Annotated in this window: 54 protein-coding genes and 1 tRNA gene (2 of these 55 only partly in view); 17 read left to right on the top strand and 38 right to left on the bottom strand. The window is 67.5% G+C overall.

Annotated features, from left to right (window positions below; genetic code table 11):
• The 9 genes from DJ018_RS06310 to pyk all read right to left on the bottom strand — a co-directional run.
• A protein-coding gene (locus DJ018_RS06310; protein WP_111513995.1) for a tetratricopeptide repeat protein crosses the window boundary here: on the bottom strand, positions 1-463 show its 5' end (the start). The gene continues 1547 nt to the left of window position 1, outside the view; the window shows 463 of its 2010 coding nt (coding positions 1-463); the start codon lies at positions 461-463; its stop codon lies off the left edge, out of view.
• 37 nt (positions 464-500) lie between these two features.
• Positions 501-590: transfer RNA gene (locus DJ018_RS06305), tRNA-Ser, on the bottom strand.
• Between the two features lie 85 nt (positions 591-675).
• Positions 676-1101, bottom strand: coding sequence for a PaaI family thioesterase (locus DJ018_RS06300; protein ID WP_111513994.1), 426 nt, complete (start codon positions 1099-1101; stop codon positions 676-678).
• Positions 1098-2651 carry a class I adenylate-forming enzyme family protein gene (locus tag DJ018_RS06295; RefSeq protein WP_111513993.1) on the bottom strand — a complete coding sequence of 518 codons (1554 nt, stop codon included), beginning with the start codon at positions 2649-2651 and terminating at the stop codon, positions 1098-1100. Before DJ018_RS06295 ends, DJ018_RS06300 begins: the two co-directional genes overlap by 4 nt.
• A gap of 57 nt (positions 2652-2708) precedes the next feature.
• Positions 2709-3347: a bifunctional 4-hydroxy-2-oxoglutarate aldolase/2-dehydro-3-deoxy-phosphogluconate aldolase gene (gene eda / locus DJ018_RS06290; protein ID WP_111513992.1), complete on the bottom strand. Its 639-nt coding sequence runs from the start codon at positions 3345-3347 to the stop codon at positions 2709-2711.
• The gene (gene glk, locus DJ018_RS06285; RefSeq protein WP_111513991.1) at positions 3344-4312 is read right to left on the bottom strand and encodes a glucokinase; all 969 of its coding nucleotides are present in this window, start codon (positions 4310-4312) and stop codon (positions 3344-3346) included. Before glk ends, eda begins: the two co-directional genes overlap by 4 nt.
• A complete protein-coding gene (gene edd / locus DJ018_RS06280; RefSeq protein WP_111513990.1) occupies positions 4313-6124 on the bottom strand; it encodes a phosphogluconate dehydratase in 1812 nt (603 codons plus the stop codon).
• Positions 6125-6136: 12 nt separating this feature from the next.
• The gene (pgl, locus tag DJ018_RS06275) at positions 6137-6802 is read right to left on the bottom strand and encodes a 6-phosphogluconolactonase (protein WP_111513989.1); all 666 of its coding nucleotides are present in this window, start codon (positions 6800-6802) and stop codon (positions 6137-6139) included.
• Between the two features lie 59 nt (positions 6803-6861).
• Positions 6862-8274 (bottom strand): pyruvate kinase, encoded by a 1413-nt coding sequence (gene pyk, locus DJ018_RS06270; RefSeq protein WP_111513988.1) that lies wholly within the window; start codon positions 8272-8274, stop codon positions 6862-6864.
• A 156-nt stretch (positions 8275-8430) separates the two neighbouring features.
• On the opposite strand from pyk, the gene DJ018_RS06265 reads away from it, so the two are divergent.
• The gene (locus tag DJ018_RS06265) at positions 8431-10347 is read left to right on the top strand and encodes a glycoside hydrolase family 15 protein (protein ID WP_111513987.1); all 1917 of its coding nucleotides are present in this window, start codon (positions 8431-8433) and stop codon (positions 10345-10347) included.
• A 35-nt stretch (positions 10348-10382) separates the two neighbouring features.
• Positions 10383-10649: a hypothetical protein gene (locus DJ018_RS06260; RefSeq protein WP_111513986.1), complete on the top strand. Its 267-nt coding sequence runs from the start codon at positions 10383-10385 to the stop codon at positions 10647-10649.
• Positions 10650-10682: 33 nt separating this feature from the next.
• Here the strand turns inward: DJ018_RS06260 and zwf are convergent, their stop codons facing one another.
• The gene (gene zwf, locus DJ018_RS06255; protein WP_111513985.1) at positions 10683-12146 is read right to left on the bottom strand and encodes a glucose-6-phosphate dehydrogenase; all 1464 of its coding nucleotides are present in this window, start codon (positions 12144-12146) and stop codon (positions 10683-10685) included.
• A 159-nt stretch (positions 12147-12305) separates the two neighbouring features.
• On the opposite strand from zwf, the gene otsB reads away from it, so the two are divergent.
• From otsB to ligD, 3 genes are read left to right on the top strand one after another with little or no spacing between them, the layout of a single operon-like run.
• Positions 12306-13055 carry a trehalose-phosphatase gene (otsB, locus tag DJ018_RS06250; RefSeq protein WP_111513984.1) on the top strand — a complete coding sequence of 250 codons (750 nt, stop codon included), beginning with the start codon at positions 12306-12308 and terminating at the stop codon, positions 13053-13055.
• Entirely contained in the window at positions 13052-14452 is a 1401-nt protein-coding gene (locus DJ018_RS06245) for an alpha,alpha-trehalose-phosphate synthase (UDP-forming) (protein WP_111513983.1), read from the top strand. Before otsB ends, DJ018_RS06245 begins: the two co-directional genes overlap by 4 nt.
• Positions 14453-14465: 13 nt before the next feature.
• Positions 14466-17138 carry a DNA ligase D gene (gene ligD / locus DJ018_RS06240; RefSeq protein WP_111513982.1) on the top strand — a complete coding sequence of 891 codons (2673 nt, stop codon included), beginning with the start codon at positions 14466-14468 and terminating at the stop codon, positions 17136-17138.
• Here ligD and DJ018_RS06235 read toward each other — a convergent pair whose 3' ends face one another.
• From DJ018_RS06235 to DJ018_RS06195, 9 genes are all read right to left on the bottom strand, one after another.
• Positions 17139-17498: a hypothetical protein gene (locus DJ018_RS06235; RefSeq protein WP_111513981.1), complete on the bottom strand. Its 360-nt coding sequence runs from the start codon at positions 17496-17498 to the stop codon at positions 17139-17141. It abuts the gene before it with no gap.
• 64 nt (positions 17499-17562) lie between these two features.
• Positions 17563-18468, bottom strand: a complete 906-nt coding sequence (gene ku, locus DJ018_RS06230; RefSeq protein ID WP_111513980.1) for a non-homologous end joining protein Ku — start codon at positions 18466-18468, stop codon at positions 17563-17565.
• Between the two features lie 90 nt (positions 18469-18558).
• Positions 18559-21762, bottom strand: coding sequence for an error-prone DNA polymerase (locus DJ018_RS06225; protein ID WP_111513979.1), 3204 nt, complete (start codon positions 21760-21762; stop codon positions 18559-18561).
• A complete protein-coding gene (locus tag DJ018_RS06220; RefSeq protein ID WP_111513978.1) occupies positions 21759-23309 on the bottom strand; it encodes a DUF6504 family protein in 1551 nt (516 codons plus the stop codon). The genes DJ018_RS06225 and DJ018_RS06220 overlap by 4 nt, the downstream gene beginning before the upstream one ends.
• On the bottom strand, positions 23227-24018 hold the full coding sequence (locus DJ018_RS06215; protein WP_111513977.1) for an ImuA family protein: 792 nt from the start codon (positions 24016-24018) through the stop codon (positions 23227-23229). Before DJ018_RS06215 ends, DJ018_RS06220 begins: the two co-directional genes overlap by 83 nt.
• 148 nt (positions 24019-24166) lie before the next feature.
• Positions 24167-25747: a phosphoglycerate dehydrogenase gene (serA, locus tag DJ018_RS06210; protein ID WP_111513976.1), complete on the bottom strand. Its 1581-nt coding sequence runs from the start codon at positions 25745-25747 to the stop codon at positions 24167-24169.
• Positions 25748-25844: 97 nt separating this feature from the next.
• On the bottom strand, positions 25845-27017 hold the full coding sequence (locus tag DJ018_RS06205) for a phosphoserine transaminase (protein ID WP_111514701.1): 1173 nt from the start codon (positions 27015-27017) through the stop codon (positions 25845-25847).
• 96 nt (positions 27018-27113) lie between these two features.
• The gene (locus tag DJ018_RS06200; RefSeq protein WP_111513975.1) at positions 27114-27551 is read right to left on the bottom strand and encodes a hypothetical protein; all 438 of its coding nucleotides are present in this window, start codon (positions 27549-27551) and stop codon (positions 27114-27116) included.
• Between the two features lie 97 nt (positions 27552-27648).
• Positions 27649-27990 (bottom strand): hypothetical protein, encoded by a 342-nt coding sequence (locus tag DJ018_RS06195; RefSeq protein ID WP_111513974.1) that lies wholly within the window; start codon positions 27988-27990, stop codon positions 27649-27651.
• Between the two features lie 308 nt (positions 27991-28298).
• Here DJ018_RS06195 and DJ018_RS06190 point away from each other — a divergent pair, with 308 nt between their 5' ends.
• Positions 28299-30131: an ATP-binding protein gene (locus DJ018_RS06190; RefSeq protein ID WP_240609463.1), complete on the top strand. Its 1833-nt coding sequence runs from the start codon at positions 28299-28301 to the stop codon at positions 30129-30131.
• 170 nt (positions 30132-30301) lie between these two features.
• Entirely contained in the window at positions 30302-30670 is a 369-nt protein-coding gene (locus DJ018_RS06185) for a hypothetical protein (protein ID WP_111513972.1), read from the top strand.
• A 58-nt stretch (positions 30671-30728) separates the two neighbouring features.
• On the opposite strand, the gene DJ018_RS06180 is transcribed toward DJ018_RS06185, so the two are convergent.
• Positions 30729-31547 carry a PhzF family phenazine biosynthesis protein gene (locus DJ018_RS06180; RefSeq protein WP_111513971.1) on the bottom strand — a complete coding sequence of 273 codons (819 nt, stop codon included), beginning with the start codon at positions 31545-31547 and terminating at the stop codon, positions 30729-30731.
• An 86-nt stretch (positions 31548-31633) separates the two neighbouring features.
• Here DJ018_RS06180 and DJ018_RS06175 point away from each other — a divergent pair, with 86 nt between their 5' ends.
• Positions 31634-32098 carry a GNAT family N-acetyltransferase gene (locus DJ018_RS06175; protein WP_111513970.1) on the top strand — a complete coding sequence of 155 codons (465 nt, stop codon included), beginning with the start codon at positions 31634-31636 and terminating at the stop codon, positions 32096-32098.
• Here DJ018_RS06175 and DJ018_RS06170 read toward each other — a convergent pair.
• Genes DJ018_RS06170 through folP form a run of 3 tightly spaced genes read right to left on the bottom strand, consistent with a single transcriptional unit; the run spans position 32095 to position 34299 of the window.
• Complete coding sequence (locus DJ018_RS06170) at positions 32095-32613, bottom strand: nucleotidyltransferase family protein (RefSeq protein ID WP_111514700.1); 519 nt, start codon at positions 32611-32613, stop codon at positions 32095-32097. The genes DJ018_RS06175 and DJ018_RS06170 overlap by 4 nt on opposite strands.
• 53 nt (positions 32614-32666) lie before the next feature.
• Positions 32667-33464: a bifunctional hydroxymethylpyrimidine kinase/phosphomethylpyrimidine kinase gene (gene thiD, locus DJ018_RS06165; RefSeq protein ID WP_111514699.1), complete on the bottom strand. Its 798-nt coding sequence runs from the start codon at positions 33462-33464 to the stop codon at positions 32667-32669.
• A 46-nt stretch (positions 33465-33510) separates the two neighbouring features.
• Positions 33511-34299, bottom strand: coding sequence for a dihydropteroate synthase (folP, locus tag DJ018_RS06160; RefSeq protein ID WP_111513969.1), 789 nt, complete (start codon positions 34297-34299; stop codon positions 33511-33513).
• A 129-nt stretch (positions 34300-34428) separates the two neighbouring features.
• On the opposite strand from folP, the gene DJ018_RS06155 reads away from it, so the two are divergent.
• Complete coding sequence (locus DJ018_RS06155) at positions 34429-34629, top strand: hypothetical protein (protein ID WP_133254227.1); 201 nt, start codon at positions 34429-34431, stop codon at positions 34627-34629.
• Between the two features lie 40 nt (positions 34630-34669).
• On the opposite strand, the gene ftsH is transcribed toward DJ018_RS06155, so the two are convergent.
• Both ftsH and rpsU read right to left on the bottom strand, forming a co-directional pair.
• Positions 34670-36568, bottom strand: coding sequence for an ATP-dependent zinc metalloprotease FtsH (ftsH, locus tag DJ018_RS06150; protein ID WP_111513967.1), 1899 nt, complete (start codon positions 36566-36568; stop codon positions 34670-34672).
• 186 nt (positions 36569-36754) lie between these two features.
• Positions 36755-36988, bottom strand: a complete 234-nt coding sequence (rpsU, locus tag DJ018_RS06145) for a 30S ribosomal protein S21 (RefSeq protein WP_111275467.1) — start codon at positions 36986-36988, stop codon at positions 36755-36757.
• A gap of 200 nt (positions 36989-37188) precedes the next feature.
• Between rpsU and DJ018_RS06140 the strand changes: the two genes are divergently transcribed.
• Positions 37189-37851, top strand: a complete 663-nt coding sequence (locus DJ018_RS06140; protein WP_111514698.1) for a COQ9 family protein — start codon at positions 37189-37191, stop codon at positions 37849-37851.
• Between the two features lie 4 nt (positions 37852-37855).
• Here DJ018_RS06140 and DJ018_RS06135 read toward each other — a convergent pair whose 3' ends face one another.
• Both DJ018_RS06135 and purE read right to left on the bottom strand, forming a co-directional pair.
• Complete coding sequence (locus DJ018_RS06135) at positions 37856-38938, bottom strand: 5-(carboxyamino)imidazole ribonucleotide synthase (RefSeq protein ID WP_111513966.1); 1083 nt, start codon at positions 38936-38938, stop codon at positions 37856-37858.
• A 4-nt stretch (positions 38939-38942) separates the two neighbouring features.
• Complete coding sequence (gene purE / locus DJ018_RS06130) at positions 38943-39434, bottom strand: 5-(carboxyamino)imidazole ribonucleotide mutase (RefSeq protein ID WP_111513965.1); 492 nt, start codon at positions 39432-39434, stop codon at positions 38943-38945.
• A 132-nt stretch (positions 39435-39566) separates the two neighbouring features.
• On the opposite strand from purE, the gene DJ018_RS06125 reads away from it, so the two are divergent.
• Positions 39567-40289, top strand: coding sequence for a GGDEF domain-containing protein (locus DJ018_RS06125; protein ID WP_111513964.1), 723 nt, complete (start codon positions 39567-39569; stop codon positions 40287-40289).
• Positions 40290-40295: 6 nt separating this feature from the next.
• On the opposite strand, the gene DJ018_RS06120 is transcribed toward DJ018_RS06125, so the two are convergent.
• The 3 genes from DJ018_RS06120 to DJ018_RS06110 are packed head-to-tail and all read right to left on the bottom strand — an operon-like array spanning position 40296 to position 41567.
• Positions 40296-40511, bottom strand: coding sequence for a YdcH family protein (locus DJ018_RS06120; protein ID WP_111513963.1), 216 nt, complete (start codon positions 40509-40511; stop codon positions 40296-40298).
• A 12-nt stretch (positions 40512-40523) separates the two neighbouring features.
• Positions 40524-40964, bottom strand: a complete 441-nt coding sequence (locus tag DJ018_RS06115; RefSeq protein WP_111513962.1) for a TIGR02444 family protein — start codon at positions 40962-40964, stop codon at positions 40524-40526.
• 3 nt (positions 40965-40967) lie between these two features.
• Positions 40968-41567: a UbiX family flavin prenyltransferase gene (locus tag DJ018_RS06110; protein WP_111513961.1), complete on the bottom strand. Its 600-nt coding sequence runs from the start codon at positions 41565-41567 to the stop codon at positions 40968-40970.
• Between the two features lie 129 nt (positions 41568-41696).
• Here DJ018_RS06110 and DJ018_RS06105 point away from each other — a divergent pair, with 129 nt between their 5' ends.
• A complete protein-coding gene (locus tag DJ018_RS06105) occupies positions 41697-41870 on the top strand; it encodes a YdcH family protein (protein WP_111513960.1) in 174 nt (57 codons plus the stop codon).
• Between the two features lie 54 nt (positions 41871-41924).
• Here DJ018_RS06105 and DJ018_RS06100 read toward each other — a convergent pair whose 3' ends face one another.
• From DJ018_RS06100 to DJ018_RS06080, 5 genes are all read right to left on the bottom strand, one after another.
• Positions 41925-42593: a DUF1013 domain-containing protein gene (locus DJ018_RS06100; protein WP_111513959.1), complete on the bottom strand. Its 669-nt coding sequence runs from the start codon at positions 42591-42593 to the stop codon at positions 41925-41927.
• A 125-nt stretch (positions 42594-42718) separates the two neighbouring features.
• Positions 42719-44464, bottom strand: a complete 1746-nt coding sequence (locus tag DJ018_RS06095) for a M10 family metallopeptidase C-terminal domain-containing protein (protein ID WP_111513958.1) — start codon at positions 44462-44464, stop codon at positions 42719-42721.
• A gap of 112 nt (positions 44465-44576) precedes the next feature.
• Positions 44577-45314 carry a DUF72 domain-containing protein gene (locus tag DJ018_RS06090; RefSeq protein WP_111513957.1) on the bottom strand — a complete coding sequence of 246 codons (738 nt, stop codon included), beginning with the start codon at positions 45312-45314 and terminating at the stop codon, positions 44577-44579.
• 131 nt (positions 45315-45445) lie between these two features.
• Positions 45446-46594 carry a 3,4-dihydroxy-2-butanone-4-phosphate synthase gene (gene ribB / locus DJ018_RS06085; RefSeq protein ID WP_205853714.1) on the bottom strand — a complete coding sequence of 383 codons (1149 nt, stop codon included), beginning with the start codon at positions 46592-46594 and terminating at the stop codon, positions 45446-45448.
• Positions 46591-47172, bottom strand: a complete 582-nt coding sequence (locus DJ018_RS06080) for an NADPH-dependent FMN reductase (protein WP_111513956.1) — start codon at positions 47170-47172, stop codon at positions 46591-46593. Before DJ018_RS06080 ends, ribB begins: the two co-directional genes overlap by 4 nt.
• Positions 47173-47271: 99 nt before the next feature.
• On the opposite strand from DJ018_RS06080, the gene DJ018_RS06075 reads away from it, so the two are divergent.
• Positions 47272-48498: a serine hydrolase domain-containing protein gene (locus DJ018_RS06075; RefSeq protein WP_111513955.1), complete on the top strand. Its 1227-nt coding sequence runs from the start codon at positions 47272-47274 to the stop codon at positions 48496-48498.
• Here DJ018_RS06075 and DJ018_RS06070 read toward each other — a convergent pair.
• Positions 48479-49999 (bottom strand): MATE family efflux transporter, encoded by a 1521-nt coding sequence (locus DJ018_RS06070; protein WP_111513954.1) that lies wholly within the window; start codon positions 49997-49999, stop codon positions 48479-48481. The two genes, DJ018_RS06075 and DJ018_RS06070, sit on opposite strands and share 20 nt — an antisense overlap.
• Positions 50000-50228: 229 nt before the next feature.
• Between DJ018_RS06070 and rfbB the strand changes: the two genes are divergently transcribed.
• The 3 genes from rfbB to rfbA are packed head-to-tail and all read left to right on the top strand — an operon-like array spanning position 50229 to position 53067.
• Positions 50229-51281: a dTDP-glucose 4,6-dehydratase gene (gene rfbB, locus DJ018_RS06065; protein ID WP_111513953.1), complete on the top strand. Its 1053-nt coding sequence runs from the start codon at positions 50229-50231 to the stop codon at positions 51279-51281.
• Complete coding sequence (gene rfbD, locus DJ018_RS06060) at positions 51278-52174, top strand: dTDP-4-dehydrorhamnose reductase (RefSeq protein ID WP_111513952.1); 897 nt, start codon at positions 51278-51280, stop codon at positions 52172-52174. Before rfbB ends, rfbD begins: the two co-directional genes overlap by 4 nt.
• Positions 52171-53067 (top strand): glucose-1-phosphate thymidylyltransferase RfbA, encoded by an 897-nt coding sequence (gene rfbA / locus DJ018_RS06055; RefSeq protein WP_111513951.1) that lies wholly within the window; start codon positions 52171-52173, stop codon positions 53065-53067. The genes rfbD and rfbA overlap by 4 nt, the downstream gene beginning before the upstream one ends.
• A 3-nt stretch (positions 53068-53070) precedes the next feature.
• Here rfbA and DJ018_RS06050 read toward each other — a convergent pair whose 3' ends face one another.
• Positions 53071-54477: an amino acid permease gene (locus tag DJ018_RS06050; protein WP_111514696.1), complete on the bottom strand. Its 1407-nt coding sequence runs from the start codon at positions 54475-54477 to the stop codon at positions 53071-53073.
• 136 nt (positions 54478-54613) lie between these two features.
• A complete protein-coding gene (locus DJ018_RS06045) occupies positions 54614-55246 on the bottom strand; it encodes a TetR/AcrR family transcriptional regulator (protein ID WP_111513950.1) in 633 nt (210 codons plus the stop codon).
• Between the two features lie 150 nt (positions 55247-55396).
• Here DJ018_RS06045 and DJ018_RS06040 point away from each other — a divergent pair, with 150 nt between their 5' ends.
• On the top strand, positions 55397-55446 hold the start of the coding sequence (locus DJ018_RS06040) for a UDP-2,3-diacylglucosamine diphosphatase (protein ID WP_111513949.1). 766 nt of this gene lie beyond the right edge of the window; the window shows 50 of its 816 coding nt (coding positions 1-50); it begins with the start codon at positions 55397-55399; its stop codon lies beyond the right edge, outside the window.

Genomic DNA, 55446 nt, shown 5'->3' with positions numbered 1-55446 from the left:
TGCCCAGCGCCCGCAAGATCACGCCCCGGTTTGCATAGGCGGCGGCCCAGCCCGGGTTCTGCGCCAGAGCCACATCAATGCTTTGCAATGCGCTCTCGTTTCGCCCCAACTGATGCTGGAGGATCGCGCTGTCAAAGTGCATCAGCGCCGACGCGTTGGGCGAGGAGGCGGCCCGCGCGAGGTGAAGCGCGGCCTGATCCAGGCGGCCCGCCGCTCGGTAGGCAAGACCTAGCTGATGGTGCGCCATGGCCGAAGCAGGGTGCGCCGCGACGGCCCTTGTCGCGGCCGTTACCGCCTCATCCGTTCGGGCCAACGCAAGTTCGGAAGCCGAGAGGATCAACAAGGCCGCCAGGACCTCAGGCTCCTGACCCAGGACCTCTTCGCAGAGCTTCGCCGCCTGCGCAGCATCGCCGGCCCGAAGGCACGCCTGGGCTTCTTCCAGCTTCGCGCGAGACGCCGTCATGTCTTGAGAGCTTAGCCGCGGCGCGGTCGGTCGTCAGTGGCGGAGAGGGAGGGATTCGAACCCTCGATACCCTTGCGAGTATGCCGCATTTCGAGTGCGGTGCTTTCAACCACTCAGCCACCTCTCCAGCCGGCGCGCAGGGCCGTCCGAAGGCGGCCCACTGAGCGAGGGGCGGAACCTACTCATCCGCCCACGGCAGCGCAAGAGCTTCCTCAGCGCGGATAGAGGATCATCTGCGTGCAGCGGAACAGCGCCATGGTCTTGCCGCTCGCCGTGTTCTTCGCCTCGGCGTCCCACACCTGCGTGTTGCGGCCGCCGTGCACCAGGCGCGCCTCGCAAACCACGGTCTCGCCCTGTTTCGCGGTGCCCAGGAAATTCGACTTCAGTTCGATGGTGGTGAAGCTCGCCGCGCCTTCCGGCAAGGACGCCACACAGCCGTAGCCGCAGGCGCTGTCCGTTAGCGCGATCACGGAGGCTGCGTGGACGAAGCCGTTCGGCGCCATGTGGCGCTGTTCCACCGTGAAGCGGCCGCGCACCAGGCCTTGCCGCACCTCGTCCCACTCAAGTCCGAGCGCATCAGGAAGCGTGCCCTTCTGGAAGGCGGTGAAGCCCTCGGCCTTATTCTCCTCGGGGTTCAACGGCCCGTCTCCTCTGTCATCTGGTAGGTGTCCCGCAGCTCGCGCTTCAGCACCTTGCCAATGTGGCTGCGCGGCAGCTCCGCTACGATCCGCAGATCAGTAAGTCGCTGGGTCTTGCCCACCCGCCCGTTCAGCCAGGTCTTGAGCTCGCCGGCATTGGCCTGCTTGCCAGGCTTGAGAGCCACGAACGCCACGGGGGTCTCTCCCCAAGCGGCGGACGCCACCCCGACGACAGCCGCCTCCGCCACTGCGGGATGGAGAGCGAGCTCGGCCTCAAGATCACTCGGATAGATGTTGAAGCCGCCCGAGATGATCATGTCCTTCTTGCGGTCCATCAGGGTGAGGAAGCCATCCTCATCGAAGCGGCCGACATCGCCCGTGCGGATGAAGCGCTCGCCCTGTGGGCTGATCCACTCGGCGTCGGCCGTCTTTTCCGGCTTGCCATGGTAGCCGCTCATCATGGAAGGCGATCGACCGACCACCTCCCCGATCTCGCCAGGCGCGACCTCGCGGCCATCTTCGTCGATCAGGCGGATCTCATGTCCGGGAAGCGGACGACCCACGGTGTGCAGCTTGTCGGGGTGCTCATGGGCGAGCAGCGCGCAGGTGCCGCCTCCCTCGGTCATGCCGTAGAATTCCACGAGCCCGCCTGGCCAGCGCCTGAGCACCTCCGCCTTCAGTTCGGCGGCGAAAGGGGCCGAGGTGGAGAACTTCACGCGGTAAGACGACAGATCGAAGCGGTCAAAATCCGGCCGATCGAGCAAGCGACGGTACTGGACGGGAACCAGCATGGCATGCGTCGCCCTGTGCCTCTGCGACAGTTCCAGGAACTGCTCCGCTTCGAACTTGGGCATCAACACCACAGTCCCGCCAGCCGACAGGGTGGGTAGAAACGAGACCAGCGTGGTGTTCGAATAGAGGGGCGTGGAGACCACCGTCACCGCATCCGGCGGGAAGACGCCGCCCCGGATATGGCTCCACCGCATTCGGTGCGACTGGACGATCCCCTTCGGCGCGCCCGTCGTCCCTGACGAATAGATGATGTTGAACCCTTGATCGGGCCTGATCGTCACGGGCGCTGGCGCAGCCTCCCCGCGCGGCAGCCACGCCTCCAGCGGGGTCCCACCCGCCGAACCATCGAGCGTCACCCGCCGCGCGGGGGCTCCGTCCAGCTGCGGTCCCATGGCTTCGGCCACGCCGGCATCCAGGAAGAAGAGCTTGGCGCCACAGTCGTCCAGCTGGATCCGTAGGCTCTCAGGTGTCGATGAGGGCGCGAGCGGAGCCACGACCCCGCCGGCTCGCAGAACGCCGATGAACGCCGCGGCGTACTCCACGGATGAACTGGCGCAGATGGCGACGGCGTCCGCGACCGCGATCCCGTCGCGCTGCAAGCCCGCGGCGATCCGGCCCGACAGCGCGTCGAGCTCGCGATAGGTGAGCGCGCGCCTCGCATCGACCACCGCAAGCTTGTCAGGCTGGTCCCGGAAAAGTTCGCCCAGGATTTCGGGTAAGGTGGCGAAGTCGCCGAAGAGCAGGTCCTGAGCGCCCATTCCTGACCTCAAACAACTGTTCGAAGTCAGGTTTAGCGCAAGGATACGCCTATGGCATCAGCCCTCGGTAGGAGCCGGGGCGCGCGGCGCCAGAGCAGAAGCTTCGCGAGCCAGGCTGGTGATCCGTCCCCAGTCGCCGGCCTTGACCGCATCGGTCGGCGCAACCCAGCTGCCGCCCACGCAGACCACGTTGGAAAGCGCCAGGTAGTCGGCGGCGTTCTTGGCGTTGACCCCGCCGGTCGGGCAGAACTTGGCTTGCTGGAAGGGGCTGGCGAAGGCCTGAAGCGCGCCAACGCCGCCGGCAATATTGGCTGGGAACAGCTTGAAGCGGGTGAACCCGGACGCAAGGCCCGCCATCAATTCGGTGGCCGTGGCAACGCCGGGCAGCAGCGGCACGCCATCGTCGGGCGTCGCGCCTTCGATCAGGCCTGGGCTCACACAGAACTCCGCCCCGGCGGCGCCGACTTCTTCGCGCATCTTGGGATTGATGACCGTGCCGGCGCCCACAATGGCGCCCTCGATCTCGCCCTTCATGCGACGGATGCACTCGAGCGCAACCGGCGTGCGCAGGGTGATCTCGAGAACCCGCAGGCCGCCTTCCACCAGAGCACGTCCCAACGGTACGGCGTCGGCCACGTCATCGATGATCAGAACCGGAACGACCGGAGCCTGGACGAGGATCTCTTCGATTTTCATAGCCGTTCCATCTGCTGAAGCTCGCGCGCGGCGCCGACGATCGCCGGATAGGGATGCAGCACGAGCGAGGTCGGGATCTGCTGGACGTACGGGGACAGGCGCCCCTTGTCCTCGAACCGGGCTCGGAAGTAGCCCGATGTGAGCCGATCGCCCAGGCGCGGGGCAATGCCGCCGGAAATGAAGACGCCGCCGCGTGCGCCGAAGTTCAAGGCGAGATCTCCGGCGACCGAGCCAAGGATCGCGCAGAAGCGGTTCACCGCCTTTTCGGCCATCTCATCACCGGACGCAGCGCTTTCGATCACCTGCTTCTCGTCCGAAAGCATGACCGGCGTCTGGTTAAGCTCACACGCGATCTCGTAGATGTCGTGCAGGCCAGGTCCCGAGAGCAGGCGTTCGTTGGACACGCGCCCGAAGCGCGCCTTAAGCCGACGCCAGATCTCCACCTCGACTTCGTCTTGCGGTGCGAAGCTGGAGTGGCCGCCCTCGGTCGCCACGGCCACATCGCCGCGCTCGGTGCGCGCAAGCCCCGCGACGCCGAACCCGGTGCCCGCGCCCAGCACGACGAGCGGGCAGTCGGAGCCCGGCTTCAACGCAGGGCCGATCGCCTTCAGGTCCTCTGGCTCGAACATGGGACATGCCAGAGCCTGGGCGGCGAAATCGTTGATCAGCTTGACCGCTTCAAACTCGAAGTGGGCGAGCAGGTCCCCTTCCGAAATCTGCCAGTCGAGGTTGGTGAACTCGATCTCGCCGTCGAGAACCGGGCCGGCGACCGCGATCACCGCTCGCGGCGGACGCTTCCGGCCAGCGGTGGTCTCAAGATACTCTTCGATGACGTGGGCCAGCGACTGGTAGTCCTTGGCTGGGAAGCTGCGCGGGTTGCGCACGTGGCCCTTGGCGTCCACCAGGGCGAAGCGGGCGTTGGTGCCGCCCACATCCCCGACCAAGCCCTCGTAGACGGGTTTCACCTAGGCGGCCTCGAACAGGGCGCAGGCGCCGGCGTCGGCGGGGCCTGCGGCCTGACGCATCCACCCGAACAGCTCACGACCCATCCCGAAGCCTGACGGCGGGCATTGGGCGCGGGGTCGGCTGAACAGCTCCTCGCGCGGAACCTTCACCTCCAGCGTGCCGGCGTCAGCGTCCAGACGAACGATGTCGCCGTTCTGAATGTAGGCCAGCGGGCCGCCGTCGGCCGCCTCGGGCGTCACGTGGATTGCAGCCGGGACCTTGCCTGAAGCGCCAGACATGCGTCCGTCAGTGACCAGGGCGACCTGGAAGCCCTTGTCCAGCTGAACGCCCAGCGGCGGGGTCAGGCTGTGCAGCTCGGGCATGCCGTTGGCCTTGGGACCCTGGAAGCGGACGATGGCCACGAAATCGCGGGCGAGCTCGCCACGCTTGTGCGCGGCCAACAGCTCCTCCTGATCGTCGAACACCAGGGCGGGCGCTTCGATAATGCGGTGCTGGGGCTTCACCGCGGACGTCTTGAAGACGGCCCGACCGAGGTTGCCCTGAACCAGCCGGGTGCCGCCGGTGGGCTGGAACGGGTCGCTGACGGGGCGCAGGATGTCGGGGTTCAGGGACACGGCCGTCCCTTCTTTCCAGACCAGCTCGCCATCCTGCAGGAACGGCTCCTGCTGGTAGCGGCGCAGGCCGCGGCCGGCGACCGTCATCACGTCGTCGTGGGCGAGGCCAGCATCAAGCAGCTGGCGGGTGACATAGGCCATGCCGCCGGCCGCATGGAAGGCGTTCACGTCTTCCGAGCCGTTCGGATAAACTCGGGCGATCAGCGGAGTGACCTGGGACAGGTCGTCGAAGTCCTCCCAGGTGATCTTGATGCCGGCCGCGGCGGCCATCGCGATCAGATGGAGGGTGTGGTTGGTCGATCCGCCCGTCGCCATCAACCCAGCCAAGGCGTTGACGATAGACTTCTCGTCCACCACCGCCGACATGGGGATGTAGTCGTTGCCGCCGTCGCGGATCTCGATCGCGCGCTTGGGCGCGGCGGCCACCAGGGCTTCACGCAGAGGCGTGTTCGGCTGAACGAAGGCGCTGCCCGGCAGGTGCAGGCCGATCATCTCCATCATCATCTGATTGGAGTTGGCCGTGCCGTAGAAGGTGCAGGTGCCCGGCCCGTGGTATGACTTCATCTCGGAGTCGAGCAGCTCTTCCCGAGTCGCCTTGCCTTCTGCGTAGAGGCCGCGAACCCGCGCCTTTTCAGCGTTCGAGATGCCCGAGGTCATCGGCCCACCCGGCACGAAAATGGTCGGCAGGTGTCCGAAGGTCAGGGCGCCCATCACCAAGCCCGGCACGATCTTGTCGCAGATGCCCAGCATCAGGGCCGCGTCGAAGGCGTCATGGCTGAGCGCAATGGCGGTCGACATGGCGATCACGTCGCGGCTGAAGAGGCTCAGCTCCATGCCCGGGCGGCCCTGGGTCACGCCATCGCACATGGCCGGCACGCCGCCCGCGTACTGGGCCGTCCCGCCCACTTCGCGCGCCGCGCGCTTGATGATCTCGGGATAGCGCTCCAGCGGCTGGTGGGCCGAGAGCATGTCATTGTAGGCCGAGACGATGGCCACGTTCGGCGCGGTGGGATCCCGCATCCGCTGCTTGTCGCCTTCGCCCACCGCCGCAAAGGCGTGCGCCCAGTTGGCGCAGGAGAGCTTGGCGCGGCCGGGGCCGGAGTGGCGGGCCGCTTCCATGCGGGCCAGATAATCGGCGCGGGTCTCGCGGCTGCGCTCGACGATGCGTTGGGTGACTTCAGCCGTGACCGGATGCATGGGAACCTTACCCTAGTGTGTCGGGGACCAAAGAACTCGGACAGGAACCTGATCCTGAGCGAGGAGCGCGCGCACGGGATAGTCGGCCCCGGCGTCCGCACGCGCGATGACCTCGCGCTTGGCGTCCCCAGCGATCAAGATGAATATCGCACGTGATTTCAACAAGCTGGACAGCGTCAGGCTGATGCGGGCGACCGGCGGCGTGCCGATGCCTGCCTGGATCGGCAGGGTCATGGCCGGGTTGGCCGGATCCATCCCCTCAGCCAGGTTAGACGCGCCAGGAATCAGGGACGCCACATGCCCGTCCTCGCCCATGCCCAGCATCACCGCGTCAAACGGCGACAGCGCCCGCAGCGCGTCTTCGGGCGGCTCCGGCCAGAGCGGAATGAAATGCGCCTTGGCCGGCTCGCCGACCAGCAGGCGCTCGCGCACAGTGCGCGCATTCGCCTCTGGCGCCTCCGGGTCGACGCAACGTTCGTCGCAGAGGGTCACGAGAACCCGGGCCCAGTCGATCCTCGCATTGCGCAGCCGATCGTAAACCGGCCCCGGCGAGCGGCCGCCGGTGCCGACCAAGCTGGCGCGACCGCGGGTCTTCAGCCCCTCGGCGAGACGCGTCTCGATGCCGAAGGCGGCGGCATCCGCGAGCGCGTCGGTGGACGGAAAGACCTCAAGCTTCATGCGCGCCCCCGATACAACCCCCGCTCATCCCGCGAAAGCAGAATGAGCGGAGCCGTCTTCTAGCGGCGCGGCGTGTGGGCGAGGCGCAGGACGTTGGCGGCGCCCGGCGAGCCCATGGGCAGGCCGGCCAGGATCAGCACACGCTCGCCCGGGTCGGCGATGCCGGTGGACAGCGCCTGCTCGGTGGCGAGCCGCGGCATCTCTTCCGGATCTTTGATATCCGGCACCACACGCGGCTCGATACCCCAACCCAGCGCCAGCCGCCGCGCGGTGCCCAGATGCGGAGTCAGGGCGAGGGTCGGCTGCGTCGGACGCTCGCGGGACATCCGGAGGGCGGTCTGGCCGGTGGCGGTGAAGGTCACCACGCAGGCGGCGGAGGAGGCCTCGGCGGCCTGGAATGCGGCCGCGACCAGCGCGTCGGATTCTTCGATCACGTGCTCGGCGCGCATCAGTTCAGGCCAGCGGGGATCGTGCTCCACGCGGGTGATGATGCGGTCCATGATCGACACCGCCTCGACGGGATAGGCCCCAGCCGCAGTCTCGGCCGACAACATGACCGCGTCGGCGCCCTCGTAGACCGCGTTGGCGACGTCGGAGGCTTCGGCCCGGGTCGGGGTGGGCGATGAGATCATCGACTCGAGCATCTGGGTCGCGACGATGACCGGAATGCCGCGGTTGCGCGCCATGCGGACCAGCTGCTTTTGGACCACCGGAACGTCTTCGGGGTTCAGCTCCACACCGAGGTCGCCGCGGGCCACCATGATGCCCTGGCAAAGGTCCAGGATCTCATCGAGCGCCTCGAGCGCGGCCGGCTTTTCGATCTTGGCTAGGACGGCGGCGCGCCCCTCGACCAGCTTGCGCAGCTCGGCCATGTCGGCGGCGCGCTGAACGAAGGACAAGGCCACCCAGTCGACGTTCTGAGTCAGGGCGAACTTCAGATCCGCGCGGTCCTTCTCGGTCAGCGCCGGGATCGGGATGGCGTTGCCCGGAAGGTTCAGGCCCTTGTTGTTGGACAACTTCTCGCCAGCAATCACCACCGTCTCGGCGAAGTCCGGGCCGTGGTCGGTGACCTGCAGGCGCACCTTGCCGTCGTCCAGCAGGATGATCGAGCCCTCGCGAAGAGCGGCGAAGACCTCGGGGTGAGGCACGCCCACGCGGGCGGTGTCGCCGGGCGTCTTGTCCATGTCGATGCGGAAGCTCTGTCCGGCCTTCAGCTCGGCCGAGCCTTCGGCGAACTTGCCGAGCCGCAGCTTCGGCCCCTGCAGGTCGGCGAGGATGGCCACCGGCCGGTCGCCCTTGCCTTCCGCTTCCCGCACCATGCGGATGGTTTCGGCGTGATCTTCGTGCGAGCCGTGGCTGAAGTTCACCCGGAAGACGTCGGCTCCCGCCTGGATCAACTCACGGATCTTTTCTGGCGACCTGGTGGCGGGGCCAAGGGTCGCAACGATGCGTGCGCGGCGGGCTCGGATCATCCGGGTCTATCCGTCTGTCTGTTTCGTGTGCGGGTTGGGCTTGCGACGACGAGTCAGGTCGTGTTGTGGAGCCAGACTTATCAAGGGACGTTTAGCGCGCCGAGCCAGGATACGGGGATCGGCGAAAAAACTTTGCTCCGGAACTAGGGAAGCTTGATGCAGACACTCGATCTGTTCCCCATCGGCAACTGCGCGGCCAGCGCTCTGGTCGATCGCGCCGGCCGCTTTGTGTGGGCCTGCGTGCCGCGGGTGGACGGCGATCCCTTCTTCTCGGCGCTCCTGCAGGGGCGCGACGCCGGCGAGGCGGACGCGCAGGGCGTGTGGGACATCGTGGTCGAGGACGCGGTGGAAACCCGCCAGGCTTACCTGCGCAACACGCCTATCCTGGTGACCACCATCACCACGGCATCTGGCGCCGCGGTGGAGATCACCGACTTCTGCCCCAGGTTCCGCCAGTTCGGGCGCACCTTCCGCCCGCTTTCCTTCATCCGGATGATCAAGCCGGTGGGCGGCACCCCCCGCATCACCATCCGCATGCGCCCAACCGACGACTATGGCGCGCGTCCGATCACGCGCACCGTCGGCTCCAACCACATCCGCTTCGTGGGCAAGGAGGCGACCCTGCGCCTCACCACCGACGCTCCGGTCAGCCACATCTCGTCCGAGCGCACGTTCCGCCTGGAAGAACCAGTGGCGATGTTCCTCGGCCCCGACGAGAGCTTCAATGGCGACGTCATGGGCACCGCCCAGCGGATGCTGCACGAGACCACGGACTACTGGCGCGGCTGGGTCCGCACCCTGTCGATCCCGCTGGAATGGCAGGATGTGGTGATCCGCTCGGCCATCACCCTCAAGCTTTGCGCTTACGAGGAGACCGGGGCCATCGTCGCGGCCCTGACCACTTCCATCCCTGAGCACGAAGACCAGACGGGCCAGGCGCGCAATTGGGACTACCGCTACTGCTGGCTTCGCGACGCCTACTACGTTGTCCAGGCGCTGAACCGCCTGGGCGCGGCCGACATGCTGGAGAACTACCTCCGCTATCTGCGCAACCTCGTGGATCAGGCCAGCCGCGGGCAGGTGGCGGCGCACGCAGAGGCGCCGAGGGGCGAGACGGCCGAGCCGGCCCTGGCCCTTCCCGGCCCGCTGGGCGAGCAGGGCACCGTGGTGCTGGACCATACGCAGGCGGGGCACGTGCAGCCGGTGTACGGCGTCGGCCTTGAGCCTGTGCTGACAGAGTGGATTGCGCCCAACCTGCCCGGCTACCGGGGCATGGGTCCGGTGCGCGTCGGCAACCAGGCGCACGAGCATCTGCAGCACGACGTCTACGGGCAGATCGTCCTGTCCACCGTACAGGCCTTCTTCGACGCCCGCCTGTTCCGGCCGGCCACGGTTGAGGATTTCCGGGCGCTGGAGCCGATCGGGCACCGCGCGTTCGAACTGCACGACAAGCCGGACGCCAGCCTTTGGGAGTTCCGCGGCCGGGAGGCGGTGCACACCTATTCATCGGTCATGTGCTGGGCCGCTTGCGATCGCCTTGCCAACGCCGCTGGCGCCGTCGGCCTGGCCGATCGTCAGCAGTTCTGGACGGAGCGCGCGGAGCAGGTGCGCGCCACCATCGAGCGCCGCGCCTACAACGAGAAGCTCGGGCGCTTTGCGGCGACCTTTGAAGGAGAAGAGCTGGACGCATCGCTGCTGCAGCTCGTTGATGTCCGCTTCGTCTCGCCGGACGACCCGCGGATGGCGGCGACCATGCAGGCGGTGGAAGAAGGCCTGCGCCGCGGCTCCTTCATGCTGCGCTACGCCATTCCCGACGACTTCGGCACGCCCAAGACGGCCTTCAACTTCTGCACCTTCTGGCTCATCGAAGCCCTTCACCTGTCCGGTCGCACGGACGAGGCGCGGGAGCTATTCGAGGAGATGCTGAACCGGCGCACCGCCGCGGGTCTGCTCTCCGAGGACATCTCGTTCGACGGCAAGGAGCTGTGGGGCAACTACCCGCAGACCTACTCGCTGGTCGGCATGATCAACTGCGCGGCCCTGCTGTCGAAGCCCTGGAGCAGCGTGCGCTAGCGGAACCTTCGGCGAAGTCGCGAGTACCAGCCGGTATGACCGACTTCGCCAAAGACCATCAGACGCCGGAGAAGGTGCACGAGGCGCTGGAAGCGGCTGACGCCCTCCTGAGCCGCATCGAAGACCTGATCGCCGACCACTTGTCCAAGAAGGACGCGCTCGACGAGAAGGAGGCCTTCTACCAGGTCGTGGAAGCGCTCGAGACCGCGCCGGAGATCGCCAAGGTGCGCATGGCCCTGGGGCAGGATCCCCACAGGTTCGGCGAGCCGACGCCCGCTGCCGCGGGCGACAACACCGGGTGACCGTTCCTCCGCAGGCGAGGAGGAACGCGCCGCCTATTCGTACCAGCCGCGGCCGGCCCGCTCGATAAGGGCGAAGGCGCCGGCCGGACCCCAGGAACCGGCGGCATAGGGCTTCGGCTTCAGCCCGGCGTCCTTCCAGGCTTCCGCAACGCCGTCGACCCAACGCCAGGCTTCTTCCACTTCGTCTCTGCGAACGAAGAGGGTCGAGTTGCCGTTCAGAACGTCCAGCAGCAGGCGCTCGTAGGCGATCCGGCGGCGGGCGCCCGGGCCCGAGTAGGCGCCGAGCAGCGACAGCGACAGCGGCAGGGACTGCAGGCGCATGCCTCCCGAGCTCAGGCCTGGCGACTTGTTCATCAGCAGCAGTTCGATGTCTTCGTCCGGCTGCAGGTCGATCACCAGGCGATTGGCCACGAGGTCGTGCTTGGCCTCGCCGCCGAAGATGGAGTGCGGCACGCCTTTGAACTGGATGGCGATCTGGGTGCGCCGCTCTGGCAGACGCTTGCCAGTCCGCAGGAAGAACGGAACGCCGGCCCAACGCCAGTTGTCGATGTCGGCGCGCAGGGCGACAAAGGTTTCTGTGTCGGTGTCCTGGCCCCGTTCCTCGAGATAGCCCTTGCACTCGCGACCGCTGACCACGCCGGCGGTGTACTGGCCGCGAACGCTGGCCGACTGCACGTCCTGACGCGTGAAGCGACGGAGCGAGCGCAGCACCTTCACCTTTTCATTGCGGACGCTGTCCGGGTCCATGTCGGCCGGCGGCTCCATGGCCACCAGGCACAGCAGCTGCAGCATGTGGTTTTGCAGCATGTCCCGCAGCGCGCCGTACTCGTCGTAATACGGCCAGCGATCGCCGACGCCCTCGGTTTCGGCCACGGTGATCTGCACGTGGTCGATGGTCAGGTTGTTCCAGAGCGGCTCGAACAGGGTGTTGGCGAAGCGCAGCGCCAGCAGGTTCTGAACCGTCTCCTTGCCCAGGTAGTGGTCGATCCGGAAGATGCTCTCTTCGCCAAACACCGCGCCCACGGCCACGTTGATCTCGCGGCTGGTTTCCAGGTCCCGACCGATCGGCTTTTCCAGGACGATCCGGGTGTCCTTGTTCACGAGGCCAGCGCCGGCGAGCGCGACGCAGACACGTCCGTATAGGCTGGGCGACAGAGCCAGGAAGAAGAACGGCAGCTTGCGATCGGCCAGAGCCGGGGCCAGGGCCCGGGCGCCTTCCGCGGTGGTCGCGTCGGCAGGCACATAGTCGAGACGGGCCGAGAACCGCTTCCAGACCGTCTCGTCGAGGCCTTCCGAGCGCGCCTGCAGGATCTCCTGCACCTCCGCCAGGAACGCTTCGCGGCTCAGGTCAGCCCGCGCCGTGGCGATGACCTTGAAGCCTTCGGGCAGGAAGCCGTCGGCGTCCAGGAAGTAGAGGGACGGCAGAAGCATGCGCTTCGAAAGATCGCCGGTCGCCCCGAACAGCACGATTGCATCTGCCTGCGGCGCCTGAGCCATGGGCCTCATCCCCCAACTTGGAATCGGAGCGCGCATAGCGCGGATGGAGGGGGGCGCCGTCAAGTGCCCCCACGGTTGGTTCAACCCTAGGATGGCTAAGCTCGGATCATTACCTTCCGCTTACGCGTTCAGCCGGCGACCAGGGGCAAAGTGATTTTCATGGTGTTTGACGAACTGACCCTTAGCTTGCCGAAACCCAAGCCGCTGCGCTTGGCCGAATGCGCCCTGTTCCTTGACCTGGACGGGACCCTGGCGCCGATCGCCGCACGACCGCAGGATGTGAGGCCCGAGCCGCGTCGCACCCGCTTGCTGGAGCGTCTCAACGAGGCTCTGGAAGGTCGTCTGGCGGTGATCAGCGGGCGCACCCTGGCGGACGTCGATCGCATTCTCGAGGGCCGGGTCACCTCGGTCGCCGCGGTGCACGGCCTGGTCCGTCGCGAGCCGGACGGGTCCACGCACGAGGCGGCGCCCCATCCGCGGCTTGCCGACGCCACCCGCCAGCTTCGGGAGTTTGCCGGTCGCGACTCAGGCCTCCTGGTGGAGGAGAAGGGCTTAAGCGTCGCCCTGCACTACCGACTGGCGCGCGCACATGGCGAAGAGGCGCACGCGCTGGCGGTCGCCATCTGCGAGGAGACCGGCCTCAATCTCCAACGTGGCGACATGGTCGAGGAACTGCGCACGCCAGGCCCCAACAAAGGCGACAGCGTTCGGGCGTTCCTGGCTCAGCCTGCCTTCAGGAACGCGCAGCCTGTCTTCCTGGGAGACGACTGCACCGACGAGCACGGCTTCGAAGCCGCCGAGAAGTCAGGCGGCATGGGCGTTCTGATCGGCCCGCCCCGCCGGACTGAGGCCCGCTTCCGGTTGGAAAGCGTTGAGGAGGCGCTCAGCTGGCTCGAGGCCGCCAGATGAGCCGTCTGATCGTCGTCTCCAATCGGGTCAACCCGCCGACCGGCAAGGGCGACGAGAGCGTGGGCGGCCTGGCGATGGCGCTGGCTGCGGCCCTGCGCGAGTACTCGGGACTGTGGTTCGGCTGGAGCGGCAAGACGACGCCGGAATTTACCGGCCAACTCGCGATGCAGCGGATCGACGGGGTGACTGTCGCTACCGTCGACCTCGAGGAAGCCGACTACGACGAGTACTACAACGGTTACGCCAACAAGACGCTGTGGCCGCTGTTCCACTACCGGGCTGACCTGACGGCCTACGACCGGGCGTACGGCGAGGGCTATGAGCGGGTGAACTGCCGCTTCGCCGAAACCCTTCGTCCGCTGATCGAGCCGGACGACATGGTCTGGATCCACGACTACCATCTGATCCCGCTGGCGCGTGAGCTGCGCAAGCTGGGGGTGGAGAACCGCATCGGCTTCTTCCTCCACATCCCATGGCCGGCGCACCAGCTTTTCACCACCTTGCCCGGCCATCGGCCGCTGGTGGAAGCGCTGTTCGACTACGACCTGGTGGGTTTCCAGACAGCCGAATTCCAGCAGGCGTTTGAAGAGTATGTGATCAGCGAAGCCGACGGGGAGCACGTCGGGCCGCACTGCCTGAAGGCGTTCGGCCGCACCCTGCACGTGGGCTCGTATCCGATCGGCATGGACGCCTCCGACTTCGGCAAGATGATGAAGTCCGCGCGCGCTGCGCGGATGCGCGACCTGATGACGGCCGCGACGGTGTTCCGGCAGCTGATCGTCGGCGTTGATCGGCTGGACTATTCCAAGGGCCTGGAAGAGCGCTTCCTTGGCTTCGAGCGCCTGCTGATCGACAACCCCGACCTGCGCCGGGAAGTCCTGATGCTGCAGATTGCGCCGCCGAGCCGGGAGGGCGTCGAGGCCTACCAGGAGATCCGCGCGCGCCTGGACGCTCTTTCGGGCCGCATCAACGGCGAATTCTCGGACATCGACTGGGCGCCGTTCCGATACGTGAACAAGAACTACCGGCGCGACGAGCTGGCCGGCATCTACTGCGCTTCCAAAGTCGGACTGGTGACGCCGCTTCGTGACGGCATGAACCTGGTCTGCAAGGAGTATGTCGCGGCTCAGAACCCGGAAGATCCGGGGGTTCTGGTGCTGTCGCGTTTCGCCGGCGCCGCGCGGCAGATGAAAGAGGCGCTGCTGGTCAATCCCAACAGCCCCGAAGAGATCGCCGAAGCCCTCAAGCAAGCCTTGGCCATGGACAAGTCGGAGCGAATCCGCCGCTGGCGCGCTCTGTTCGAGAACGTCCAGCGCGAGGACGTCACCGCTTGGCGCGACGCCTTTGTGGCGGACCTGGCCGGAACGGCGGAGAAGCTCAAAGCGCTGGCCAGCTGAGGAGCCGCCCGCTTTGGCCGAAAAGAAGCTCGCCAAGTACCAGTCGATGCGGGACTTCTCGCTAACGGCTGAGCCGAGCGGCGACGACGCCAAAGTCAAGGCGTCCAATCGCCTGCGCTTCGTGATCCAGAAGCATGCGGCGACGCGCCTGCACTTCGACTTCCGGCTGGAGCTCGACGGCGTTTTCAAGTCCTGGGCGGTGACCAAGGGTCCGTCCACCGACCCGCACGACCGCCGCCTCGCCGTCGAGGTCGAGGACCACCCCCTCGACTACGGCGACTTCGAAGGCACGATCCCTAAGGGACAGTACGGCGGCGGCTCGGTGATGCTGTGGGACCGCGGATACTGGGAGCCGGAACCCGGCACGGACCCGCACGAGGGCCTGCGACGCGGCGACTTCAAGATCGTCATGCATGGCGAGCGGGTGAAGGGCAGCTACGTCCTTGTCCGCATGAAGCCGCGCGAGCGGGAGAAACGAACCAACTGGCTGCTCATCAAGCATCATGACGACTTCGCCACCGACAGCCGCGGCGAAGCCCTTGTCGAGGATGAGCTCACCTCCATCGCATCCGGCCGGACCATGGAAGAAATCGCTGCCGGGACAGGTAAGGGCCCAAAGCCGTTCATGACCGGCGGCTCCAAGCGGGCATCAGGGAAAGCCGTCTGGCAATCCAACCGGGCGGAGCCGGAGAGCACGCCGGCCGCCGCAGCTCTGCGCGCTCCGCCGCCCCCGAAGCTCAAGGCCGCCGCCCTGCCGGGGTTCGTGCCCCCTCAACTCGCCAAATCCGTGGACCGGCCGCCGCCAGGACCTGGTTGGGCGCATGAGATCAAGTTCGACGGTTATAGGCTGCAGCTCCGGGTGGAGAACGGCAAGGCGACGCTGAAGACGCGGTCCGGTCTGGACTGGACGGCGAAGTTCAAGGAGATCGGCAAGGACGGGCAAAACCTTCCTGACGGCCTCTACGACGGCGAAGCCTGCGCCCTTGATCACAATGGCTCCCCCGACTTCCCGGCGCTGCAGGCGGCGCTCTCGGACGGCAAGACCGCCGATCTCGTCTTCTTTGTCTTCGATTGCCTGTTCGCGGAGGGCCAGGACCTACGCTCATTGTCGCTGAGAGATCGCAAGGCGCGCCTGCAGCAGATCGTCGAGGCGGCGGGCAAGAAGATCGCGCCGCGCATCCGCTTCGTGGATCACTTTGAGACTGCCGGCGATGCGGTCCTGCAGTCCGCCTGCAGGATGTCCCTGGAGGGCATTGTGTCGAAGCGGCTGGACCAGCCCTATCGCTCGGATCGGAGCGAGACCTGGCTGAAGTCGAAATGCCGCGCTGGGCACGAGGTGGTTATCGGCGGCTGGACGGGCGAGGCGGGTCAGCTGCGGTCCCTGCTTGTCGGCGTGCACCGTGGCGACAAGCTGGTCTACGTCGGCCGGGTCGGCACCGGCTTCGGCCGTGACAAGGTTGCCCGCGTTCTGCCGCGTCTGGAGAAGGTGGAGGCTGAGAAGAGCCCCTTCAGCGGCCCCGGGGCGCCGCGCAAGGAGGCCAACGTCCATTGGGCCCGGCCCGAGTTGGTGGCCGAGATCGAGTTCGCCGGCTTCACCGGGTCCGGCATGGTGCGCCAGGGCGCTTTCAAGGCGCTGCGCGAGGACAAGCCGGCCGACGAGGTCGAGGCGGAGATCCCCGCAAACGTTGACGAGCCGCTTGCCGAACCGAAGCCGGCCGCCGCCAAGCCGAAGGCTGGGACCAAGGCGCCGGCGAAATCGGCGGCCAAGCCCAACCCCGGCGACAACGTCGTCCTGGGTGTGGTGATCTCCAATCCAGACAAGCCGCTCTGGCCCGACGATGGCACGGGCCTGCCGGTCACAAAGCTCGAACTCGCCCGCTATTTGGAGACCGTCGGCGAGTGGATGATGCCCCACATCAAGGGGCGGCCGTGCTCGGTCATCCGCATGCCGGACGGCATCAACGGCTCGCAACGCTTCTTCCAGCGCCATGCCGGCAAGGGCTCTTCGTCGCTGATCACCGAGGTCGCAGTCTTCGGCGATCACAAGCCGTACCAACAGCTCGACCGCATCGAGGCTCTGGCGGCCATGGCGCAGATTGGGGCTGTCGAGTACCACCCCTGGAACTGCCAGCCGTTCCAGCCGGAGGTGCCCGGTCGCCTGGTCTTCGACCTCGACCCGGACGAGGACATCCCGTTCACCCGCGTCATCGAAGGCGCGCTGGAGGTGAAGGCGCGACTAGAGAGCCTCGGACTCAACGCCTTCTGCAAGACCACCGGAGGCAAGGGGCTGCACGTGGTCACGCCGCTCAAAGACGGCAAAGGCAAGATGGACTGGCCCACGGCCAAGAAGTTCGCCCAGGACGTTTGCCTGGCGATCGCGGCCGACCAACCGGACCGCTACGTCGTGAACATGGCCAAAGCCAAACGGGTCGGACGCATCTTCCTCGACTACCTACGAAACGACCGGCTCTCCACGGCCGTGGCGCCGCTTTCACCGCGTGGACGACCGCTGGCGCCCGTCTCCTTCCCGATCACCTGGGATTTGGTGAAGCCGGGGCTCGATCCCAAGAAGTGGACCCTCCGGACGGCGCCCGGGCTGCTGAAGAAGACCAAAGCCTGGGCCGATTACTTCGACGCGGAAGAGCCGCTCGCGCCTGCCATCGAGAAGCTGAAGAAGAAGCGCTAATCAGCGCCGCGCCTGCCGGGTGGTCCGCGCCGCCTCGCGCCGGTTCGCAAGCGGATCCGAGATGCAGGCGGAGCGGACCTTGTGGTTCAGGCGCGCGCGCTCGTCGTCCTGCGCCTTGCTCATGGCCAAGCTGGTGGCTGTACCGGCGAACGGCGCGGCGATGTTGCCGAGCACGCCAACCACACCTCGCATACCGGCCTTGTCGTTGTAGAGCGCCACTTCCTTTCGCGCGGCGACGCATCGCGCGCTGGTCCACCGTTTGTCGGTGGTGTCGAGGTTGAGAACCGTCTCCTTGGGAGAGCTCACGCAACCGCCCAGCGTCACCGCCAGGGCGCTCAGAACCAGCGCCTGCTTCCTCATACCCGCTCCCTGGCCGCCCAGCCGTGCAAGCAATCCAAAGCCCAGCCTGTAGGTTCCGTCGGCGTCAGGCGCTCTTCTTGGCCGGGGCTCGGCGGGCAGCGGGCTTCTTGGCGGGCGCGTCGCTCTTCTTTGCAGCAGGCTTGGCGGCCGTGCTGCGCGAAGACGCCTTGGCCGCCGGTTTGCGCCGCTCGCCGCCGCCGGTCTGGCCGAGGCTGCGCCGCAGGGCTTCCATGAGGTCGATGACCTCCGCCTCCTTGGGCTCGGCCGGGGCGGTGACCTTGGCGCCCTTCTCCTTCTCCTTGATCAGGGCTCGAAGGGCGTCCTCGTAGCGGTCGGTGAACTTACTGGGGTCGAACGGCCCCTCCTGCTGCTCGATGATCCGGGCGGCGATGTCGACCATCTGGTCGTTCGGCTTCATGTCCGGGATCTTGTCGAAGAACTCGCTCGCGCTCTTCACCTCGCGATTGTTCCGCAGGGAGTAGGCAACCATCCCCTTGCCGCGTGGCTCCAGCGCCATCAGCCGCTCGCGCTGGTGCATGACGAGCCGGCCAAGCGCCACCTGCCCCGCCTTGGTCATGGCCTCGCGGATGACGGTGAAGGCCTCCACCGCCATGTCGCCGTCGGGCACCAGGAAGTAGGGGTCGTTCCAGTAGAGACGGTCGATGTCCTCCTCATCCACGAACCGCTCGATGTCGATCGTGCGGGTCGTCTCTAAGCGGACGTTCTTGATCTCCTCGTCGGTGACGATGACGTAGCGGCCCTTCTCGATCTCGTAGCCCTTGACGATCTCGGAGCGGTCCACCGGCCCGGTCTCCGGATCGGTTGGGATCATCCGGATTCGGTTGTGGGTGTCCTTGTGCAGCATGTTGAAGTGCACATCGCCCGTGCGTGAGGTCGCCGTGTAGAGCGCCACAGGGCAGCTCACGAGGCTGAGGCGCAGGTAGCCCTGCCAGGTCGGACGGGTGGCCATAACCGGTCTCCGCGGGAATTGCAGAGTCTGGAAACGCGGAGACGCGCGAATCAGTTCGGGGGGCGCGGCCTCATGGTTCGAGACTTGGCTTCAATGGAAGTCGCGGCTTCGGATCAACTGGCCGCTGACCTTGGAGCGGGCGCGGATGGGGGCTTCATCCTCGCGTAGTCGGCCAAGACGCGGCGTGAGATCCTCGAACCGCTCGGCCATCAGGTGGATGACCTCGCCGGCGCGCTGAAGCTGGCCGTGCACCACCAGGAAGGAAGCGCTCATCACCAGCCGGCGGTTGGCTTCGAAAGTGTCCTTCCAAACCACAACGTTGGCGATGCCGGTCTCATCCTCCAGGGTCAGGAACACCGCGCCCTTGGCCGTGCCCGGTCGTTGGCGGACCAGGACAAGCCCGCCGACGCAAAGCCGCTGGCGATCCCGCCTGTGTTTCAGCTCTTCGCAGCGGGTCACGCTCATGCGGTGCAAGTCCGCACGGAAGAAGCTGACCGGGTGGGCCCTCAGGGACAGACTGGTGGTCCGGTAGTCCTCCGCCACCTCCTGCGAGGCGCTCATGAAGGGCAGCAGGACCTGGGCTTCTTTGGCCCGTCCACGCGCCAGCAGCGGGGCGCTCTCCTCGGCGCCTGCCTCGCTGGCCAGCCCTTTCACGGCCCAAAGCGCCTGCCTTCGGTCGTAGCCCAAGCTGCGGAACACGTCGGCCTCGGCCAGCAACTCCAGGGTCCGATGGGTGACCCCGCCGCGCAGGGCGAAGTCCTCAAGCGTGCGGGCGCCCTCCACTCGCACTTGGATCAGCCGCCTGATCTCCTCTTCCTTCAGCCCCTTGATCTGCCGAAAGCCCAGCCGGACGGCGCGAAGCTCGGCGTCGCTCTCAGACCGCTTCAGGGCGGCGGCTTCCTCCAAGGTGCAGTCCCATTCGCTGGCCAGGATATCCGGCGGGCGGATCTCCACATTGTGCTCGCGCGCGTCTCGGACCAGCTGGGCCGGCTGGTAGAAGCCCATGGGTTGGCTATTCAACAGCGAGACGCAGAAGACGTCCGGGTGAGCCCACTTCACCCAGGCTGAGGCGTAGACCAGCAGGGCGAAGCTGATCGCGTGGCTCTCCGGAAAACCGTAGGAGCCGAACCCTTCGATTTGCTTGAAGCAGCGCTGGGCGAACTCGGGATCGTAGCCCCGGCGGATCATGCCCTCGACGAACTTGACCCCGTACTCACCGACGTTGCCGTAGTGACGGAAGGTGGCCATGGAGCGACGCAGCCCGTCAGCCTCGTCGGCCGTGAACTTGGCCGCGTCGATGGCGATCTGCATGGCCTGCTCCTGGAAGAGCGGCACGCCCAAGGTCTTTTCCAGGATCTTGCGCAGCTCGTTCGGCGGACCGTGCTCCGGCGCGGGCGCGGGATAGGTCACTTCATCCCTTTTCTCTCGCCGCCGAAGGTAGGGGTGCACCATGTCGCCTTGGATCGGGCCCGGCCGCACGATCGCCACCTCGATGACCAGGTCGTAGAACTTCCGGGGCTGCATGCGCGGCAGCATGGACATCTGGGCGCGGCTCTCCACCTGGAAGACGCCCACAGAATCGGCCCGCGACAGCATCCGGTAGACGCCCGGCTCCTCCGGGGGGATGTCGGCGATGTCCGGGATGCCGAGGATGGTCAGGCTCTTCCTCAGAGCGGTGAGCATGCCCAAGGCCAGGATATCGACCTTCATCAAGCCCAAGGCGTCGATGTCGTCCTTGTCCCATTCGATGAAGGTGCGGTCCTTCATGGCGGCGTTGCCGATCGGCACGGTCTCGTCGAGCCGCCGCTGCGTCAGCACATAGCCGCCTACGTGCTGGGACAGATGGCGGGGAAAGCCGAGCAGCAGCTGGGCCAGGGTGGTCGCCCGGCGGATTTCCGGCGCGTTTGAATCAAGGCCGGTCTGGCGGATGTGCTCGTCCGGCACACCATCGCCATAGGAGCCCCACACCGTGCCCGCCAGGGCGGCGGTGACGTCCTCCGTCAGACCAAGCGCCTTGCCCACCTGCCGAATGGCCATGCGCGGGCGATAGTGGATGATGGTCGCGACGATGGCGGCCCGCTCGCGCCCATAGCGCCGGTAGACGTACTGCATCACCTCCTCGCGCCGGTCGTGCTCGAAATCGACGTCGATGTCCGGCGGCTCCCCCCGGTTTTCGGAGATGAAGCGGGAAAACAGCATGCCCTTGCCCGCCTTGGTGGGATCCACCGAGGTCACGCCTAGGCAGAAGCAGACGGAGGAGTTGGCGGCCGAGCCCCGCCCCTGGCACAGGATGTCCTGCTCGCGCGCCCAGCGGACGATGTCGTGGACGGTCAGGAAGTAGTTCGGGAAATCGAGCTTCTCGATCAACGTGAGCTCGTGCTCGAGCAGGCTGGTCACGCGCTCCGGCACGCCGTCTGGATAGCGCCAGGCCGCCCCTTCCCACGTCAGGTCGCGCAGGTGCTGGATGGCCGTCTTGCCGCGCGGCACAGGCTCGTCCGGATACTCGTAGCGCAATTGGGAAAGATCGAAGTCGATGCGCTCGACGATCTCAACGCTGCGCTCGACCACGCCCGGGAACTTGGCGAACAGGCGCGCCATCTCCTCGGGAAGCTTCAGGTGGCGCTCGGCGTGGGCCTGGAGCCGCAGGCCCGCCTCCTGGAGGGTGCAGTTCTCGCGAATGCAGGTCAGCACGTCCTGCAGCGGCCGCCGTTCGGGCCCGTGGTAGAGGACGTCGTTGGTGGCCACCATGGGCGCGCCAGTCTCCTGGGCCAGCGCCGCCAGCTTGGATAGCCGCTCGAGGTCGCGCGCGCCGTAACGCCGTGCGGCCGCCAGCCAAAGATCCGGCAGCTCGCGACTAAGGCCCCGAAGCTGCTTGGCGAAGGCCTCGTCCAGCCGGTCCGGTGGGATCGCCAGGATCAACTGGCCTTCGGCATGATCCAGGAAATCGGACCAGGCGAGCTCGCAGCCGCCCTTCCCTGCGCGTAGCTGGCCCACGGTAAGCAGGCGGGTGAGCCGGGCGTAGGCCTCACGGTCGGATGGATAAACCAGCAGGCTGGGCGTTTCGTCCACGAAGTCCAGGCGACAGCCGGTCAGCGCGCGGATCTTCGAACCGCCTTCCCGCTGCTTCTTCATCTGGCTCCAGGCGCGCACCACCCCGGCCAGGCTGTTGCTGTCGCAGATGCCGATGGCCTCGTGGCCCAAGGCGTCGGCGCCGGCCACCAGCTCCCATGGATGCGACGCGCCATGGAGGAACGAGAAGTTCGTCCGCGCCTGCAGTTCGGCGTAGCGGGTCATCCGAACAATCCATGCAGCCACCAGCGGGCAGGATGACCGGCTTTGTAGAGACCCGAGCGGAACAGCCAGAAGCGGCCCCCGTCCTGGTCTTCAACGCGGTAGTAGTCGCGCACATGACCGACCGAGATGTCCTCGATGTCCGCCTTCCACCATTCTTCGGCGATGCGTTCCGGCCCTTCAGCGCGTCGGACCCGATGGGTTCTTCCGCGCCAGCGGAACTGGTTGGGCGGATCATCGGGCGTCAGGGCGATCACCCCGTCCAGCGGCTCGGGCCGGCGGAAAAGGCGCACCGGACGTGGCGTTTCCGGATCCCAGCCCGGCGTCCTGCCATGAGCCGGATTGAGCGGCCGCGCCGGCCTGACGGCCAGTTCCGGAACGTGGCTTTCGACCGGCACGGCGCGGAACACGCGCTCTTTTCCCAGCCGGTTAGCCAGACGGTCTATCAGGGGCGCAAGCCCGTCTTCCGGCGCAATGGTGCGGGCCGCATCGAGCCGCGTCTGCCGTCCGCCGATCGGTTCGACCTCGTAGGCGGCGAGGGTCGCCGACTCCACCCCAAACCCCGGATCGAGCGCCTCCAGCTTGGGGGCGAAAAGCTTGGCGATTCGAGCGGCGTCGCGGCCAGCGATCGCCAGGCCGACACCAACGCCGAGGTTCTTGCCGTCGACCCGATGGTAGGTCAGCTCAAACCGCCGGGCGCCCTGCCCCTCACGCTCCAGGCGCGCCGCAAGCTTGATGGTGGCGTCTTGCGCGACCCTCACCATGTCCTCGGGCGCACTGATCGGCTCGACAAAGGTCAGGCCGGTGATCCAAGGCGTCGGCGGACGGCGGAAGGACAGGGCCTCATGACCCTGACCCAGGGCTTGGTCCAACCGGGTGACCACCCCGACGCCGAAGCGCTTGGCGAGAGGCGCGCGTGGCAGATCCATCAATTGCCCGAGGCGGCGGATGCCCAAACGCTCGATCTGGGCGGCGGCGTCAGGATCCAGCCGCAAGGCGGCAGGCGGCAGAGGACGCAGCAGCTCGGCCTGTTCGCCAGCCGGGGCGATGACGCCGTCCTGACCGAAGTGCGCGAGCGCCCAGGCCGCCCCAGCTGTATCGGCCACGGCGCAGCGGAACATCAGGTCATTGGCCGCCAGCCGCGCCCGCAGGTCCGCCATCATCTGCGCCTCGTCACCCCAAAGGTGATCGACTCCCGCGATGTCGAGGAACAGACCGTCCGATCCATCGACCGCCACAGCCGGCGAAAAGCGCACGCACCAGTCGACCAATGCGACAAGCGCCTCGGCGTCGGCTTCCGGCTGGGCGTCGGCGAGCGCCAGCTGCGGAACCACGGCCATGGCGTCCGTCGCCTTCTGGCCCGGATAGAGTCCGAGTTGAGCGGCCTGCAGGCTGACCGCCGCCAGCCGACGAGTCCCACGCACCTGCTCGACCAGGGCGAAAGGCCTCTGAATCGCAGGCGACGCTTCAGGCGACGTGGCGGATGGGTTGCGGCGACGCCAGTTGTCGATCGCCCAGGTCGGCGACCAGGCGCAGAGGATGCGTCCCATGTCCTGCTTCCATCGAAAAAGGATCCGCGGCTTCGAACAGCCAAGCGCCTGTACGCCCACCTCGGCAGCGTTCCAGGGTTACGGCCAGGCGAGGTGCGCCCAGGCCGAACGCTCCCTTGGCCGGCTCGGAAGGGGCGGAGGCGACCCGCCAGCGCGTGGCGGCTGTCGATCCTGTGGCCGCTCTACGGCTTTCCCCGCCGAACGGCTTGCGGCGAATGACGAAGCCGGTGGCGCCCAGCTTCTCGCAGGCGAGCTGAAGGCGGCGTCCAGCGGTGAGGTCGACGGCTTCGACTTCGGCGATCACCGCCGACACGCCGGCGGTGGCCAAGGCATCCTCGGTCACGGCCAAGGCCTCGGCCTCGTCGCGGGCGCAAACCTGGATCAGTCGCTCGGCCGGGAAGCCCAGCCCAACAAGACCTGGCGCCCATAGATCGTCCCGGCGCATGACCCAGACCGCTTCGCCCTTGCGGGCCAGAGGCGAGGCCAGCAGGGCGGTGAACAAGGCCGGCGCCGCGGCCGTTTCGGCCTCCATCCCCTCGGCGCCGATCTCATGCCAGTGCGCCAGGGGCAGGCCGCCGCCGGGCAAGCCGCCGTCGATCCGATCATCGCCGAAAGGAAGGGATTCAGAGTCCGCCCGTCCGCCCGCTTCGATGGCGGCGATCTTCGCTCGCACGGCGGCCAGAGGGCCGGCTGCGCGATCCTGGGGCATGGACCGAGGACTCCTTTTGTTCCACCTTTGTTCTGGTGAACCGGCCGAAAGGAGTCAAGTTCCAGACGCCTCAATCAGAGTCGCAGCCCGGGCATGAAAAAGGCGGCGCGGAAGCCCGCGCCGCCTTTTCCACAGACTGGAGAGATGATCAGAATTGCAGGACGCGAGCTTCCTTCACGTTCGGCAGCGCCCGGATTTTTTCGACAAGGCCCTCGCCAGGATCCTGGTCGATCCCGACCAGCGCGATGGCGTCTTCGCCGGCCGAAACACGGCCCAGGTTGAAGGTGGCGATGTTCACGCCCGCGTCGGCGAGAAGAGCCCCGAGGTTGCCGATGAAGCCCGGCTTATCGAGGTTGTTGACGTAGAGCATGGTGGGGCTGAACGGGGCGTCCAGGTCCATGCCTTTGACTTCCACCACACGCGGGGCGCCGGCGATCACCGAACCGGCGAAAGAGCGCTTGCCCTTCTCGGTGGTGACGGTGATGCGCACCAGGCTCTCGTAAACCGGCGAGGCTTCCTGCCGCGACTCCGAGACGGTGATGCCCCGCTCCTTGGCCACGGCGGGAGCCGAGACCATGTTCACTTCGGCAAGCATCGGGCGCAGCACGCCGGCCAACGAGGCGGCGGTCAGCGGCCGGGTGTTCAACTTGGACACTTCGCCTTCGTAAGCAATGTCGATCGCCTTGATGCCGAAGTCGACCATCTGGCCGGCCAGTGCGCCCAGCTTCTCGGCCACCGCCACGAAGGGCTTCAGGCGCGGAGCTTCCTCGGCCGTAACCGAGGGGCTGTTCAGGGCGTTGGTCACCGCGCCGGTGAGCAGATAGTCGCTCATCTGCTCGGCCACCTGCAGGGCGACGTTCTCCTGGGCCTCGAGGGTCGAAGCGCCCAGGTGCGGGGTGGCGATGAAGTTCTCCGCGCCGAACAGGACGTTCTGCTTGGCCGGCTCCTCGACGAATACGTCGAAGGCGGCCCCGCCGACCTGCTTCTCGTCCAGCAGCTTGCGCAGGGCCGCTTCGTCCACCAGCCCGCCGCGGGCGCAGTTGACGATCATCACGCCCTTCTTGGTCTTCCGCAGGTTCTCTTCCGACAGGATGTTGCGGGTCTTGTCGGTGAGCGGAGTGTGCAGAGTAATGACGTCGGCGCGGGCCAGAAGCTCGTCCAGCTCGACCTTCTCGACGCCGATCTCCACCGCGCGCTCGGGCGACAGGAAGGGATCGTAGGCCACCACCTTCATCTTCAGGCCAAGCGCCCGTTCGGCGACGATGGAGCCGATGTTGCCGGCGCCGATCAGACCCAGCGTCTTAGCGGTCAGCTCGACGCCCATGAAGCGGTTCTTTTCCCACTTGCCGGCCTGGGTGGAGACGTCGGCGGCGGGCAGCTGGCGGGCCAGGGCGAACATCATCGCGATGGCATGTTCGGCCGTGGTGATCGAGTTGCCGAACGGAGTGTTCATCACCACGATGCCGGCGGCGGTGGCGGCGGGAATGTCGACGTTGTCAACGCCGATGCCGGCCCGGCCGATGACCTTCAGGTTCTTGGCGGCGGCGATAACGTCCTTGTCGGCCTTGGTGGCCGAACGCACGGCCAGACCATCATAGTCGCCGATGATCTGCAGCAGTTCATCCTTGGTCAGGCCGGTTTTCACGTCGGCTTCGACGCCGCGGTCCTTGAAGATGGCGACGGCGGCGGGCGACAGCTTGTCGGCGATAAGCACGCGAGGCATGGGAATCTCCTAGGGTCGGAGAGCCCTCCCGGATTGCCGCCCGGGAGGACTGATTTCATGAGGAAAGGCGGCGCGGATCGCGCGCCGCGTTACGCTTGAAAGCTCAGGCGGCCTGAAGCTGGCCGGCGACGGACTCGAAGGCCCAGTCGAGCCAGGGCGTCAGGGCGTCGAGGTCGGAGGTGTCGACGGTGGCGCCGCACCAGATCCGAAGGCCGGGAGGGGCGTCGCGGTAGCCGCCGACGTCCAGGGCCACGCCCTCCTTCTCCAGCGCCGAGGCCAGCTTCTTGGCGAAGTCGGCTTGCGCGTCCGGAGCAAGGCCGGTGACGCGCGGATCGACCACCTTCAGACAGACGGAGGTGTTGGAGCGGATGGCCTTGTCTTCGGCCAGGAAGGCGACCCAGGGGGTCTTCTCGGCCCAGGCTTCCAGAACGGCGAGGTTGGCGTCGGCGCGACGCTTCATCTCGGTCAGGCCGCCGATGTTCGCCGCCCACTTCAGGGCGTCGAGGTAGTCCTCCACGCAGAGCATGGACGGCGTGTTGATGGTCGAGCCTTCGAAGATCTCTAGGTTGACCTTGCCGCCCTTGGTCATGCGGAACAGCTTCGGCATCGGCCAGGCCGGGGTGTAGCTTTCCAGGCGCTGGACGGCGCGGGGACCGAGGATCAGCACGCCGTGCGCGGCTTCGCCGCCCAGGGCCTTTTGCCAGGAGAAGGTCACCACATCGAGCTTGGCCCAGTCGAGTTCCTGGGCGAAGGCCGCGCTGGTGGCGTCGCAGATGGTGACGCCCTCGCGGTCCGCCGCGATGAAGTCGGCGTTCGGCACGCGCACGCCGGAGGTGGTGCCGTTCCAGGTGAAGACCAAGTCGGCGTCCTTGCGGACCTTGGCGAGATCCGGCAACTCGCCATACGGCGCGCCGAGGACTTCAGCTTCGATCTTCAGCTGCTTGGTGACGTCCGTGACCCAGTCCTTGCCGAAGGACTCGAAAGCCAGGAGTTGCACCGGCTTGGGGCCGAGCATCGACCAAAGCGCCATTTCGACGGCGCCGGTGTCGGAGCCGGGCACAATGCCGATCAGGTAATCGTCGGGGACCTGCAGCACCTCGCGGGTGCGGTCGATCGCCTCCTTGAGACGCGACTTGCCGAGCTTGGAGCGGTGCGACCGGCCCAGGACAGCGTTTTGCAGATTTTCGGGGCTCCATCCGGGGCGCTTGGCGCACGGGCCGGAAGAAAACTCAGGGCGAGCCGGGCGCATGGCCGGCTTGGCGGTCGTCATAGCGATGTCTCCCATCCTTGCAGATGAGCAGCGCCCCGTTGGGGGGGCGTGGCCCGCCGGCCAAAAGCCCGCGTTCCGCGACGAACGCAAGCGTTTCTTTTGTCAGGCCGGCGCCGCGGGAGGTGCGGCGCGCTGACGCGCACGCGCGCCCAAGGTCCCGAACAGAAGGCACAGCATGGTGGCGATGTAGATGAGGTTGTTGGCCAGGACGTGCAGCTTATCGGGCTCCCAGCCGGCCACCATGTAGGTGGCGTGCAGGGCGAACTGCAGAGCGTAGAGGATCATGATCGCGCCAAGCCACCGGCTGGCGAACCACATGGCCAACCCCAGGAACGCAAAGGCGTAGAGGGCGTCGCAGCTGAGTTGCGCGAGAGTGAACCAAGCCTCTGGCAACCGGCTGATGGCGAGAAATACAGGCACGGAGCTGATGAACACCGCCCCGGCGATCCGTTCGGCCACCGTCCCGCGCACGATCGCAAAGGCGCCAACCGCGAGAGCGGCGAAAGCGAGGGCGGCGACGATGAGCGTCCAGAACGGCATTGGCCTAGGGCCTCTAGTGCGATCTGAGGACCCTAGGCCAATTAAACTACCGCAATCTTGTCACGCGGCCGGTTCGAAGCCGGCCGCGCGCAGATCATCAGCCGACCTTGCGGTCGTCTTCCATCGCAACGCGCTCTTCGGCGTGCAGCGACGGGCCGCTGGCGTCGAGGCCCATGCGGGTGATGCCGATGCGACGGCCGGCGCGATAGGCCTGCTCGTGGGCTTCGACAACCGCGGTGCGGGCTTCGCTAAGGGCCTTCAGGGCGGCCATGACCTTCACTTGGGTCTCATCAGCGACGGTCGGAGAGACGCCGGCGTCAACCGGAGCCTTCAGCACGTCCTGCAGCAGTTCAGCGGTCTGGTTCAGCGCAGCGTCGATGGAGTCTTCCGTCGCGCGGAGCTTACGAGCCACTTGGCGAGCAACAAACACGGTTTCCATTGGATACCCCTCTAAGGACCGACGCCACTTAGGGTAAATGAAAGCTTAAGCTTAAGCCATGGCGTTAACGGGCGACTAACCATGTTTTTTCCGCCCCTGGTTGTGTTTGTTGCTGGCGGAGCACGCTTTTCCCCTGCCGGGGGAAGTCCGGCGGTTGCATAGCCGGCCCGCTGAAGCGTTCCGTTAGGATTATCGCGCTATTTCCGATCTCAGGATCGGTGACAGAAGGCGCCATGACCCAGCCAAAAGGCCTCCTCCGGAGAGCTCCGGTCGCGACATTCCATGCGCGCGTCGCTGGCGTGGGGTTGGTGACGACCGTGATTGTGCTGCTGGCCGCCTGCGCGACCTTCACGCTGCAGCAATGGGCGGTCGCCCGCTCCCAAACCGAGCAAATCTATCAGGGCTTGGCCCACATCACGGCTGAGACCGCCGCGCCCGCCATGCTGCGGGGCGAGATGGACAGCGTCTCGGCGCCGCTTTCGGCGCTGCGCGCCAGCCGCCGGGTCGTCGCCGCGCAGATCACGGACGGCGATGGCCGCGCCGTCGCGACTTACGCCCGCCGGCAGGCCGTAGCCAAGGACGAGGCGACGCTGGTGGTCCGGGCGCCCATCCTGGCTGAAGGTCATGCCCTCGGCGAGCTTACCCTGACGGTGGACCGCCCCCGCCTCACGCCGCTTTTGCCGCAGTTCCTCGCGCTCACCCTGGTGCTGCTGTTCGGCGGCGTGGGGCTGGCGCTGTTTCTGGCGCGAAGCCTGGCGCATCGGGTAATCGCGCCCGTGCAGCACCTCTCGGTCGCCATGCACGACGTGGCGGAGGGCGGCAGCTTTCAGCCGGTGGAGGTCAAGGCGCAGGACGAGTTGTTCCGCAGCCTGACCGACAGCTTCAATCACCTGCTGGCCAAGCTGGGCGAGCGGGAAGCGGAGCTCCGGTCGGCGATGCGCGACCTCGAGACGGCGCGGGATGCAGCGAACGCAGCGAATGTGTTGAAAACACAGTTCCTGGCCAACATGAGTCACGAAATCCGCACGCCGCTGAACGGTGTTCTCGCAATGGCGGAAGTGATGGCCATGGGCGAGCTGGCGGCGGTGCAGCGGGACCGGCTGCAGATCATCCGCCAGTCTGGCGGGCTGCTGCTGTCGGTGCTGAACGACGTGCTCGACCTGTCGAAGATCGAGGCGGGCAAGCTGGCGCTGGCCAGCGAGCCCTTCGACCTGGAGCCGACGATCGCGCCGACGGTCGAGACATTTGCGGGAATGGCTGCGGCCAAGGGCCTGGACTTCGCCGTGGAGGTCGAAGCCGACGCGCAGGGCTGGTGGCGAGGCGACGCCGAGCGCCTGCAGCAGGTGGTGAGCAACCTTCTGTCGAATGCGGTGAAGTTCACCGTGGCGGGCGAGGTGCGGATGAACGTGACGCTGAGCCCCGAGGGCGAGGCGCTTCGCATCTCCGTGCGAGACACCGGTGTCGGCATCGCGCCGGCCAAGCTGCCGACCCTGTTCGAGAAGTTCACCCAGGCCGACAATTCGGCCACCCGCCGGTTCGGCGGCACGGGCCTGGGATTGGCCCTTTGCCGGGAGCTGACCCAGATGATGGGCGGCTCGATCCAGGTGGAAAGCCAGGAGGGCAAGGGCTCGGCCTTCACGGTGGAGCTGCCGCTGCCGCGCGCCGGCGCCGAGGACCAGGCGGTCGCGGCCGACGCCATGGACGAGGGCGGCCTTCGCCTGCTGGCGGCCGAGGACAACCCCACCAACCAACAGGTTCTGGCGGCGGTGATGGAGTCGCTGGGGATCAGCATCGACATCGTCAGCGACGGCGAGAAGGCCGTCGAGGCCTGGGGCGTCTGCGACTACGACCTGATCCTGATGGACATCCAGATGCCGGTGATGGACGGCATCACCGCGGCGCGGGAGATCCGGGCCGCCGAGGCGCGGACGGGGCGGGCGCGCACGCCGATCGTCGCCCTTACGGCCAACGCCCTAAGCCACCAGGTTGCCGAGTACCTGGCGGCGGGAATGGACAATCACGTGGCCAAGCCGATCGAGATCGCCAAGCTGTATGAGGCGATCAGCACGACGCTGACCAACGCTGCGACAGGCGCGACGCCCGCGGCCGACGAGGGTGGCGACGCGCGCACGGCGGCCTGAGCCGCTAATCAACCTGAACCTTGCACAACGACAGGCTCAGACGCCTGTCAGCCTCCGCATGGTTTTCTCTGTCTCACGGTCATCGGGGCAACCCGGATCCCAATTGCGAGTTCTGTTCCGCACGTCGGCGGGACCTACGCAGAGGGACGACCAAAGCAGAGGAACTGACCATGAAGAAGCTGACCACCCTGACCCTGATTGGCGCCTCGGCCCTGACGCTGGCGGCTGGCGCGGCTTCCGCCCAGCCTTATGGCCGCGGTGGCTGGGATCCGATCGATCGCCGCTTCGAACAGCTCGACCGCCGGATCGACCGCGGCGTGCAAAACGGGCAGCTGACCCGCAACGAAGCGATGCGCCTGCGCGGCGAGTTCCGTTCGCTGATCCGCCTCGAGCGGGACTACAGCCGCAACGGTCTCAATAACCGCGAGCGCGCGGACTTGGATCGCCGCTTCGACCGCCTCGCCGCTCAGGTTCGCTGGGAGCGCCGCGACGGCCAACAGTACGGCTCCGGCTACGGCCCGGGCGGCTATCGCCGCTAAGCCCCAATCAAGTTCGTGGAAGCGCCCCCGGAGCAATCCGGGGGCGTTTTCATTGCAGTCAGGGGGTGAGCCGCAGGCGGCTTTCGATGACAGTCACCGCCTGACCTCGGATCAACACCCGGTCACCCGCCACCTCGCATTCCAGATCGCCGCCGCGGCCGGGGTAGGCCTGGTGGAAGCGGAGCACGGAGCGGCCGAGCTTGTCGGAGAACAGCGGGCTGAGCAGGCAGTGCATGGACCCGGTGGTCGGGTCTTCCGGCACGCCGCAGCCGGGCCCGAAAAAGCGGTCCACCACATCATAGGCGCTGGACGCATCCGCCAGGGCGGCGACGCAGATGTTGCCGGGCCCGCTGGCCGCGTCCGGGCCGAACGGCGCAAGCGCCGGGATGTCCGGGCGCAGACCCCGGACCTGCGCCTCGTCCTGCAGCAGGGCCACGAGATAGGCGCTGATCCAGACCTCCTGCGGCTGTACGCCCAGCGCCTCTGCGAGGCCGGGCGGGCAGTCGATGCGCCGCGGCGGCTGAGCCGGCAGATCCATCTCGTAGCCCTCCCCCGCCCGGCGCACGGCCAAAGGACCCGACAGGGTGTCGAAACTAACCTGGGGCACGTCGAGCCCCAACTCGCTCAGAAGCACGTGGCCTGAAGCGAAGGTGGCGTGGCCGCAGAGCGGCACCTCCATCGCCGGCGTGAACCAGCGCAGGCCGAAGCGTGCGGGATCGTCCGTGCGCAGCAGGAAAGCTGTCTCGGCCTGATTGTTCTCGGCAGCCAGCGCCTGCATCCAGGCGGCGTCCGGCCAGGCGTCGAACGGCTCAACCACACAGGCGGGATTGCCGCGGAAAGGCTGAGCGGCGAAGGCGTCGACGGTCCACTGGCGCATGGGGCGGCTTCCTTTTAGAGGCGACGGCGGGGGTTTGGCGGAGGCCAGCGCCTCCTTCAAGCGCCACTTCCCGAAGGCTGGCCCTCATGTGCGACCCGACCGCTCCCCACGAGGCTGCCGCGGCGAACGGCTATGTGTTCAGCGACGATCCGGCCCGCTTTGACCTGGACCGCGCCCATGGCTGGATCGGCAGAGAGAGCTACTGGGCGCAAGGTATCCCACGCGACACCTTCGCCCGCGCCTGCGCCAACAGCCTGACCGTCGGCGCCTACGCGCCCGATGGCGCCATGGCGGCCATGGGGCGGGTGGTCACCGACCGGGCGACGTTTGGTTGGCTCTGCGACGTGTTCGTCGACCAAGCGCATCGCGGGCAGGGACTGGGCAAGGCTCTGATGGCCTACCTGTCGGACCACCCAGACCTGCAGGGGTTCCGGCGCATGCACCTGGCGACGCGCGACGCCCACGAGCTCTATCGCAGCTTCGGCTTCACCGACCTGACCAAGCCGGAAACCTGGATGGAGATCCGCCGGGACGACATCTACAGCCGCTAGGGCTCTATGACCTCGATCTCCGGCCAGCGCGCCTTGGCGGAGGCGGCCGTGCGGGCGAAGCCGTTGGTCACCCGGTGCGGGTTGGGCCTCAGGCGCATGGCAAAGAGGTCCTCCAGGCCGAACGGCGCGAAAATGGCCAGGCGGCCGTCCGCGTCCAGCCGCACGCCCACGCCGAACAGCGGGCTGACGAACCGACCGAGCGCTTCGGGCGTCGAGGTGAGCGGGCTGTAGGGCTCGCCGAACTTGCCCTCGAACCACAGGTGCACGCGCGCCTGGTTGCGGACTTCGACCATCTCTCGCAGCGGCGGCTCGAAGGCGGCGGCCACCCGGCGGATGACCACGTCCTCGGCCTCGTAGGAGGTGTCCGGGTCGAAGTAGCCGAGGTCGTAGTCCTTGATGCCGTAGTCGAGATCGCGTCCCGTCTGGTGATTGAGGACCCGCTGATAAACGGCGCCCGAGAAGATCATCCAGTCCGGGAGATCCAGATCGCGCCCGGTCTCCAGCACCGTCATCATGCTGGGCGAGGCGCGAAGGATCGCCTCGAGCCGGTGTTCCAAGTCGTCGCCGCTCACCGGGCGTCCCGCAGCGGCCAGGCGTGATCCAAGGGGCCATGGCCGCGGCCGAGACCCGGCGCCCGCAGCATGGCCTCGTGCACATAGTTCCAGGCCCGGGCCACGGCCGCGACAAGGTCAAGGCCTTGGGCCAGACCTGCCGCACAGGCGGAGGCCAGGGTGCAGCCGGTGCCGTGGGTGTGCCGCGTTTCGATCCGCTCGCCCTCGAACAAGGTCTCGCCAGCTGCGGTCAAGAGAACATCGGTGACCCGCTCGCCAGCCACATGCCCGCCCTTCATCAGAACGGCCCGGGCGCCGAGTTCGAGCAAGGCTTCACCGGCGCGGCGCAGGTCGTCGGTGGTCTCCACCGCAAGACCGGTCAGGGCCGCGGCCTCAGGCGCGTTGGGAGTGAGCAGCGCCGAGCGGGGCACCAGTTCGCCGCGCACCGTGGCGATGGCGTCGTCAGCCAGCAGCGAGGCGCCGCCCTTGGCGATCATCACAGGATCGACCACCGCCGGAACGGCGCTGTCGTCCAGCAGGCGCGCCACCAGCCGGACGACGCCCGTATCCGCCAGCATGCCCGTCTTGATGACGTCGGCGCCGATGTCGTCGAGAACCGCCCTCGCCTGCGCCTCCACGACATCCAGGGGGATGGGGTGGACGCCGCTGACGCCCAGGGTGTTCTGCACCGTAACGGCCGTGATCGCCGTGGCCGCATAGCCGCCCAAGGCGGTGACCGCCTTGATGTCGGCCTGGATGCCTGCGCCGCCGCCGCTGTCGGACCCGGCGATGATCAGAACTCGTCCCAACTGCATGGCGGGGCGATAGCGCGCCCGGCGCATCATTGCACCGGAGATTTGCTCAACGAGCAGCCTGGATGGCTTGCCACACCCGCAAAGCCTGCCGGGTTTCACGCACATCGTGGACCCGAACCGCCGCGACACCTGCCGCCGCGCCGGCTAGAGCGGCAGCGATCGACCCACCGAGCCGCTGATCGGGCGGCGCCTCGTCGTCCAATGCGCCGATGAACCGTTTGCGGCTGACGCCCAGCAGCACGGGGAAGCCCAAGCTGACCAACCGATCCAGGTGAGCCAGCAGAGGCAGGTTGTGCGCGATGCTGTGCTTACCGAAGCCGATGCCGGGATCGACCCAGATCTTCTCACGCGCGACGCCGGCGGCCAGGGCCGCGTCCGTTCGCTGCGCGAGGTGCTGCGTCACCTCGGCCACCACGTCGTCGTAGCTGGGCTGGTGCTGCATGGTTCGAGGCTCGCCCTGCATGTGCATCAAGACGATCTTGCAGCCGAGCTCGGCGGCGGTGGCGAGGCTGTCAGCGGCGAAGCCGCCGGCTGTGACGTCGTTCCAGATGTCGGCGCCTGCCTCCACCGCCGCACGGGCCACTTGAGGCTTCATGGTGTCGATGGAGATCGGGACGGCGGACTCGGCCCGAATGGCGCGGATCAGGGGCGCCACCCGGGCGATCTCCTCGTGGGCCGCGACGGGCTCGGCGCCAGGGCGGGTGGACTCGCCGCCGATGTCGAGGATGTCGGCGCCCTGGGCGATGAGCTGGCGGGCGTGCTCAAGCGCGGCGGCGGGATCCAGCCAGCGGCCGCCGTCGGAGAAGCTGTCGGGCGTGACGTTGACCACGCCCATGACACGCACGCCTGCATTGTTGTGGGGCACTTGCCGCCTCGACTTCACATCCCTGACGCCGAGGCTTGATAGCACGGCCCGTCCTGTAGTGACGTAACTCTGCCGAACCATGGCGTGATGGGTGGCGCGATGATCATCGACCCTTTCAGGCTCTACCGACGTCACCGGCGGCTGGTCCGCGAAGCGGAGGAGGAGGCGCAGTTCCTGCGCCGCCGCCATGGACCTTCCGCTCTGCAGGCCGCCCGCAGCCGGCTCGATCGTCCCGACCTGACCCACTGGGGCAAGCGGGTGATGCAGCGAGCCATCCGACTTCTGGAGAAGGGGGCCTGAAACGAAAAGAGGCGGCCCAGAGGCCGCCTCTTCGTCTTTGTTACTCCGCCGTCCGGCTGACCGGTTCGGGATCCGGGCGGGGCGAGATCGGCACCGCTACCGCTGGCCCGGAGGGCCGCTTGGCCTCGGGCTCGTCGCGGACGGGCGGCACGCCCTTCAGCGCGTTCATGATCTCCTCGCCCGAGAGCGTTTCGTACTCGAGCAGGGAGCGAGCCAGGGTGTGCAGGTCCTCGAGCTTCTCCGTCAGGATCCGCTTGGCTTCGTCGTAGCCGGCTTGGACGAGGCGCTTGACCTCCTCGTCGATAAGCTTGGCGGTCTCTTCAGAGATGTTCTGCGTGCGCGACACAGAATGGCCGAGGAAGACCTCTTCCTGGTTGTCGCCGTAGGACACGAAGCCCAGCTTGTCCGAGTAGCCCCAGCGGGTGACCATGTTGCGAGCCAGGCCTGTCGCCGCCTGGATGTCGCTGGACGCGCCGGAGGTGACCTTCTCCTTGCCGAAGATCAGCTCTTCGGCCACCCGGCCGGCCATCATGATGGCCAGGCGAGAGGTCATCTGCTGGTAGTCCATGGAATAGCGGTCGCCTTCGGGCAGCTGCATCACCATGCCGAGCGCGCGGCCCCGCGGGATGATGGTCGCCTTGTGCACCGGGTCGGAAGCCGGGACGCTGAGGGCCACCAGAGCGTGACCGCCTTCATGGTAGGCCGTCAGCTTCTTCTCGGCGTCGGTCATGACCATGGACTTGCGCTCGGCGCCCATCATGACCTTGTCCTTGGCGTCTTCGAAGTCGCGGTGGGTGACCATGCGCTTGTTCTTGCGCGCGGCCATCAGAGCGGCTTCGTTGACGAGGTTGGCGAGATCGGCGCCCGAGAAGCCGGGGGTGCCGCGGGCGATGGTCTTCACGTCCACGTCGGCGGCCAGCGGCACGTTGCGCATGTGGACGCGCAGGATGCGTTCGCGGCCGTTGATGTCTGGGTTCGGCACCACGACCTGGCGGTCGAAGCGGCCGGGACGCAGCAGCGCCGGGTCCAGCACGTCCGGACGGTTGGTCGAGGCGATGACGATGATCGCTTCGTTCGGGTCGAAACCATCCATCTCGACCAGCAGCTGGTTCAGGGTCTGCTCGCGCTCGTCGTTGCCGCCGCCGAGACCGGCGCCGCGGTGACGACCGACGGCGTCGATTTCGTCGATGAAGATAATGCAGGGTGCGTTCTTCTTGGCCTGCTCGAACATGTCGCGCACGCGGCTGGCGCCGACGCCGACGAACATTTCGACGAAGTCCGAACCCGAGATGTAGAAGAAGGGCACGCCGGCTTCGCCCGCGACCGCGCGGCCGAGCAGGGTCTTACCCGTGCCGGGAGGGCCGACCATCAGGGCGCCCTTGGGGATCTTGCCGCCCAGGCGCTGGAACTTCTGAGGATCCTTCAGGAAGTCGACGATTTCCGTCAGCTCTTCCTTGGCCTCGTCCACGCCGGCGACGTCCTCGAACGTCACCCGGTTCTTGTTTTCCGTCAGCATGCGGGCCTTGGACTTGCCAAAGCCCATGGCGCCGCGGGCGCCGCCCTGCATCTGGCGCATGAAGAAGATCCACACGCCGATCAGCAGCAGGATCGGGAGGCTGTTGAGGATGAAGCCCAGCAGGGTGAAGCCGCCGGCCGGCTTGACCGAGATGTCGGCGCCCTGGCCCTCAAGCCGCTTCAGCAGGTCTTCCTGAGTGGACGGCGTGATGGCCGTGAAGGTCTTGCCGCCCTGGTCGCGAACCTCGACGGCCGCGCCCCGGATGGTGGCGGCCTTCACCTCGCCGGCGTCCACTTTCGAAAGCAGCTGGGAATAGGTGATCTCGCTGGAGCCGGCCGCATGGCCGCCGCCAGTCATCATGCTGTAGAGGCCGATCAGGACGACGACTACGACGCCCCACAGGACGAGATTGCGCAGGTTCATAGGTTCGGGACCGTTCCGAAAAAGTCGGACCAAGACTTAAAAGATAGGACGCCCACCAGCGTTCCACCACCAACCCCCGACAATGCGCGACCGAAGACCGCGCCTTGACCGTGGAATGCAAAAGGCCGCGCCTTTGCGGGCGCGGCCTTCAACATAGGCACTGGATCGCAGCGATCCAGCGTGACCTTACCGGCTCGGCTTCTTCGGCGCGGCGATCAGGCCTTCACGCTGGGCGCGCTTGCGGGCCAGCTTGCGCGCACGGCGCACGGCTTCGGCCTTTTGACGAGCGCGCTTTTCAGACGGCTTCTCGTAGTGGACGTGCCGCTTCATTTCGCGGAACGAGCCCTCGCGCTGCATCTTCTTCTTGAGCGCCTTGAGGGCTTGGTCGACGTTGTTGTCGCGGACAAAAATCTGAACCAGGGGTCTCTCTCCTGTTGGTCGCTTCGCCGCCCGGCCCCGTGGTCCCTGCTTTGGGGCGGCGGCGAGCGAACAGTAGGTACGGACAATGAATTCAAATCCCGAAGGCGCGTGCCTACGGGTTTAGGGGCGGCGAAATACCAGAAGGCGGGGGGCATGTCCACGCCGAGACGTCGCAATCCGCACGCGCTAGAATGGTTCACATGACCGAGACGGCGAACGCCACCGACGATTGGGCCGCCCAGGCCGAGCAGCGCCTGCTGGAGCGCGCGCTGAAGATGGCCCACATCGAGGGCTGGACCTGGCGCATGGTGCGGCTGGCCGGCAAGGCGGAAGGCTTTTCCGACGGCGAGACGGAGCTGGTGCTGCCGCACGGGCCGGCGGATCTCGCGGCCCTGCTGTCGCGTCGGCACGACCAACGGGCCATGCTGATCCTGGGCGAAGTCGATCCTGCCAGCCTGAAGATCCGCGAGCGCATCCGCCGGGCGGTGGAAGCGCGACTGGACGCCGCGGCCGGCGACGAGTCCGCCACCCGTCGCTGGGTCGGGTATCTGGCCCTGCCCCAGCACCTGGGACTGGCCGGCAAGCTGGCCTGGGAAAGCGCTGACGTCCTTTGGCGCTGGGCCGGAGACGTCGCCACCGACGAGAACCACTACTCCAAGCGGGTCATCCTGGCCGGCATCCTGACCAGCGCCCTGGCCATCCGGCTGACCGGCGGCCGCGCCGACGCCCTGGCCTTCGTGGACCGGCGGATCGAAGACGTCATGAAGTTCGAGAAGTGGAAAGCGACCAGCGCCTTCCGCCCCACGGACCTGATGTCCAGCGTCGCAGGCGCGCTGGGCCGGATGCGCTACGGGGCGCGCTGAGGCCTTAGCCCAGCGGGCTGACCCGGTTGATGTGCGCCATCTTGCGGCCGGGCTTGGCCTCCCGCTTGCCGTAAAGGTGCAGGCGGGTGTGCGGCTCGCCGGCGTACTGCGGCCAGGCGTCCACCTCCTCGCCAAGCAGATTGACCATCTCGACCCGCGCGATGGGCGCGGTGGGGCCCAGAGGCCAGCCGGCGACCGCGCGGATGTGCTGCTCGAACTGGTCGACCTCGCAGCCGTCCTGCGTCCAGTGGCCGGTGTTGTGCACCCGGGGCGCAATCTCGTTGACCAGCAAGGTCCCGTCGGCGAGCTCGAACAGCTCGATCCCAATCACGCCCACGTAGCCCAGGCCCGCCAGCACCTTCGCGGCGATGCGCTCGGCTTGGTCGGCGGTGGCGACGCTGACCCTGGCCGGGGCGATGGAGCGGCGCAGGACGCCGCTTTCGTGATGGTTCTCGGCCAGAGGATAGACGGCCGTCGCGCCGTCGCGACCGCGGGCGGCGATCACCGAAAGCTCGCGGACAAAGTCGGCGGGCGCCTCGACGATGACGGGCTTGCCGCCCAGGGCGCGGAACACCTCGGCAGCGTCGTCGCCGCGGCGGATCCACTGCTGGCCCTTGCCGTCATAGCCTTCGCGGCGGGTCTTCATCAGGCAGGGGGTGCCGATGGCAGCCACGGCTTCGACCGCGGTCTCCGGGCTGTCGGCGGCGGCGAAGGCGACGGTGGCGACGCCCTCTGCGTTGAGGAAGGTCTTTTCCGCGACCCGATCCTGAGCCACGGCCAGCGCCTTGGGACCCGGGGCCACCTCGACGCCCAGGCCGGCAAGCACTTCGACGGAGCTGGCGGGGACGTTCTCGAACTCGAAGGTGACGACGCTGGCCTCGCCGGCGAGGGCCTTCAGCGCCTCGGGATCGTCATAAGGGGCGACCAGGGTCTTCTTGGTGACGCGGCCGGCGGGGGAGTCGGCGTCGCGCTCCAGCACCACCACATCGAAGCCCAGGCGCGAGGCGGCCTCCGCCAGCATGCGGCCCAGCTGGCCGCCTCCCAGGATCCCGATCGTCGAGCCGGGCGTCAGCGGCAATTGGGCCATGGGGTCAGGCGTCCTCGACCGTCTCAGCGACGCTGGCGGTCTGGCGTTCGGTGAAGGCGGCCACCCGCTCCGCGACGGCGGCGTCGGACAGGGCCAGGATCTTGGCGGCCATGATGCCGGCGTTTTTGGCGCCCGCCTCGCCGATGGCGAGGGTTCCGACGGGGATGCCGGCGGGCATCTGAACGATGGAAAGCAAGGAATCCATGCCCTTCAGCGCCTTGGACTCAATGGGCACGCCCAGCACGGGCAGGTCGGTGAGCGAGGCGGTCATGCCCGGCAGGTGGGCGGCCCCGCCCGCGCCGGCGATGATCACCTTCACACCCGCGGCCTTCGCGCCTTTCGCGAACTCGTACATGCGGTCGGGCGTGCGGTGGGCGGACACCACCTTGGCGTCGTAGTGGACGCCCAGCTGTTCCAGCATCTCGGCGGCGTGGCGCAGGACGGGCCAGTCGGACCGGCTGCCCATGATAATGGCGACGGGCGCGGCGAGGCTCATGTGTTCGTCTTCCCCCAGCGGGCCTGGCCCGGAAGGGCGCGGAGTATAGGCGCCGTCTTTGCGCCCGCAACCAGCATGCTAGGCTCAGTTAACGCCCTTGCGATCAGGGCGATTCTTCTTCGGGCCAGCTGCATGAAGATCACCGGCGCGCGCACGGAGCCTTTTTCGGCCACGCGGCGTCGTGCGGCCGCAAAGGCCGGCGCGCCCGCGCGGGGCGCGGCGCCCAGCCAGGACACCACCGCCTTTCTGGGACTTGGACCGGCCGACCTGACGCCGCAGGTGCAGGGAGCGCTGCAGACGCTGCTGACCGAAATCGACGAGTTGCGGGCCGAGGTGGCGCGGCTGAAGGCGCAGCTCGCCGAAGCGGAGGGCATGGCTGATCGCGACGCGCTGACGCCGGTGCTGAACCGGCGGGCGCTGATGCGCGAGCTTGGCCGGATCCGGGCGTTCGTCGGGCGCTACGAGGCGGCGGCGAGCCTGGTCTACTTCGACCTCGACGGGCTGAAGGGGGTCAACGACCGGCTGGGGCATGCGGCGGGCGATGCGGCGCTGACGGCGGTGGCCGAGCGGCTGAGCGCGAGCGTGCGCGACAGCGACGTGGTCGGCCGCATGGGCGGCGACGAGTTCGCGGTGATCCTTGTGCAGGCCGACCGGAACCTGGCTGAGGGCAAGGCGGCAAGCCTGGCTGCGTCAATCGAGGCCCAACCGGCGAAGGTGGGCGAGGGGTTGGCCCATCTGCAGCTGTCCTGGGGCGTGTGCGAGATCACGCCGGGGCTGGAGCCGGACGAGATCGTCCACCGGGCGGACCGGGCCATGTATGAGCGCAAGCGCCAGCGGCAGGCGGCGCGCGGCTAGTGCGCGTCAGGCGATGATGTCGGGGGTCAGCATCTCTTCGATGCGGCTGATCTCGTCCTTCATCGCCAGCTTCTTGCGCTTCAGGCGGCCGATCAGCAGCATGTCGGGCAAGGGCGACAGGGCGATGGCCTGGACGGCGGCGTCCATGTCGGCATGGTCCTGCTTCAGCTCGGCGAGCCGGGCGCGCAGCGCGTCTTCATCCAGGTAAACTTGGTCGTCCATCGCGGCGCGATCCTACTGCAAGGCGGCGGCTAAAGCAGCCAGCGCCGGCTGCGGCGCAGGCGCGCCCCAGGCCGCCGAGGCGGCGACCAGGGCGTCCAGCGGCGCAGCGCCCGAGCTTTGCGGGCAAAGCCTTTCCAAGGCCTCAAGCAGCAGGCGCTCGGACTGTAATTCCGCAGCCTTGACCGCGTTGCGCAAGCGCTCGCGCTCCTCGTCGGCCACGGGTGGAAAGCTCGATTTCAAGGCGCGGCGAACGTCGCGGAGCGGCGTAACGGCGGCCGCATCCCAGGCCCGGGCCAACTCGGCCGCGGGCGCTGCGGTGTGGGGCGTCGCGCCCGCCCAGACGGCCCAAAGCAGCAGGCAGGTGTTTTGGCCGTGCGCGTCCTGCAGGTTGAGGCAGGCGTCGGCCACGCCCGGCCGGCCATAGGCGCCCACCGCCCAGTCCCAAAGGCGCATTGCTCAGCCTTCGCCCGGTTGGGGGCCGATTTCCTGACCCCAGCGCTTCACGGGGCGCCAGTCGAGGCCGAAGAGGTCGAGCGCCCGGCCGACGGACTGGTCGATCATCTCCTCGATGGAGGCGGGCCTGGCGTACATGGCCGGCAGCGGTGGGGCGATGATCGCGCCCATCTCAGCGAGGCGGACCATGGTGCGCAGATGGCCTAAGTGCAGGGGCGTCTCGCGCACCATAAGCACCAGCGGCCGGCGCTCCTTCAGGGTGACGTCGGCGGCGCGGGTGAGGAGGGTGGAGGTCACGCCCGTGGCGATCTCGCTCATGGTGCGCACCGAACAGGGCGCCACGATCATGCCGAGCGTGCGGAATGAGCCGGAGGCGATGGCGGCCCCCACGTCGGACGCCTTGTAGCCGACGTCGCCGCGCGCGTGTGCGTCGGCCAGGCTCAGGCCCGCTTCCTGGGTGAGGGTCAGCGCCGCCGAGCGGCTGACCACCAGATGGCTTTCGACGCCCAGCTCGCGGCAGGCGTCCAGCACCCTCAGGCCATAGGCCACGCCGGAGGCGCCGGAGATGCCCACCACCAGTCTGGAACGCTCTTCGATTGGCATGGGGAGGATCTCAACGCCCAGTTTCAAGGCGCCGCATCAGCTTCGCCGCCTGCAAACATATGTGAACTGACAGCTGGGAAAAGCGGATGTTCACTTCCGAACTTCCCAGCAGCGAGGAGACAGATCGTCATGGCCGTGGAAGCTCGGATCCGGGAACTCGGATCTCGCCACCAGAACCTCGAACGCGCCATCGAAGACGAAATGCGGCGGCCGCACGCCGATGACCTCAGACTGAAGGACCTCAAGCGACAGAAGCTCAAACTCAAGGAAGAGATGGAGAGCTTGCGAAGCCGAGTTCACTAAAGAAGAGGGCGGGGAAGCCAAGCCTCCCCGCCCTTCTGGTATCCGGACCTTAGACTAGTCCTCGGCGCGCTCGTCGCCGTTGTCGTCGCCGTCCCCGAACAGGGCAGCGGCGTCGTCCTCGACCTCCACATCCTCATAGGTGCCGACTTCAGAGGCCGGACGGAGGGTCGGGCCATCTACGTCGCCGCTCTTGGCGCGCTTCTCAGCGGCCTTGCGCACCACCGCATCCAGCTCCAGCTGAGCCACGAGGCCCAGGGTCACGGGATCGACCGGCTTGATGTTGGCCGAGTTCCAGTGGGTGCGGTTGCGGATGGAGTCGATGGTCGCCTTGGTGGTGCCCAGCAGGCGAGCGATCTGGCTGTCCGGCACTTCCGGGTGGTTGCGCAGGAACCAGGCGATGGCGTCTGGACGGTCCTGACGACGCGACACCGGGGTGTAGCGGGGCGCCTTTTTCACCGGCTTCAGCAGCTCGGCGTGGCGGCTCTTCTGCGCCTTCATGTGGTAGCCGCTGTCCTTTTCGGCGCGGTCCAGTTCGTCGCGAGACAGCTGGCCGTTGGCGATCGGGTCGGCGCCGCGGATGTCGCGCGCCACTTCGCCGTCGGCGATGCCGCGCACTTCCAGCGGGTGCAGGCCGCAGAACTCGGCGATCTGTTCGAAGGTGAGCGAAGTGTTGTCCACCAGCCAGACGGCGGTCGCCTTCGGCATCAGGATGTCGGTCGTCATAGCGATTTTCCGGTTGTCGGAAATGAAGGCGCCCGGCCTTTCGGCCGGGCGGTGTGAACCTTCGATATAGGCCGTATCCGGCCGGCTGAAAACGGGATTGTGCCAATCCCGCCCGCGGCCCTTCGTCAGGCGCTGAAGATCCAGCCTCCGGAGAGGGTCGAGCTCTGCACCCCCACGAGGATGATCTGGTCGCCCGGCTCGCCCAGGCTGATCACCGTATCGGACCCGACCTGCGCCACGGACCAGGGCGTGCCGGCGTCCAGCAGGATCCGGTCGCCCTGAGCCAGGCTGAAGTCGGTGACGCGGTCGATCCCCGCGCCGCTGAAGCTGTGGAAGATGTCCGCGCCAGCGCCGCCCGTGATGGTGTCGCTGCCGCGGTCGCCCGAGAGCCAGTCGTCTCCGTCCTGGCCATAGAGGATGTCGTCGTGCTGCCCGCCCCGCACGGTGTCCGCGCCGACGCCGCCCTCGCAGGTGTCGTTCCCCATGTTGCCGAGAACGACGTCGGCGCCCTCGTCCCCATAGATGTAGTCGTTGTCCTGGCCGCCGGAGACCCAGTCGTCACCCAGGCCGCCATGGGCCAGATCGGCGCCCTTGTTGCCGTTGATGTTGTCGAAGCCTGAGCCGCCGGTGATGGTGTCGGCGCCGTCATCGCCCCAGAGCAGGTTGGAGCCATTTGGCCCACCGTCGATCCGGTCGTTGCCGGCGCCGCCGAAGATCTCGTTGCTCAGCGCGTTGCCGTGGATCACGTCCGCGCCGGAGCCGCCGCGCGCGCCCTCGATCCGGGCGCCGACCGCGATGGCGACATTGCCCTTCAGCCCGCCGACGTCGGAGAAGAAGCCTTCCCGCAGGTCGATGGTCTGGTTCTGGTAGTAGCCGGAGAAGTCCAGGGTGTCCTTGCCGCCCGCGTCCCAAACCGCAAAGATCGCCTTGCTGGTCGAGCCGCTGATCGCAAACCAGGGCCGCTCGGCCGTTGAATTGAAGCCGTAGATCGTGTCGCCGGTGCGGCTCGAAAGATTGGCTCCGTACTCGAGCTGGGCCGCAGCGATATCGTCCAGCAGGGGCGAGGCCGCATAGGCGCCGCCGAAGCTGGCCCCCGTGTTGGTCTCGCTGAAGTAGCTCATCACGGTGTACTGGCGGCTGTCCTCATAATAGTCCGCCTGCCCGCTGTAGGTGATGGTGGCGTCCTTGCCCGCATTGTACTCGGACGGGTGAGCCAGGCCGATGGCGTGGCCGGTCTCGTGCAGCAGCACTTGCGCGCCATAGTTCAGCCCGCCCGGATTGAGGTTGTAGCCCAGCGAGCTGTTGATCCAGACGTCGCCGGAAGGGCTACCGTGGCCCGGGTTGCCGGGGTTGTAGGCGAAAGCCGAGGCCCCATCCTCGCCCTTAGAATAGTTGGCGAACAGGATGCTGGCGCTGTCGGAATAGGCGGCCTCGCCGCTGGTCCCGGAGCCCACGCGTGTGAACTTGATGTTGGCCACGTCGGCCCACGCCTTCAGCGCGAGCTCGGCCTGGGCGATCTGGGCGGCGTTGAAGCGCGAAAAGCCGGTGACGTCCGAGGGCATGGTCGTCGGCTCGTTCGCCCGGAAGGCGTAGGTGACGGTGTAGCCCACGCCCAGGGCCGACGACCAACCCGGTTCGTGGCGCACGATCTGACTGGCGGCTTCCGAGATAGAATAGCTGGGCTTGCCGTTCGGACCGATGGAGTCCCGCGCATCGGCGTTCAGATAGGCTTGCGGTCCTTCAGCGAGGCCGCTGGAGATGCGGGGATCGGCCTCGACCACCGTGACCGCGCCGCGGCACACGGCACAGCTGCAGCGAGCAGCGTCCTCATCGGAGCTGGCGAAGGCGGACGCGTGAGAGAACTGCAGCATTCGAGAACCCTACCCTCACCATCCTGTTCAATTCCTTTAAAGATTGGGCTGGTGGAGCGGCAATCACCACAAGTTGCGACGGTTCACCGCAGGCGTTCAGCGAAGCTTGAGCTCAACCATAGGGCTGTGCGCCCGCCAACCGCATAAGGGTTTCGGCGTCAAAGGGCGCAGCGCTTTTGATGTCATTGTCGAAGTAGGCGTAGACGTCCCGCCCCTGCTGGCGCCAAGCCTCGATCTGGCGAGCCCACCCTGTGAGCTCCTCGTCGGGATAGCGCCCGAAGTAGCGGCCGCCCGGCCCGTGGCCGCGCACATAGACCCACGAGGCGGTCACCTCCCACGGCGAGGGGGCGGAATGGTGGTCGGAGATGCAGAGCGCCGCGTCATGGTCGGCGAGGATCGCGAACACGGCGGGGTCGTACCAGCTCTCGTGCCGGAACTCGACGGTGTGCCGGCGCCCCTTGGGCAGCAGGCTCAGGAACTGGGCCAGGCGATCGTCATTGCGTCGAAGCTGCGGGGGCAGCTGGATCAACGCGGGCCCATAGTGCTCGCCCAGGGGCTGCATACGCCCGAAAACCAGCTCGACCGCTTCGGCCGCGTCCTTGAGCTTCTTGTTATGGGTGATGAAACGGCTGACCTTCCAGGCGTAGGTGAAGCCTTGCGGCGCTCGTTCGGCCCAGCCCGCCACCATGGCTTCCGACGGCAGGCGATAGAAGCTGGCGTTGATCTCGGCGGTGTCGAAACGCGTGGCGTAGTAGGCGAGCCGGTCCTTGTCCTTGGTCTCTGGCGGATAGAAGGGACCCTTCCAGTCTTTGTAGACCCAGCCCGAACAGCCGATGCGCAGTTGGCTCATGCGCAGCTTACGCGGTGGCGCGGCTCAAGTTCCTGCGCCTGCGGAGGCGGACCACGGACGCCACAGGCGCAAACATGGGCTGCCGCCCCTTACCCGTAGCGCGACAGCCCCCCCCGAAGGGGAGCAACTTTTCAAAGGGGAACGCGACCGACGATCTTCAGGCCGTAGCCGCCGGAGCCGGGCAGCACGGTCTGGGAGCTGGTCAGCAGCTGCATGTCGCGGACGCCGAGGTCGAGCAGGATCTGCGCACCGATGCCGTAGTCGCGCAGGATGTTGTCGCTGTGCGCCCCGTCCTCGGCCTTCGCGCCATAGCGTTCGGACAGCCAGTGCGGGTTGGGATCGCGGATGAACACCGCCACGCCCGCGCCCTCGTAGTCGCTGATCGCCTTGAGCGCGCGCGGGACGTAGTCCTTGCGGTCCTCGACCTCGCCCAGCATGTCGGCGGCCAGGTCCACCCGGTGCATGCGCACGAGCGTCGGCTTGTCGGGATCGATGCGACCCTTGGCCAGCACCACGTGTTCGGTCTGGTCGAGAACGTTGCGGTAGATGACCATCCGGAACTTGCCGCCGTAGGCGCTCTCGAAAGGCCGCTCCACAACCCGCTCCACCTGCCGCTCGGTGCGGCGGCGGTAGGCGATCAGGTCGGCGATGGTGCCGATCTTCATGCCGTGCAGCTGGGCGAAGGCCACAAGGTCCGGCAGGCGCGCCATGGACCCGTCGTCCTTCATGATCTCGCAGATCACCCCGGCCGGGTTCAGGCCGGCCATGCGGCTGATGTCGACGGCGGCTTCCGTGTGGCCGGCGCGAACCAGAACGCCGCCGTCCTTGGCGACCAGCGGGAAGACGTGGCCGGGAGAGACCACGTCATCAGCGTTCTTGGTCGGATCCACCGCCACGGCGATGGTGTGCGCCCGGTCGTGGGCGGAAATGCCGGTCGTCACGCCCTCGCGCGCCTCGATCGACACGGTGAAGGCGGTGCCGTGACCAGACTGGTTGTCCATGGCCATGGGCGGCAGGCGCAGCTGCCGCGCACGTTCGGCGGTGATGGACAGGCAGATGAGGCCGCGCGCGTGCTTGGCCATGAAGTTGATCTGCTCGGGCGTGGCGAACTGGGCGGGGATGATCACATCCCCCTCGTTCTCGCGATCCTCGGCGTCGACCAGGATGTAGGGGCGGCCGTTGCGGGCGTCCTCGATGATCTCTTCGATGGGCGAGATGGCGGAGGTCACGTCATCCTCCTTCGGCGCCTGGCCGTTCGGGACGAGATAGGGTCGGGTCATTGGGCCGCTCGCATATGGGCGAACTCCATCACCTGCTCGGCCACGGTGGCGAGCTGCCAGCGGTCCTTGGGATCGCGGCAGGCGCCTTCAGGGTCGAACAGGTCCGTGCTCGCGTTCAGGGCTGCGCCGAACGGCGTCGGCCAGCCACGCAGGGCATGTATGATCGCCCGCAGCGCGCTCAAGGTCGTGCCCGCCGCCTGCCAGCCATCGGCGGTGACGATGGTCCCGACCGGTCGGCCCTGGAAGTAAGGCGCGGGGTCTTTGCGCGTCACCTCCAGCGTATCCAAGGCGTTCTTGATCAGACCGGAGAGGGAGCCGTGATAACCGGGGGTCGCCACGATCACGCCGTCGGCGCCGCGCACCGCGTCGGCGAGCTCGCGCTGAGCGGCCGACAGCTCGCCCGGGCGCGGATCGAAGATCGGCAGAGCGCCCAGGAATTCGCCGCCCAGGAGGCGGGTCTCGGCGCCCTTGGCCTCGGCGGCCTGCAAGCTGCACACCAGCGCCCTCTCGCTGATCGAGCCCGGCCGAATGGTTCCGCCGATGCCGACGATCAGGGGACGTTTGGGGGAAGAGCTCATGCGCGGGCCGGTTCTCCGGAAAGGACCCTTCCCCTATAGGTCGAGGTGCGCGGCGCGCCTAGATGCCGCTAGGGCAGGACCACCGGAAGGATCGAACGCATGAGCACGGCCACGTCCCTTGGCTTCTCGCCCGAGCGGCTGCAGCGGATCGAGCGGTTCCTGCAGGAACGCTACCTGGAGCCGGGCCGGCTGCCCTGCGCCCAACTGCTGGTCGCCAGGCGCGGCGAGCTCGCCTACCAGACAAGCCTCGGCAAGCTGGATCTGGAGCGCGAAACGCCGCTGCCGTCCGATGCGGTCTTTCGCATCTATTCCATGACCAAGCCGGTGACCTCCGTCGCCCTGATGAGCCTGGTGGAAGAGGGGCGCATCGCCCTGAATGATCCGGTGACCCGCTACATCCCCGCCTGGGAGAAGCTGGGCGTCTATGCGTCGGGTCAGACGGGGAACTTCCACACCACGCCGCTGGCCGCCCCCATGCAGGTCGTCGACCTGCTGCGCCACACCGCCGGGCTGACCTATGGCTTCCAGGAGCAGACGCCGGTGGACGCCGCCTACAGGCAGCTGAAGCTGGAGCACATGTTCGGCGGCTACGACCTGGAGGGGTTCGTGGACGCCCTGGCGGAGCTGCCGCTGGAGTTCACGCCGGGGGAGGCCTGGAACTACTCCGTGGCGACCGACGTGGTCGGCTATCTGGTGCAGACGGTGGCCGGCAAGCCGCTGGACGAGGTGCTGCGAGAGCGGATCTTCGAGCCGTTGAAGATGGTCGACACAGGCTTCTTCGTTCGGGAAGACCAGCGTCCGCGCTTCGCCTCCTGCTACCAGGCAAAAGCCGGCGGCGGGCTGGAGCTGCAGGAGCCCGCGGATCGCAGCCCGTTCCTTTCGCCGCCCACTCTGCTTTCCGGCGGCGGCGGCCTCGTTTCCACCGCCGCCGACTACCTGCGGTTCTGCAACATGCTCCTGCGCGGCGGAGAGCTGGACGGGGCGCGCATTCTCAGCCCCAGCACGGTGCGGCTGATGCGGGTCAATCACCTGCCGGGCGGGCGGGACCTGACGGAGCTGTCGCGTTCGCTGTTTTCGGAAAGCACCAACGCCGGGGTGGGTTTCGGACTGGGCTTTGCCGTGGCCTTTGAGCCGCACCGCACGCTCCTGCCCTCCAGCGCGGGTGAGTTCTATTGGGGCGGGATGGCCTCAACCGGCTTCTGGATCGATCCGGTGGAGCAGGTGACGGCGGTGTTCATGACCCAGCTGATGCCGTCGTCGTCCACTCAGGTGCGGCGCGACATGCGCACCCTGGTCTACCAGGCCCTTACCGACCCGCAGGCTTGAGAACGCCGGCGGCCTGGGCGCGGGTCTCGCTTTCCTCCGCCCCGTCGGGCGGGCTCATGCCCGTGTCGGGCTGGGCGCCTTGCGGAACCGTCGGCTTGAGAATCCGCGCTTTTCGCCAGCCGCCCCAAAGGTAGTAGCTGCCGGCCAGCAGCAGGGTGGCGGTGCTGCCCACGGGGAAGCTGATCCACACCGCGTCCGCGCCCCAGTGCGGCATCATCAGGTTAGCGAAGGGCACCCGCACGCCCCACAGCGAGATCACGATGGCCAGCAGCGGCGGCCAGACTACGCCGGTGGCGCGGATCACGCCGGAGAAGACGAAGGCCACGCCAAAGGGCACGAAGCTCCACAGCGCCAGGCTGTTGATGTGGGCGGCGATGGGGATCGAGGCGCTGCCCGGCGGCAGAAAGGCGTGCAGCACGAACCGCTCCAGCAGCAGGATCAGCAGGATCGGCACGCCCGTGAACAGGATGGCGTACATGGCTCCGGCGCGGGCCACCTTCTCCACCCGATCCATCCGGCCCGCGCCGACGTTCTGGGCGGCCATGGAGGAGACGGCGGCGCCCAGCGCCATGGCAGGCATCTGGACATAGGTCCAAAGCTGCAGGGCGGCCCCGTAGGCCGCGGCGGTGTCCGAGCCGTAGCCGTTGACCAGGCCCATCATGGTCACCGCCGCCAGGGACACCACGATCATCTGGGCGCCCATCGGCAAGCCTTTGACGACCATGGTTCGGACGATGCCGAAGTCGGGCTTCAGCAGGCGCCACTCGCTGGGCTTGATCACCAGGATCGACCGAGTGCGGTTCAGGTAGACCAGCATGACCGCGAGGGTCACCGTCTGAGCGATCAGGGTGGAGGTGGCGGAGCCGGCGATCCCCATGCGCGGGAACGGCCCCCAGCCGGTGATCAGCAGCGGATTGAAGGTGACGTCGAGGGCGACGTTCATCAGCGAGAAGTAGAAGGGCGTGCGGCTGTCGCCCGTCCCCCGCTGGGCCATCATCAGATACGAGAAGAAGTAGATGAACGGCATGGCCGCGAAGATCACCCGCAGATAGGTGATCGCTTCGGCCCGTGCGTCCGGGGGCGTGCCCATGGCGTCAAGGATGTGAGGGGTGAGCAGAACCCCCAGAACGCCGACAGTAATCGCCAGACTGACGAAGAACGTCGTCGATGTGCCGACAATCCGCCGTGCCAGCGTGATGTCCCGCGCGCCCATCGCCTGGCCGATCAGGATGTTGGAGGCCATGGTGATGCCGAACACCGCCCCCAGCATCAGGAAGAAAACCTGGTTGGCGTTGGAGGTGGCGGTGAGGGCCACCGGGCCCAGGGTGTGGCTGACCCAGATGGCGTTGGCCGTTCCATTCAGCGACTGGAGGATGTTCGAGCCCAGCACCGGCAGGGAGAAGATGATCAGCGTCCGGCCGATCGGGCCGGTGGTCAGGTCGCGCTTGGGCTTGGGACCCGCCGGACGCGGCTCGGTTTTTCCGCTGCTGCTGGCTTCCAAGGATCCGCTCCGCCACCTGCCGGGTCAGGCGTCACAAGCCCCTCGCCCGCCGGATCGTTCCGGTCGGGCCGCCCCTGCGCCCATGTAGAGCGCCACCACGGCTGCGCTTCAAGGGCCCGCCTTGCTGCAACCCCAAGACCTTGAGCCTGCAGCGTTTCGTTGTAAGACGGCGCTGGGACGGGTGGTTCACTGCGGCTTCTGCGCCGCCAAAGGGCTGTAGAAAGGCCGTATGAAGATCCTCATTACGGGCGGCGCCGGCTTTATCGGATCGGCAGTGGTCCGCCGCGCGATCGCCGACGGGCATCAGGTGGTCAACCTGGACGCCCTCACCTACTCCGCCAATCTCGAGAACGTCCAAAGCGTGGAAAGCTCGCCGGCGTACGCCTTCGAGAAGGCGGACGTTTGCGACGCTCAGGCGATGGCTGCGATCTTCGCGCGCCACCAGCCGGACGCGGTGATGCACCTGGCGGCCGAGAGCCACAACGACCGCGCTATCGAAGGGCCGCTGGACTTCGTGCGCTCTAACGTGATGGGCACCGGCATCCTGCTGGAGGCCGCCCGCGCCTACTGGAACAGCCTGCCGGAAGACCGCAGGGCGGCGTTCCGCTTCCACCACATCTCCACCGACGAGGTGTTCGGCGCCCTGGGCGAGGACGGCGAGTTCAGCGAAACCACGCCCTACGATCCCAACTCGCCCTACTCCGCCAGCAAGGCGGCCTCGGACCACTTGGTGCGCGCCTGGGGCCGGACCTACGGCTTCCCCGTGGTGATCACCAACTGCTCGAACAACTACGGGCCGTTCCAATTCCCTGAGAAGCTGATCCCGACGGTGATCACCCGGGCGATGGAGGGCAAGTCGATCCCGGTCTATGGGGACGGGCGGCAAGTGCGCGACTGGCTGCACGTGGACGACCACGCCGACGCCCTGCTGCTGGTTCTGCAGAAAGGCCGGCTGGGCGAGACCTACTGCATCGGCGGCGACGCTTCGAAGCGCAACATCGAGGTGGTGCGGATGATCTGCGCCCACCTCGACAAGTACTTCCCCGCCAACACCAGCCACGCCGAAAAGATCACCTTCGTGACCGACCGGCCGGGCCACGACTTCCGCTACGCCATCGACGCCTCGAAGCTGGAAAGCGAGCTCGGCTGGACGCCGCGCATGCCGCTGGACGACGGGCTGGAGCAGACCGTCCGCTGGTACGTGGAGAACCGCGGCTGGCTGGAGCGCATCCGCGAGAAGGGCTTCCATTCCGAGCGCCTGGGCCTCGTGAAGGCGTCATGACCACCCGCATCCTGCAGTTCGGGGCCACCGGGCAGCTCGCCCGGGAGGTGCTCGACCGCGCGGGCGGGCCGGTGGAAGTCACCGCCCTGTCGCGCGCCGATGTGGACCTGACAGACGCCGACGCCGTGCGCCGGGCGATCCTCGAGGCCGGCGACATAGACCTGGTGGTCAACGCCGCCGGGTACACGGTGGTGGACAAGGCCGAAAGCGAGCCGGACCTCGCCTATGCGGTGAACGCCTGGGCGCCCGAAGCGATGGCCAAGGCGTGCCAGGAACGCGGCGCACCCTTCGTCCACATCTCCACGGACATGGTGTTCTCGGGCGCCAAGGACGGACCCTACCTGGAGACGGACCTGCCGGCGCCACTGCACGTCTACGGCGCCTCCAAGCTGCTGGGCGAGCAGGCGGTGCTGGCGCACTGCGAGCGAGCCCTGGTCGGCCGGGTCACCTGGCTGTTTTCGCCCTATGGCCAGAACTTCGTGCAGATCATGCTGCGGCTGGCGAAGACCCAGCCGGTGGTGAAGGTCGTCGACGACCAGCGCGCGCGGCCGACCGCGTCAGGCGACGTCGCAACCTTCCTGCTGGCCAACGCCGCGCGTCTGGCCGCCGCGCCCGCCGGCGCGCCTGAGTGGGGCCTGCTGCACTTGGTCAGCCCCGAGCCCGCCACCCGCTTCGAGATGGCCCAGCGCCTGTTCGAGCTGGCTGGCCTCGCCCCGCCGATGGAGCCGGTGCCCACCAGCGCTTTCCCGACGCCCGCGCGCCGGGCGCTGAACGCCGAGCTTGATTCCACGCGCCTGCAGACCGTGTTCGGCGGCGAGCAGCTGCGGCCCTGGCACGTGGCCCTAGCCGACGTCGTGCAGCGCATGCGCGCCGCTGAAGGAGTTCCCGCATGAGGCGCGGCATCATCCTGGCCGGAGGCTCCGGCACCCGCCTGCACCCGCTAACCTTGGCCACGTCCAAGCAGCTGCTGCCGGTCTACGACAAGCCGATGATCTATTATCCGCTGTCGGTCCTGCTGTTGGCGGGCGTGCGCGAGATCCTGATCATCACCACCCCGGACGACCAGCCGAGCTTCAAGCGCCTGCTGGGGGACGGCTCGCAGATCGGCGTCCGTTTCGAGTATGTGGTCCAGCCGACGCCTGGCGGTCTCGCCGAAGCCTACCTGCTGGGCGAGGAGTTCGTGGGCGGCGAGCCCAGCGTGCTGATCCTGGGCGACAACATCTTCTTCGGCCAGAACTTCGGCCAGATGCTGCGCAACGCCCACGCTCGCGAGAGCGGCGCCACGGTGTTCGGCTATCCTGTGCAGGATCCCGAACGCTATGGCGTGGTCGAGCTCGGACCCGACAACCGGGCGCTGGGCATCGAGGAGAAGCCCGCCAAGCCGAAGTCCAACTATGCGGTGACCGGGCTATACTTCTACGACGGTCGGGCGAGCCAGCTGGCCCGCACCCTCACCCGCTCTGCGCGGGGGGAGCTGGAGATCACCTCGCTCAACCAGCTCTACCTCGAGCAAGGCGAGCTGCACGTGGAGCTGCTGGGCCGCGGCTTTGCGTGGGAAGACGCCGGGACGCACGACAGCCTGATTCAGGCCGGCGAGCTGATCCGTACGTTCGAGCAGCGCCAGGGCCTGCGGATCGGGTGCATCGAAGAGATCGCCTATCGCAACGGCTGGATCGACGCCCAGCAGCTGTCCAACCTGGGCGCCGCGCAGGGCAAGAGCGAGTACGGCCAGTACCTGCGCCAGCTCGCCGAGCGGCCGCCGAGCGCGGATGAGGCGGGCGAGTAGCTCTCAGCCCGCCAGCAGGCTCTTCGTGCGCCCGTAGGCCAGGTACACCACCAGGCCGACCGCGTTCCACGCCAGGAACAGCACCTTGGTCAGGTTCGGCAAGCTCCAGAACAGGTAGAGGCAGCCCGCCACCGCCAGCACGCCGACCACCGGCCAGGCCGGCGTCCGGAATGGCCGGGCGAGCTCCGGCCGCTGCTTGCGCAGGATCATCATGGCGATGGCCGTGGCGATGAAGGCGGCCAGGGTGCCGGCGTTGGCCAGTTCGGTGATCAGTTTCAGCGGAAGAAGGCCGGCGATGACCGAAGCCACAACACCGGTGAACAGGGTCACCCGCGCCGGCACGCCGCGGCCGTTCACCGCCGACAGGGCGCGGGGGATCAGGCCGTCGCGCGACATGGCGAAAAACACGCGGCTCTGCCCGAACATGAAGGCCATGATCACCGTGGGCAGGGCCACGATCGCCGCGCCGGCGATCAGGGCCGCCGCTGTGGGGTGGCCCAGCTCCCGCAGGATGAAGGCCAGCGGCTCGCCGCTCTTGGAGAACACGCCGAACGGCGAGGCGCCCAGCGCCGCTGCCGCCACCAGCATGTAGATGGCCGCGCAGGCGAACATGGAGCCCAGTACGCCAATGGTCAGGTCGCGACCCGGGTTCTTGGCTTCCTCCGCCGCCGTTGAGATCGCATCGAAGCCATAGAAGGCGAAGAAGATCACGGCCGCCGCGGCCATCACCCCCTGCTTGGCTCCGTCCGAAACGTCGTGCGCCTGGAAGCCGAACGGCATGAAGGGGTGGAAGTTGGCCGCGTCGAAGGCCGGCAGGGTCAGAGCCACGAAAGCAACGAGGGCCAACACCTTGACCACCACCAGCACGGTGTTGACGGTGGCGCTCTCGCGCGTGCCGACTAGCAGAAGCCCGGTCACCACAAGGGTGATGAACACGGCCGGCAGATTGATCAGCCCGCCCGCGTCGGGACCTGCGGCGAGGGCCTCGGGCAGACCCCAGCCACGCGCCTCAAGGAAGCCCTGGGCATAGCCGGACCAGCCTACGGCGACGGCGGCGCAAACCACCGTATATTCGAGGATCAGGCTCCAGCCGACGCCCCAGGCCGCCGTCTCGCCCATGCCGGCGTAGGTGTAGGTGTAGGCGCTGCCCGCTTGCGGGATCATGCTGGCCATCTCGGCGTAGCAGAGGGCCGCGAAGGCGCAGACCAGGCCGGCGATGCCAAAGGACAGGATCACGGCGGGCCCTGCCTGACCCGCGCCGATCCCGATCAGGGTGTAGATGCCGGTGCCAATGATGGCGCCGACACCTAGGGCGACCAGATGGTACCAGCTGAGCGTCGCCTTGAGCTGGTGTCCCTCGTGCGCGCGCACCGGCGCTTCGACGGGTCTGCGGCGGGTGAGGAAGCTCATCGGGCCCTCGTTCTTTGAAACGAGCGCAACCATTGCCCGGCTATCCGCGCACGGACAAGCCTCACTTCAGCGGGTGGGCCGCAACAGCGTTGCACGGCGCCCGCCAAGAGCGGGCGCTTCTTGCGAGACCCTGGCGCTAGTCCAGCAACTCGTGGACGTCGCCCTTGCGGTTCAGCATCCGCACGGCGCGCTTGACCACCCGCAGCAGGCGCTCGCGCCGAGCTTCCTCGTCATAGGTCATCGCGCCTTTGGCGAGACCTTCCAGCAGGAAGCGACCAAGGTCGCGGCTGGTCTGGAAGCGGGGATCGGCGCCGGCTTGCACCATGGCGCCGAACCGGTCGCCCACCTGAGCGTGGTCGAACGCGCTCTGAGCGCTGGCCAACCGTTCGCGCAGCATGGGGTCGGTACGGGCGGCTGCTTCCAGCTCACCGAAGGCCACGAAGGGTATTTCGTGCAGCAGGGCCCAGTAGGCGTCGATGGCGTGGTCGGACGCGTCCACCCCAGGCGCCGGCGTCGACGAGGCCGCCTTCTCAAACAGGCGCGCCCGCGCCAGCTCGATGTGGGCGATCGCCGCCTCGACCAACTCCTCGCGGGTGGCGAAATGGTAAAGCATCGCCCCACGGGTCAGGTGGGCGGCGTCGGCGATCATCGCGTTCGTTGCGGCGTGATAGCCGATCTCGGCAAAGAGCCGCATCGCGGCATCAAGGATCCGGGCGCGGGTACGCAGCGACTTGGGCGTCGCCTTCGCCGGATAGGTGCGGGCGTCCATTGAGCTCAACTTTTACGGACCGGGGAGGGTCGTCTCATCAAATACTACCAAAAGAATGGGGGATGCTGAAAACCAAGCAAGGGGGGTTCACGAAAGCGACACGCAATCAGCCTACCGCCTGCTCAAATCCTAGGCGCTTTGGGGGCTGATGTGACCGACGCCGGAGTTCGCCAATACCGCAGCATTTTCATCTCGGACGT

This window comes from Phenylobacterium deserti, assembly GCF_003254705.1.
Classification (GTDB): domain Bacteria; phylum Pseudomonadota; class Alphaproteobacteria; order Caulobacterales; family Caulobacteraceae; genus Phenylobacterium; species Phenylobacterium deserti.
The sequence above is the reverse complement of the archived record's forward strand: the minus strand, read 5'-3'. Positions and strand labels throughout refer to the sequence as shown.

Excerpts from the sequence above, each read along its gene's own strand:
- DJ018_RS06245 (WP_111513983.1), top strand. The coding sequence starts at position 13,052 with ATGAGCCGTCTGATCGTCGTCTCCAATCGGGTCAACCCGCCGACCGGC.
- DJ018_RS06140 (WP_111514698.1), top strand. The coding sequence starts at position 37,189 with ATGACCGAGACGGCGAACGCCACCGACGATTGGGCCGCCCAGGCCGAG.
- pgl (WP_111513989.1), bottom strand. The coding sequence starts at position 6,802 with ATGAAGCTTGAGGTCTTTCCGTCCACCGACGCGCTCGCGGATGCCGCC.
- DJ018_RS06110 (WP_111513961.1), bottom strand. The coding sequence starts at position 41,567 with ATGCCAATCGAAGAGCGTTCCAGACTGGTGGTGGGCATCTCCGGCGCC.
- eda (WP_111513992.1), bottom strand. The coding sequence starts at position 3,347 with ATGAAAATCGAAGAGATCCTCGTCCAGGCTCCGGTCGTTCCGGTTCTG.
- edd (WP_111513990.1), bottom strand. The coding sequence starts at position 6,124 with ATGCATCCGGTCACGGCTGAAGTCACCCAACGCATCGTCGAGCGCAGC.
- DJ018_RS06220 (WP_111513978.1), bottom strand. The coding sequence starts at position 23,309 with ATGGGACGCATCCTCTGCGCCTGGTCGCCGACCTGGGCGATCGACAAC.
- DJ018_RS06235 (WP_111513981.1), bottom strand. The coding sequence starts at position 17,498 with ATGAGGAAGCAGGCGCTGGTTCTGAGCGCCCTGGCGGTGACGCTGGGC.
- DJ018_RS06135 (WP_111513966.1), bottom strand. The coding sequence starts at position 38,938 with ATGGCCCAATTGCCGCTGACGCCCGGCTCGACGATCGGGATCCTGGGA.
- DJ018_RS06200 (WP_111513975.1), bottom strand. The coding sequence starts at position 27,551 with ATGCCGTTCTGGACGCTCATCGTCGCCGCCCTCGCTTTCGCCGCTCTC.
- DJ018_RS06125 (WP_111513964.1), top strand. The coding sequence starts at position 39,567 with ATGAAGATCACCGGCGCGCGCACGGAGCCTTTTTCGGCCACGCGGCGT.
- DJ018_RS06195 (WP_111513974.1), bottom strand. The coding sequence starts at position 27,990 with ATGGAAACCGTGTTTGTTGCTCGCCAAGTGGCTCGTAAGCTCCGCGCG.
- rfbB (WP_111513953.1), top strand. The coding sequence starts at position 50,229 with ATGAAGATCCTCATTACGGGCGGCGCCGGCTTTATCGGATCGGCAGTG.
- DJ018_RS06120 (WP_111513963.1), bottom strand. The coding sequence starts at position 40,511 with ATGGACGACCAAGTTTACCTGGATGAAGACGCGCTGCGCGCCCGGCTC.
- DJ018_RS06175 (WP_111513970.1), top strand. The coding sequence starts at position 31,634 with ATGTGCGACCCGACCGCTCCCCACGAGGCTGCCGCGGCGAACGGCTAT.
- pyk (WP_111513988.1), bottom strand. The coding sequence starts at position 8,274 with ATGATCCGAGCCCGCCGCGCACGCATCGTTGCGACCCTTGGCCCCGCC.
- DJ018_RS06295 (WP_111513993.1), bottom strand. The coding sequence starts at position 2,651 with ATGGGCGCTCAGGACCTGCTCTTCGGCGACTTCGCCACCTTACCCGAA.
- DJ018_RS06155 (WP_133254227.1), top strand. The coding sequence starts at position 34,429 with ATGATCATCGACCCTTTCAGGCTCTACCGACGTCACCGGCGGCTGGTC.
- ku (WP_111513980.1), bottom strand. The coding sequence starts at position 18,468 with ATGGCCACCCGTCCGACCTGGCAGGGCTACCTGCGCCTCAGCCTCGTG.
- DJ018_RS06045 (WP_111513950.1), bottom strand. The coding sequence starts at position 55,246 with ATGGACGCCCGCACCTATCCGGCGAAGGCGACGCCCAAGTCGCTGCGT.
- DJ018_RS06115 (WP_111513962.1), bottom strand. The coding sequence starts at position 40,964 with ATGCGCCTTTGGGACTGGGCGGTGGGCGCCTATGGCCGGCCGGGCGTG.
- DJ018_RS06105 (WP_111513960.1), top strand. The coding sequence starts at position 41,697 with ATGGCCGTGGAAGCTCGGATCCGGGAACTCGGATCTCGCCACCAGAAC.
- DJ018_RS06100 (WP_111513959.1), bottom strand. The coding sequence starts at position 42,593 with ATGACGACCGACATCCTGATGCCGAAGGCGACCGCCGTCTGGCTGGTG.
- DJ018_RS06225 (WP_111513979.1), bottom strand. The coding sequence starts at position 21,762 with ATGACCCGCTACGCCGAACTGCAGGCGCGGACGAACTTCTCGTTCCTC.
- DJ018_RS06080 (WP_111513956.1), bottom strand. The coding sequence starts at position 47,172 with ATGAGCTCTTCCCCCAAACGTCCCCTGATCGTCGGCATCGGCGGAACC.
- otsB (WP_111513984.1), top strand. The coding sequence starts at position 12,306 with ATGGTGTTTGACGAACTGACCCTTAGCTTGCCGAAACCCAAGCCGCTG.
- DJ018_RS06265 (WP_111513987.1), top strand. The coding sequence starts at position 8,431 with ATGCAGACACTCGATCTGTTCCCCATCGGCAACTGCGCGGCCAGCGCT.
- purE (WP_111513965.1), bottom strand. The coding sequence starts at position 39,434 with ATGAGCCTCGCCGCGCCCGTCGCCATTATCATGGGCAGCCGGTCCGAC.
- DJ018_RS06180 (WP_111513971.1), bottom strand. The coding sequence starts at position 31,547 with ATGCGCCAGTGGACCGTCGACGCCTTCGCCGCTCAGCCTTTCCGCGGC.
- rfbA (WP_111513951.1), top strand. The coding sequence starts at position 52,171 with ATGAGGCGCGGCATCATCCTGGCCGGAGGCTCCGGCACCCGCCTGCAC.
- folP (WP_111513969.1), bottom strand. The coding sequence starts at position 34,299 with ATGGGCGTGGTCAACGTCACGCCCGACAGCTTCTCCGACGGCGGCCGC.
- DJ018_RS06170 (WP_111514700.1), bottom strand. The coding sequence starts at position 32,613 with ATGATGACGGTGCTGGAGACCGGGCGCGATCTGGATCTCCCGGACTGG.
- thiD (WP_111514699.1), bottom strand. The coding sequence starts at position 33,464 with ATGCAGTTGGGACGAGTTCTGATCATCGCCGGGTCCGACAGCGGCGGC.
- DJ018_RS06050 (WP_111514696.1), bottom strand. The coding sequence starts at position 54,477 with ATGAGCTTCCTCACCCGCCGCAGACCCGTCGAAGCGCCGGTGCGCGCG.
- DJ018_RS06260 (WP_111513986.1), top strand. The coding sequence starts at position 10,383 with ATGACCGACTTCGCCAAAGACCATCAGACGCCGGAGAAGGTGCACGAG.
- rfbD (WP_111513952.1), top strand. The coding sequence starts at position 51,278 with ATGACCACCCGCATCCTGCAGTTCGGGGCCACCGGGCAGCTCGCCCGG.
- DJ018_RS06075 (WP_111513955.1), top strand. The coding sequence starts at position 47,272 with ATGAGCACGGCCACGTCCCTTGGCTTCTCGCCCGAGCGGCTGCAGCGG.
- ribB (WP_205853714.1), bottom strand. The coding sequence starts at position 46,594 with ATGACCCGACCCTATCTCGTCCCGAACGGCCAGGCGCCGAAGGAGGAT.
- DJ018_RS06215 (WP_111513977.1), bottom strand. The coding sequence starts at position 24,018 with ATGCCCCAGGATCGCGCAGCCGGCCCTCTGGCCGCCGTGCGAGCGAAG.
- DJ018_RS06090 (WP_111513957.1), bottom strand. The coding sequence starts at position 45,314 with ATGAGCCAACTGCGCATCGGCTGTTCGGGCTGGGTCTACAAAGACTGG.
- ftsH (WP_111513967.1), bottom strand. The coding sequence starts at position 36,568 with ATGAACCTGCGCAATCTCGTCCTGTGGGGCGTCGTAGTCGTCGTCCTG.
- DJ018_RS06095 (WP_111513958.1), bottom strand. The coding sequence starts at position 44,464 with ATGCTGCAGTTCTCTCACGCGTCCGCCTTCGCCAGCTCCGATGAGGAC.
- zwf (WP_111513985.1), bottom strand. The coding sequence starts at position 12,146 with ATGGCTCAGGCGCCGCAGGCAGATGCAATCGTGCTGTTCGGGGCGACC.
- DJ018_RS06185 (WP_111513972.1), top strand. The coding sequence starts at position 30,302 with ATGAAGAAGCTGACCACCCTGACCCTGATTGGCGCCTCGGCCCTGACG.